The sequence below is a fragment of the Streptomyces sp. B93 genome, from assembly GCF_018070565.1.
Lineage (GTDB): Bacteria > Actinomycetota > Actinomycetes > Streptomycetales > Streptomycetaceae > Streptomyces.
The window spans coordinates 1-55,911 of the sequence record NZ_JAGPXL010000043.1; the positions used below are offsets into that span (position 1 = coordinate 1).

At 73.5% G+C, this 55,911-nt stretch carries 53 protein-coding genes (1 of these 53 only partly in view); 28 read left to right on the forward strand and 25 right to left on the reverse strand.

Annotation, left to right across the window (positions count from 1 at the left end):
* Nucleotides 1-611, reverse strand: a 611-nt coding sequence (locus KBY47_RS29205) for a maltotransferase domain-containing protein (protein ID WP_210926236.1), incomplete at its 3' end; no start/stop codon positions are given.
* A gap of 73 nt (nt 612-684) precedes the next feature.
* Nucleotides 685-1,002 (reverse strand): DUF5133 domain-containing protein, encoded by a 318-nt coding sequence (locus KBY47_RS29210; RefSeq protein WP_210926238.1) that lies wholly within the window; start codon nt 1,000-1,002, stop codon nt 685-687.
* A 300-nt stretch (nt 1,003-1,302) separates the two neighbouring features.
* Between KBY47_RS29210 and KBY47_RS29215 the strand changes: the two genes are divergently transcribed.
* Nucleotides 1,303-1,845, forward strand: a complete 543-nt coding sequence (locus KBY47_RS29215; protein ID WP_210926240.1) for a pep a2 — start codon at nt 1,303-1,305, stop codon at nt 1,843-1,845.
* A 56-nt stretch (nt 1,846-1,901) separates the two neighbouring features.
* A complete protein-coding gene (gene glgX / locus KBY47_RS29220) occupies nt 1,902-3,986 on the forward strand; it encodes a glycogen debranching protein GlgX (protein WP_210926343.1) in 2,085 nt (694 codons plus the stop codon).
* Between the two features lie 72 nt (nt 3,987-4,058).
* On the opposite strand, the gene KBY47_RS29225 is transcribed toward glgX, so the two are convergent.
* A complete protein-coding gene (locus KBY47_RS29225; RefSeq protein WP_210926242.1) occupies nt 4,059-4,862 on the reverse strand; it encodes a VOC family protein in 804 nt (267 codons plus the stop codon).
* A gap of 125 nt (nt 4,863-4,987) precedes the next feature.
* Here KBY47_RS29225 and KBY47_RS29230 point away from each other — a divergent pair, with 125 nt between their 5' ends.
* On the forward strand, nt 4,988-5,320 hold the full coding sequence (locus KBY47_RS29230) for an ANTAR domain-containing protein (protein WP_210926244.1): 333 nt from the start codon (nt 4,988-4,990) through the stop codon (nt 5,318-5,320).
* Nucleotides 5,321-5,332: 12 nt separating this feature from the next.
* Here KBY47_RS29230 and KBY47_RS29235 read toward each other — a convergent pair whose 3' ends face one another.
* Nucleotides 5,333-6,124, reverse strand: coding sequence for a SigB/SigF/SigG family RNA polymerase sigma factor (locus KBY47_RS29235; protein ID WP_210926247.1), 792 nt, complete (start codon nt 6,122-6,124; stop codon nt 5,333-5,335).
* A gap of 409 nt (nt 6,125-6,533) precedes the next feature.
* On the opposite strand from KBY47_RS29235, the gene KBY47_RS29240 reads away from it, so the two are divergent.
* Nucleotides 6,534-7,055 (forward strand): hypothetical protein, encoded by a 522-nt coding sequence (locus KBY47_RS29240; RefSeq protein ID WP_210926249.1) that lies wholly within the window; start codon nt 6,534-6,536, stop codon nt 7,053-7,055.
* A gap of 18 nt (nt 7,056-7,073) precedes the next feature.
* On the opposite strand, the gene hemC is transcribed toward KBY47_RS29240, so the two are convergent.
* From hemC to KBY47_RS29255, 3 genes are all read right to left on the reverse strand, one after another.
* Nucleotides 7,074-8,009 carry a hydroxymethylbilane synthase gene (gene hemC / locus KBY47_RS29245; protein WP_210926251.1) on the reverse strand — a complete coding sequence of 312 codons (936 nt, stop codon included), beginning with the start codon at nt 8,007-8,009 and terminating at the stop codon, nt 7,074-7,076.
* 98 nt (nt 8,010-8,107) lie between these two features.
* On the reverse strand, nt 8,108-8,881 hold the full coding sequence (locus tag KBY47_RS29250) for an NPP1 family protein (protein ID WP_210926253.1): 774 nt from the start codon (nt 8,879-8,881) through the stop codon (nt 8,108-8,110).
* Nucleotides 8,882-9,045: 164 nt separating this feature from the next.
* On the reverse strand, nt 9,046-10,026 hold the full coding sequence (locus KBY47_RS29255; RefSeq protein ID WP_210926255.1) for an ATP-dependent DNA ligase: 981 nt from the start codon (nt 10,024-10,026) through the stop codon (nt 9,046-9,048).
* A gap of 126 nt (nt 10,027-10,152) precedes the next feature.
* Between KBY47_RS29255 and KBY47_RS29260 the strand changes: the two genes are divergently transcribed.
* Both KBY47_RS29260 and KBY47_RS29265 read left to right on the forward strand, forming a co-directional pair.
* Complete coding sequence (locus KBY47_RS29260; RefSeq protein ID WP_374103124.1) at nt 10,153-10,659, forward strand: MarR family winged helix-turn-helix transcriptional regulator; 507 nt, start codon at nt 10,153-10,155, stop codon at nt 10,657-10,659.
* A gap of 55 nt (nt 10,660-10,714) precedes the next feature.
* Nucleotides 10,715-11,104 (forward strand): MauE/DoxX family redox-associated membrane protein, encoded by a 390-nt coding sequence (locus KBY47_RS29265; RefSeq protein ID WP_210926273.1) that lies wholly within the window; start codon nt 10,715-10,717, stop codon nt 11,102-11,104.
* A gap of 30 nt (nt 11,105-11,134) precedes the next feature.
* On the opposite strand, the gene KBY47_RS29270 is transcribed toward KBY47_RS29265, so the two are convergent.
* Together KBY47_RS29270 and KBY47_RS29275 are read right to left on the reverse strand one after the other, a co-directional pair.
* Complete coding sequence (locus KBY47_RS29270) at nt 11,135-11,791, reverse strand: TetR/AcrR family transcriptional regulator (protein WP_210926275.1); 657 nt, start codon at nt 11,789-11,791, stop codon at nt 11,135-11,137.
* Nucleotides 11,792-11,833: 42 nt separating this feature from the next.
* Nucleotides 11,834-13,573 (reverse strand): SpoIIE family protein phosphatase, encoded by a 1,740-nt coding sequence (locus tag KBY47_RS29275; RefSeq protein ID WP_210926277.1) that lies wholly within the window; start codon nt 13,571-13,573, stop codon nt 11,834-11,836.
* A gap of 622 nt (nt 13,574-14,195) precedes the next feature.
* On the opposite strand from KBY47_RS29275, the gene KBY47_RS29280 reads away from it, so the two are divergent.
* Nucleotides 14,196-15,230, forward strand: coding sequence for a S9 family peptidase (locus KBY47_RS29280; RefSeq protein WP_210926279.1), 1,035 nt, complete (start codon nt 14,196-14,198; stop codon nt 15,228-15,230).
* 32 nt (nt 15,231-15,262) lie between these two features.
* On the opposite strand, the gene KBY47_RS29285 is transcribed toward KBY47_RS29280, so the two are convergent.
* On the reverse strand, nt 15,263-15,874 hold the full coding sequence (locus tag KBY47_RS29285) for a DNA polymerase ligase N-terminal domain-containing protein (RefSeq protein ID WP_210926281.1): 612 nt from the start codon (nt 15,872-15,874) through the stop codon (nt 15,263-15,265).
* A 170-nt stretch (nt 15,875-16,044) separates the two neighbouring features.
* Here KBY47_RS29285 and KBY47_RS29290 point away from each other — a divergent pair, with 170 nt between their 5' ends.
* From KBY47_RS29290 to KBY47_RS29300, 3 genes are all read left to right on the forward strand, one after another.
* Nucleotides 16,045-17,025, forward strand: coding sequence for a TauD/TfdA family dioxygenase (locus KBY47_RS29290; RefSeq protein ID WP_210926282.1), 981 nt, complete (start codon nt 16,045-16,047; stop codon nt 17,023-17,025).
* A gap of 283 nt (nt 17,026-17,308) precedes the next feature.
* Entirely contained in the window at nt 17,309-19,108 is a 1,800-nt protein-coding gene (locus KBY47_RS29295) for a substrate-binding domain-containing protein (protein WP_210926284.1), read from the forward strand.
* A 14-nt stretch (nt 19,109-19,122) separates the two neighbouring features.
* Nucleotides 19,123-19,923 carry a hypothetical protein gene (locus KBY47_RS29300; protein ID WP_210926285.1) on the forward strand — a complete coding sequence of 267 codons (801 nt, stop codon included), beginning with the start codon at nt 19,123-19,125 and terminating at the stop codon, nt 19,921-19,923.
* Between the two features lie 25 nt (nt 19,924-19,948).
* Here the strand turns inward: KBY47_RS29300 and KBY47_RS29305 are convergent, their stop codons facing one another.
* Nucleotides 19,949-21,148 carry a glycoside hydrolase family 64 protein gene (locus KBY47_RS29305; protein WP_210926287.1) on the reverse strand — a complete coding sequence of 400 codons (1,200 nt, stop codon included), beginning with the start codon at nt 21,146-21,148 and terminating at the stop codon, nt 19,949-19,951.
* 369 nt (nt 21,149-21,517) lie between these two features.
* Nucleotides 21,518-22,138, reverse strand: a complete 621-nt coding sequence (locus tag KBY47_RS29310) for an L-threonylcarbamoyladenylate synthase (protein ID WP_210926289.1) — start codon at nt 22,136-22,138, stop codon at nt 21,518-21,520.
* A 117-nt stretch (nt 22,139-22,255) separates the two neighbouring features.
* Here KBY47_RS29310 and KBY47_RS29315 point away from each other — a divergent pair, with 117 nt between their 5' ends.
* The 3 genes from KBY47_RS29315 (at nt 22,256) to KBY47_RS29325 (ending at nt 24,750) form a co-directional block, all read left to right on the forward strand.
* Nucleotides 22,256-22,729 (forward strand): MarR family winged helix-turn-helix transcriptional regulator, encoded by a 474-nt coding sequence (locus KBY47_RS29315; protein ID WP_210926291.1) that lies wholly within the window; start codon nt 22,256-22,258, stop codon nt 22,727-22,729.
* Between the two features lie 78 nt (nt 22,730-22,807).
* Nucleotides 22,808-23,095, forward strand: coding sequence for a hypothetical protein (locus tag KBY47_RS29320; protein WP_210926353.1), 288 nt, complete (start codon nt 22,808-22,810; stop codon nt 23,093-23,095).
* Nucleotides 23,096-23,226: 131 nt separating this feature from the next.
* Nucleotides 23,227-24,750 carry a helix-turn-helix domain-containing protein gene (locus tag KBY47_RS29325; RefSeq protein WP_210926294.1) on the forward strand — a complete coding sequence of 508 codons (1,524 nt, stop codon included), beginning with the start codon at nt 23,227-23,229 and terminating at the stop codon, nt 24,748-24,750.
* Between the two features lie 195 nt (nt 24,751-24,945).
* On the opposite strand, the gene KBY47_RS29330 is transcribed toward KBY47_RS29325, so the two are convergent.
* Nucleotides 24,946-25,440: a hypothetical protein gene (locus KBY47_RS29330; RefSeq protein WP_210926296.1), complete on the reverse strand. Its 495-nt coding sequence runs from the start codon at nt 25,438-25,440 to the stop codon at nt 24,946-24,948.
* A 314-nt stretch (nt 25,441-25,754) separates the two neighbouring features.
* On the opposite strand from KBY47_RS29330, the gene KBY47_RS29335 reads away from it, so the two are divergent.
* A complete protein-coding gene (locus KBY47_RS29335; RefSeq protein WP_210926298.1) occupies nt 25,755-25,991 on the forward strand; it encodes a hypothetical protein in 237 nt (78 codons plus the stop codon).
* A 37-nt stretch (nt 25,992-26,028) separates the two neighbouring features.
* Here KBY47_RS29335 and KBY47_RS29340 read toward each other — a convergent pair whose 3' ends face one another.
* The 4 genes from KBY47_RS29340 to KBY47_RS29355 all read right to left on the reverse strand — a co-directional run bounded on the left by KBY47_RS29340 (nt 26,029) and on the right by KBY47_RS29355 (nt 33,120).
* A complete protein-coding gene (locus KBY47_RS29340; protein WP_210926300.1) occupies nt 26,029-26,910 on the reverse strand; it encodes a fructosamine kinase family protein in 882 nt (293 codons plus the stop codon).
* A gap of 83 nt (nt 26,911-26,993) precedes the next feature.
* Nucleotides 26,994-29,720, reverse strand: a complete 2,727-nt coding sequence (locus KBY47_RS29345) for a SpoIIE family protein phosphatase (RefSeq protein ID WP_210926303.1) — start codon at nt 29,718-29,720, stop codon at nt 26,994-26,996.
* A gap of 88 nt (nt 29,721-29,808) precedes the next feature.
* On the reverse strand, nt 29,809-32,361 hold the full coding sequence (locus KBY47_RS29350) for a SpoIIE family protein phosphatase (protein ID WP_210926305.1): 2,553 nt from the start codon (nt 32,359-32,361) through the stop codon (nt 29,809-29,811).
* Between the two features lie 105 nt (nt 32,362-32,466).
* Nucleotides 32,467-33,120, reverse strand: a complete 654-nt coding sequence (locus tag KBY47_RS29355) for a lipoprotein (RefSeq protein ID WP_210926307.1) — start codon at nt 33,118-33,120, stop codon at nt 32,467-32,469.
* 84 nt (nt 33,121-33,204) lie between these two features.
* Here KBY47_RS29355 and KBY47_RS29360 point away from each other — a divergent pair, with 84 nt between their 5' ends.
* Entirely contained in the window at nt 33,205-34,734 is a 1,530-nt protein-coding gene (locus tag KBY47_RS29360; protein WP_210926309.1) for an FAD-dependent oxidoreductase, read from the forward strand.
* Between the two features lie 88 nt (nt 34,735-34,822).
* A complete protein-coding gene (locus KBY47_RS29365) occupies nt 34,823-35,005 on the forward strand; it encodes a hypothetical protein (RefSeq protein ID WP_210926311.1) in 183 nt (60 codons plus the stop codon).
* 26 nt (nt 35,006-35,031) lie between these two features.
* On the opposite strand, the gene KBY47_RS29370 is transcribed toward KBY47_RS29365, so the two are convergent.
* On the reverse strand, nt 35,032-35,976 hold the full coding sequence (locus KBY47_RS29370) for a GNAT family N-acetyltransferase (RefSeq protein WP_210926313.1): 945 nt from the start codon (nt 35,974-35,976) through the stop codon (nt 35,032-35,034).
* A gap of 73 nt (nt 35,977-36,049) precedes the next feature.
* On the reverse strand, nt 36,050-36,787 hold the full coding sequence (locus tag KBY47_RS29375; protein WP_210926315.1) for a D-Ala-D-Ala carboxypeptidase family metallohydrolase: 738 nt from the start codon (nt 36,785-36,787) through the stop codon (nt 36,050-36,052).
* 257 nt (nt 36,788-37,044) lie between these two features.
* On the opposite strand from KBY47_RS29375, the gene KBY47_RS29380 reads away from it, so the two are divergent.
* The 3 genes from KBY47_RS29380 (at nt 37,045) to KBY47_RS29390 (ending at nt 39,966) form a co-directional block, all read left to right on the forward strand.
* Complete coding sequence (locus KBY47_RS29380) at nt 37,045-37,590, forward strand: hypothetical protein (protein WP_210926317.1); 546 nt, start codon at nt 37,045-37,047, stop codon at nt 37,588-37,590.
* A 340-nt stretch (nt 37,591-37,930) separates the two neighbouring features.
* Nucleotides 37,931-39,019: an NAD-dependent epimerase/dehydratase family protein gene (locus KBY47_RS29385; RefSeq protein WP_374103125.1), complete on the forward strand. Its 1,089-nt coding sequence runs from the start codon at nt 37,931-37,933 to the stop codon at nt 39,017-39,019.
* Nucleotides 39,007-39,966, forward strand: a complete 960-nt coding sequence (locus tag KBY47_RS29390; RefSeq protein ID WP_308405328.1) for a glycosyltransferase family 9 protein — start codon at nt 39,007-39,009, stop codon at nt 39,964-39,966. The genes KBY47_RS29385 and KBY47_RS29390 overlap by 13 nt, the downstream gene beginning before the upstream one ends.
* Before the next feature lie 10 nt (nt 39,967-39,976).
* On the opposite strand, the gene KBY47_RS29395 is transcribed toward KBY47_RS29390, so the two are convergent.
* Together KBY47_RS29395 and KBY47_RS29400 are read right to left on the reverse strand one after the other, a co-directional pair.
* Nucleotides 39,977-41,233 (reverse strand): MFS transporter, encoded by a 1,257-nt coding sequence (locus KBY47_RS29395; RefSeq protein WP_247695416.1) that lies wholly within the window; start codon nt 41,231-41,233, stop codon nt 39,977-39,979.
* A gap of 400 nt (nt 41,234-41,633) precedes the next feature.
* The gene (locus KBY47_RS29400) at nt 41,634-42,197 is read right to left on the reverse strand and encodes a hemerythrin domain-containing protein (protein ID WP_210926320.1); all 564 of its coding nucleotides are present in this window, start codon (nt 42,195-42,197) and stop codon (nt 41,634-41,636) included.
* 229 nt (nt 42,198-42,426) lie between these two features.
* Between KBY47_RS29400 and KBY47_RS29405 the strand changes: the two genes are divergently transcribed.
* On the forward strand, nt 42,427-43,755 hold the full coding sequence (locus tag KBY47_RS29405; protein WP_210926322.1) for a phytase: 1,329 nt from the start codon (nt 42,427-42,429) through the stop codon (nt 43,753-43,755).
* Between the two features lie 10 nt (nt 43,756-43,765).
* On the opposite strand, the gene KBY47_RS29410 is transcribed toward KBY47_RS29405, so the two are convergent.
* A complete protein-coding gene (locus tag KBY47_RS29410; RefSeq protein ID WP_210926324.1) occupies nt 43,766-44,506 on the reverse strand; it encodes a carbonic anhydrase in 741 nt (246 codons plus the stop codon).
* A gap of 224 nt (nt 44,507-44,730) precedes the next feature.
* Between KBY47_RS29410 and KBY47_RS29415 the strand changes: the two genes are divergently transcribed.
* Complete coding sequence (locus KBY47_RS29415) at nt 44,731-46,383, forward strand: hypothetical protein (protein WP_308405330.1); 1,653 nt, start codon at nt 44,731-44,733, stop codon at nt 46,381-46,383.
* A 52-nt stretch (nt 46,384-46,435) separates the two neighbouring features.
* Nucleotides 46,436-48,322, forward strand: a complete 1,887-nt coding sequence (htpG, locus tag KBY47_RS29420) for a molecular chaperone HtpG (protein WP_210926328.1) — start codon at nt 46,436-46,438, stop codon at nt 48,320-48,322.
* A 52-nt stretch (nt 48,323-48,374) separates the two neighbouring features.
* On the opposite strand, the gene KBY47_RS29425 is transcribed toward htpG, so the two are convergent.
* Nucleotides 48,375-49,715 (reverse strand): aromatic acid/H+ symport family MFS transporter, encoded by a 1,341-nt coding sequence (locus KBY47_RS29425; protein WP_308405331.1) that lies wholly within the window; start codon nt 49,713-49,715, stop codon nt 48,375-48,377.
* A gap of 171 nt (nt 49,716-49,886) precedes the next feature.
* On the reverse strand, nt 49,887-50,690 hold the full coding sequence (ppk2, locus tag KBY47_RS29430) for a polyphosphate kinase 2 (protein WP_210926330.1): 804 nt from the start codon (nt 50,688-50,690) through the stop codon (nt 49,887-49,889).
* A 150-nt stretch (nt 50,691-50,840) separates the two neighbouring features.
* Between ppk2 and KBY47_RS29435 the strand changes: the two genes are divergently transcribed.
* The 6 genes from KBY47_RS29435 (at nt 50,841) to KBY47_RS29460 (ending at nt 55,278) form a co-directional block, all read left to right on the forward strand.
* On the forward strand, nt 50,841-51,248 hold the full coding sequence (locus KBY47_RS29435) for a four-helix bundle copper-binding protein (protein ID WP_210926332.1): 408 nt from the start codon (nt 50,841-50,843) through the stop codon (nt 51,246-51,248).
* Nucleotides 51,249-51,393: 145 nt separating this feature from the next.
* A complete protein-coding gene (locus KBY47_RS29440) occupies nt 51,394-51,582 on the forward strand; it encodes a hypothetical protein (RefSeq protein ID WP_210926334.1) in 189 nt (62 codons plus the stop codon).
* Between the two features lie 21 nt (nt 51,583-51,603).
* Nucleotides 51,604-52,329: a hypothetical protein gene (locus tag KBY47_RS29445; protein ID WP_210926335.1), complete on the forward strand. Its 726-nt coding sequence runs from the start codon at nt 51,604-51,606 to the stop codon at nt 52,327-52,329.
* The gene (locus tag KBY47_RS29450) at nt 52,326-53,300 is read left to right on the forward strand and encodes a hypothetical protein (RefSeq protein ID WP_308405332.1); all 975 of its coding nucleotides are present in this window, start codon (nt 52,326-52,328) and stop codon (nt 53,298-53,300) included. Before KBY47_RS29445 ends, KBY47_RS29450 begins: the two co-directional genes overlap by 4 nt.
* Nucleotides 53,297-54,217, forward strand: a complete 921-nt coding sequence (locus KBY47_RS29455; RefSeq protein ID WP_210926337.1) for a hypothetical protein — start codon at nt 53,297-53,299, stop codon at nt 54,215-54,217. Before KBY47_RS29450 ends, KBY47_RS29455 begins: the two co-directional genes overlap by 4 nt.
* Nucleotides 54,214-55,278, forward strand: a complete 1,065-nt coding sequence (locus KBY47_RS29460) for a serine hydrolase domain-containing protein (RefSeq protein ID WP_374103126.1) — start codon at nt 54,214-54,216, stop codon at nt 55,276-55,278. The genes KBY47_RS29455 and KBY47_RS29460 overlap by 4 nt, the downstream gene beginning before the upstream one ends.
* Nucleotides 55,279-55,297: 19 nt before the next feature.
* Here KBY47_RS29460 and KBY47_RS29465 read toward each other — a convergent pair whose 3' ends face one another.
* On the reverse strand, nt 55,298-55,911 hold the 3' end of the coding sequence (locus KBY47_RS29465) for an alpha-lytic protease prodomain-containing protein (RefSeq protein WP_210926339.1). It continues 769 nt past the right edge of the window; only the last 614 of its 1,383 coding nucleotides appear in the window; its start codon lies beyond the right edge, outside the window; its stop codon occupies nt 55,298-55,300.

The window sequence follows — 55,911 nt, forward strand, 5'->3', positions numbered from 1 at the left end:
GCGCCGTACAGGGCACGTTCCCGTTCCACCAGCAGCGGCATCTCCTCCGAGACGGTCACCAGGTCCCGCAACGGGTAGCGGGCCAGCACCGCGTCCACCTCCGGCGTCAACGCCGCCGCCAGACGGGTGGCCACCGGCAGCGAGTCGTCGCGCAGCATCCGCACCGCGGCCAGCAGCGTCCCGCGGGCCGCCTTCTCCTTGCGGGGCATCCCGGCGGCCGCCCGCTCGTACAGCTCGGCGCCCTCCTCCAGGACCAGCCCGGTGTCGATGCCCGCGGGGACCTTGATGCGGGCGGCGTGCCGCCAGGTGCCGACGGGATCGCTCCACGCCTCGACGGCGAAGGTCCAGCGGCCCACCGCGTCCGGGGTCACCTCGGCGCCCCAGCGGTCGGTGCCGGGGGACAGCTCCCGCATCGGCGTCCAGGGACCGGGGCGGCCCTCGGGATTCCTCAGTACGACATTGGCGGCCACCGCGTCGTGGCCCTCGCGGAACACGGTCGCGGTCACCTGGAACGTCTCGCCCGCTACTGCCTTGGCCGGGCGCCTGCCGCTCTCCACCGCCGGGTGGACGTCCCGTACCGGGATGCGGCCGATGGCCGGGGTCGCGCTCATGGGTCTCACCTCCGTCGTACTGGAAGCCGGGCACCGCGGCCCGGCTCGGGGTCCTGCACCTGCGCCGGAAGGCCTACTGCCGTCCCGCCGGGGAACGCCGGACCGACGGAGGTCCCCGCCGGACCGCCACGCCCGCGCGGACGGCGACGCCCGCGCGGGTCCGCGCGTACTGTTCGTCCGAACAGGTGACGGCGGTGCCGCGCAGATACCGTTCGGCCGCGTCCGCGGCCTCCCGGGCACAGCGTTTGCCCATCAGGACGCACAACGTGTAGCCCGCGTCCTCGAAGGTGGCCCGCACCGTGCGGTCGGTGGGCGCCGCGAGCATCACACGCTCCCAGGCCCGGTACTGCCGCAGCTGCCGGGCGACTTCGGATCTGGCGGGTAGCAGCATGGTGCCGTCAACCTCCGGGACTCTCGATGTGCGCGTCTCCCGACGGTCGGGCCGGTGGCCGTGCGTGGCGCGGCACGGATCCGTTTACGGCGATCGAGAGGTCTTCACTCATGGTGCACGGACGACGACCCAGCGTCTTGTTAGAGCTTCAATCACCTCATCCGTGTCTCGTGTTGCACGAATGGGCTAGCACCCCCAGTGTGGATGCTGACTCAGAAGCGATCGGTGCTCACGCTTCGTGTTCGGGGGCGACCCGCGAGGGCGAGGGAGCGAGAGCCTCGCCGGTGAGGAGCCACGACGATGAAGACCGCAGTGCCCTGCTACTACCACCTCGATGTGGAAGTCAGCCCGGAACGGGTCGGACAGGTCGGCCGCATTCTGGCCGCGCACCTCCGGTACTGGGATCTGGACACACTCATCGACCCCGTCTGCCGCAGCACCGGGCTGTTGCTGACGGCCATCGACGAGCACGCCACCGACAAGAACACCTCCGTCGAGATGTGGTGGAACGGCCAGCACCTGATCACCGCCATCGGTGAGAACGACTGCGATCTGCGCCCCGACCAGGACCTGCGGGCCTGTCTGGAGCGCATCGCCGCCACCAGCGACGGCTGGGGCTGCTGCGCCACCGACACCGGCAGCAAGGTCATCTGGTTCTCCCAGCGGGCCCGCGCCGGGGAACGCGTGCCGCTGGTGCCCACCGCGCCCGCGCCGCGCCTGCGCGAGACCCTCCAGGTGCCCCGCGCGGTGCCCGTCGCCGCGCTCGCCGGACCCGCGAGCACGTCCGGCGGCGTACTGGACGACGAACGTCCCACCGTCGGTGCGCTGGAGGACGAGCGGTGACCGCGCGCCGCGAGCCGAGGGCGAGGGTGCCCGCGTGGAGCGGGCACCCCTACCCGATGGGGGCCGCCTTCGACGGCAAGGGAACCAACTTCGCGCTGTTCAGCGAGGTCGCCGAACGGGTCGACCTGGTCCTCGTCGACGCCGACGGCGGCCACCGGAGCGTCCCGCTGACCGAGGTCGACGGCTTTGTCTGGCACTGCTACCTGCCCGACGTCGGCCCCGGGCAGCGCTACGGCTACCGGGTGCACGGCCCCTGGCAGCCCGAGCTGGGCCACCGGTGCAACCCGGCGAAGCTGCTCCTGGACCCGTACGCCACCGCGGTGTGCGGCCAGATCGACAACCACCCCTCCCTCTACGAACGGGCCGCGAGCGGGCCCGACCCGGGCGACAGCGCCGGGCACACCATGCTCGGCGTGGTCGCCGACCCGGCCTTCGACTGGGGCGACGACAGCGCGCCGCGGCACTCCTACGCCGACACGGTGATCTACGAGGCCCACGTGCGCGGTCTGACCCGCACCCACCCCGAGGTGCCGCCCGAGCTGCGCGGTACCTACGCCGGCCTCGCGCACCCCGCGGTGATCGAACACCTCACCGGGCTCGGGGTGACCGCCGTGGAGCTGATGCCGGTGCACCAGTTCGTGCAGGACGGCGTCCTCACCGACCGCGGCCTGTCCAACTACTGGGGCTACAACACCATCGGCTTCTTCGCGCCGCACAACGCCTACGCCGCCCACGGCAGCTGCGGCGAACAGGTCGCGGAGTTCAAGTCGATGGTGAAGGCCCTGCACGCGGCCGGGCTCGAGGTCATCCTCGACGTGGTCTACAACCACACCGCCGAGGGCAACGAGATGGGCCCCACGCTGTCCTTCCGGGGCATCGACAACGCCTCCTACTACCGCCTCGTCGACGGCGACTGGAAGCACTACTACGACACCACCGGCACCGGCAACAGCCTGCTGATGCGGCACCCCTACGTGCTCCAGCTGATCATGGACTCGCTGCGGTACTGGGTCACCGAGATGCACGTCGACGGGTTCCGCTTCGACCTCGCGGCCACCCTGGCCCGGCAGTTCCACGAGGTGGACCGGCTCTCGGCGTTCTTCGACCTGATCCAGCAGGACCCGGTGATCAGCCGCGTCAAGCTGATCGCCGAGCCCTGGGACGTCGGCGAGGGCGGCTACCAGGTCGGCAACTTCCCGCCGCTGTGGTCGGAGTGGAACGGCAAGTACCGCGACACCGTACGGGACTTCTGGCGCGGCGGGGAGCACACCCTCGGCGAGTTCGCGTCCCGGCTGACCGGCTCCTCCGACCTGTACCAGCACAGCAGGCGCAGGCCCCGCGCCAGCGTCAACTTCGTCACCGCGCACGACGGTTTCACCCTGCGTGACCTGGTCTCGTACAACGACAAGCACAACGAGGCCAACGGCGAGGGCAACCGGGACGGCGACGACAACAACCGGTCCTGGAACTGCGGCGCCGAGGGCGACACCCGCGACCTTGCCGTGCTGGAACTGCGCGCCCGCCAGCAGCGCAACTTCCTCGCCACCCTGCTGCTGTCCCAGGGCATCCCGATGCTCAGCCACGGCGACGAACTGGGCCGCACCCAGCGCGGCAACAACAACGCCTACTGCCAGGACAACGAGATCTCCTGGATCGACTGGCGGCTCACCGAGGAGCAACGCGCGCTGCTGGACTTCACCCGGTACGTCATCGGGCTGCGCGCCGGGCACCCGGTGCTGCGCCGCCGCCGCTTCTTCCGCGGCGAGACCGCCACCCACGCCGGGCAGCCGCTGCCCGACCTGGTGTGGCTGCTGCCCTCGGGGCAGGAGATGGCCGACGAGGACTGGACGCGCTCCGACGCGCACAGCGTCGGGGTCTTCCTGAACGGCGACGCCATCGCCGAACGCGATCCCTTCGGGCGGCCCGTGGTCGACGACTCCTTCCTGCTGCTGCTCAACGGCTACTGGGAGCCGGTCGACTTCCGGCTGCCGGGCGCCGCCTACGGGGAGCGCTGGACGGCCCTGCTCGACACCGCCGACCCGCAGGGCACCCCGGACGAGACCGAGCACAAGGCGGGCACCTGGACGACCGTGGAGCCGCGCAGCCTGGTCCTCCTCACCCGCCCCTCACGCACCGCCTGACCCACGGCCCAGCCCGTCACGAAGGGGCCGCCGCATCCCGGGATGCGGCGGCCCCTTGCGGCTCCCCACCGGTCAGCGGGTACGGCGCGAGGTCACCGTGAACTGGGCGCCGTCGGGGTCCCGCAGGACGGCCTCCTCCGGGCTCTCCCGCAGCACACTGCCGCCGTGCAGCTCGGCGGCGCGGGCGCAGGCGGTCACGTCGGAGACCGCGAAGTGGACCTGCCAGTGCGGCCGGATCGTCGGGTCCGGGGCCGACTCCACCGCCCCCGACTCGATCCGGGCCACGATGTCGCCGCCGCTGCGCAGGACGACCTCGTCGCCCTCGTAGTCCACCTCGCAGCCGCCCGGCTTGCCCGACGCCCAGTCGAGGACCTGGCCGTAGAAGATGGCCGAGTCGAAGGCGTCCCGGGTGTGCAGCCGGACGAAGGCGGGGGCCGCGCGGCGCCAGCTCTCCCAGTTGCTGGGCAGGTCGCCCTCCCAGATGCCGAAGGTTGCCCCGTCGCGGTCGGCGAGCAGCGCCCCGCGCCCCGGCTGGAAGGAGATCGGCCCGACCGCCGTCGTACCGCCGCGCTCCTGCACCCGGGCCACCGCGACGTCCGCGCTGGCCACCGCGAAGTACGGGGTCCAGGCCACCGCCATCTGCCACATTCCGGCCATCGCGGCGATCCCCGCGACGGGCGCGCCGTCGGCCAGTGCCACCCGGAAGCGCTCGCCGAGCCGGGCACCGCGCCACGTCCAGCCCAGCACCGCCCCGTAGAACTCCTCCGTCGCCTTCAGGTCCCGGCTGGTCAGGCTCACCCAGCAGGGCGCACCGGACACGGAGTGTGTGGTGACGGCCTCCGTGGTGCCCGCGGCGGGTGTGGTGTCGTGGTTCATGGCAGTCGTCCTGCTCTCCTCGTCCGGTGTGCCACCGGTCTCCCCTCAGTGTCCAACCGGAACCCGTGCGGGCGCCTGTCGAGTACCCCGGTGGCGGGGAGCACTCCCCGTGGCACGATGGACGCGTGGCAACACCACGGAACCCCTCAGACGACGACGCGGACCGTGTCTTCCAGCTCCAGGAGCAGGTGGATCAGCTCAAGGAGGCGGTCACGTCGCACGCCGTCGTGGACCAGGCGATCGGGATGGTGGTCGCCCTCGGGCGGGTGTCGCCCGACCAGGGGTGGGCGGTGCTGAAGGAGGTCTCCCAGCACACCAACATCAAGCTCCGCAACGTCGCGGAACTGATCCTGGTCTGGGGACGCAGCGGCAGCATCCCCCCGGAGATCCGCGCCGAGCTGGAGGACGCGCTCGACCGGCACGGCCCGACCCAGATCCCGGGTTCCAGCCTCGACTGACCCGCCTTTCGGTCAGCCCTTCTCGGCGAGCAGTTCCTCGCGCAGCCGGGCGAAGCAGCCGCTGAGCAGCCGCGAGACGTGCATCTGGGAGATGCCGAGGTGCTCGGCGATCCCGCTCTGTGTCATGCCCTGGAAGAACCGCAGGTAGAGGATGGTGCGTTCGCGCTCCGGCAGGGTCTCCAGACAGGGGCGCACCGCCACCCGGTCCACGACGACGTCGTAGCGCGGGTCGGGGCCGCCGATCGCGTCCCCGAGGGCGTAGCCGTCGGTGCCGGGCATCTCCGCCTCCAGCGACAGCGCGGAGAAGCAGTCCAGCGCCTCCATGCCGGCGCGCACCTCGTCCTCGGTCAGCCGCGCGTGCTCGGCGATCTCCCCGGTGGTCGGCGCCCGCCCCGGTGTGGTCTGCGCCAGTTCCTTCGCGGAGCGGCGCACCCGGTTGCGCAGGTCCTGGACCCGGCGCGGGACGTGCAGCGTCCACATGTGGTCCCGGAAGTGGCGCTTGATCTCGCCGGTGACGGTCGGCACGGCGTACGCCTCGAAGGCCCGGCCGCGGCCGGGGTCGTAGTGGTCGACGGCCTTGACCAGGCCGAGGGCGGCCACCTGGTAGAGGTCCTCCAGCGCCTCGCCGCGACCGCGGAAGCGGACGGCGATCCGCTCCGCCATGGGGAGCCAGGCCCTGACCACCTCGTCGCGCAGGGCCCTGCGCTCGGGGCCGTCGGGGAGCCGCTGGAGCCGCTCGAAGTCTTCGGCGGTGTCGGGGGCGTCGTCGTGCGGGTGCTGCCGCGTACTGGTGGCTGCGCGCATACTGCGCACACCTCCTCAGCAGTGCCGGGTGGACGGACACCGTGGGAAGGGGCGGCTCGGGACGGGGGTCCGGGACACCGTTCCCACGGACGTGCCTCCTGTCCGAAGCACTGATGTGCCCTTTCCCGGCCAAGCGCACGATGAAACAAATCACCAGAAATGGTGACATCTAGTACCGGCGGGGTCGCGATGGGTGGGGCGCACGGTCCACGGACCGCTCCCGCCGACCGCGGACGTGATGTGCGGCACGCCCGCCCCCGGGCCGCCGTGCCTCCACGGACGATTCCCGCAGCGCAGAGCTTGATCAGTGATCAACGCCGGGAATTCGCTGATCACGGCGCATTTCGCGCATTTGACAGTGCGCCGAACCCCTGGATAGGAAGCAGCGTCCGGAGTCGAGAGGTGCAGCGTGTACGAGCCGAACGTGGTCGGTGACTGGCAGGAGTACGACGAGCATGCCGGTCTGCGCGTCCGCGTCCACCGTATGGAGCGGTCCGAGCCGCCCCGGGGACGTGACGACGCCGCCGAGGGGCTCACGTACTTCTGTCTCCGGGTGACCGTCGAGAACCGCGGCACCCGGCGCTTCGGCATCCATCTGGAGGACGGTCAGTTCGACGTGCGCGTCGGCCCCGACGGGGAGAGCGCCTTCGTCGACTGGCGCAACTCGCAGTTCATCGAGGGCTACGACGTCTACCCGCTGCGCCGGGCCACCGCGGTGCTCTACGGCGCCGCACCGGAGGCCGCGCTGAGCCGGGTGGACGTGCAGATCCAGCTGCGGGTCGACGAGGAGTGGACCGAGCGCGCGCTGTGGTCGGGCGGCGTCGGCCTGGACGAGCAGACCGGCTGCGCCACGCCCGGCGCGGTCCGCGAGGGCCTCGCCCGGCAGATCAGCAACTTCCTGCGGGAGCAGGCGGAGGAGGGCACCGCCTGAGCGTTGCGGTACCGGGCGTCAGTGCGGGATGCCGTCGATGATCTCGCGGGCGCCCTGCCGCAGCAGCGACACCGCGACCGAGGTGCCGAGGGTGGCCGGGTCCAGGCGCCCCGCCCACTCGTGGGCGTTCAGCCGGGTCTTGCCGTCCGGGGTGAACACACAGGCCCGCAAGGACAGTTCGCCGCCGGGACCGACCTGGGCGTACCCGGCGATGGGGCTGTTGCAGTGCCCCTGGAGGACGTGCAGGAACATCCGTTCGGCGGTGGCCTCCCGGTGGGTGTCCGGATCGCCGAGCGCGCTGATCGCCTCGATGAGGCCGGTGTCGCCCTCGCGGCACTGGAGCGCCAGGACGCCCGCGCCGATCGGCGGCATCATCGTCTCCGTCGACAGCGCCTCACTGATCACGTCGGCGCGCCCGATCCGCTCCAGGCCGGACACCGCCAGCAGCAGCGCGTCGGCCTCCCCGGCGGCCAGCTTGGCCAGGCGCCGGTTGGCGTTGCCGCGGAAGGGCACGCAGCGCAGGTGCGGGTGGGAGGCGGCGAGCTGGGCGACGCGGCGCACCGAGGAGGTGCCGATGCGGGTCCCCGCGGGGAGTTCGTCGAGGGTGAGCCCGTCCGGGTGCACCAGGGCGTCGCGGATGTCGTCGCGGGCGAGGAACGCCGCGAACACCGTGCCGGCGGGCAGCGGCCGGTCGGCGGGGACGTCCTTGACGCAGTGCACCGCCAGGTCGGCCGCACCGGCGAGCAGTGCCGCGTCGACCTCCTTGGTGAACGCGCCCTTGCCCTCGACCTGCGACAGATCGCCCAGCCACTTGTCGCCGGTGGTCTTCACCGGGACGACCTCGGTGCGCACACCGGGATGGAGGGCGGTCAACTCGGCGCGTACGCGCTCGACCTGGGCGAGGGCCATGGGCGAGTCGCGGGAGACGATGCGGATCAGCTCGGGAACCGGCATGCGGGACACGATAGACCCATCGGGACCCGCCCGGCCCCAGGGTCCCACCCCGGGGCGCAAGGGTGCCCCTGCCCCGGGGGTGGGATCCGGCCAGTGGCTCAGGCGTTGGGGTCGAACGGTATGCCTGACGGCTTCGCGGACGCGAGGTGCGAGTTGAAGCTGCCGTCCTTCAGGCCGAAGTGGGCGCTGCCGAAGTCGTAGGAGACCAGCTTCTCCCGCACGCCCGCCGGGTAGCCGTTCCAGCCCACCAGCGGCGGGTACTGCCAGGTGCCCTTGTGGTTCTCCGGCGGCTCGTCGTTGGAGTTGGCCGCGCGGAAGCAGTGCGTGCTGATGCCGTCCTTGTGGTAGACGATCTTCGGGTGGGTGCCGTCCCAGCGGATCTGCGACCGGTTGTGCACGGTGAACGAGCCGTGGTTGGAGGTCGACACGTACTCGGCCACGCCGTTTCGCACCCACACCACGACGTGCTCCCAGTCGTGCCGGTGCCCGCCGAGGCTGGTGCCGGGCAGCGCCTGGTCCTTCTCGAAGTAGGAGGCGTACACGTACGCGCACCAGTCGTTGTTGCACTTGTAGCGCGAGTAGCCGTTGGTGTTGTCCAGGTCGGAGGCGTCCCGGCAGGAGCCGTTGAGGGCGCCGGTCGGGTTGAGGCCGGTGTTCACGGTGCCGTCGGCGCTGATGGCGGGGGTGGCGTAGCAGCCGTCGGTGTCGTAGTCGTAGGCGGGCTGGAAGGTCCGCTCCGCCGCCTCCGCGTTGGCGGGCAGCGCCGGGGGCGGGGCGGCGAAGGCGACGGCGGGGAAGGCGATGACGAGGGCGGCGGCACCGCCGAGCCCGGTGAGCCATCTGCGTCGGAGAAGAGCGGACTTCAGGGACACTGTGTCCTCCTCAGGACCCGGTGCAGCCCAACGGCTGTGGGGGGATGGGGAGTTCAGCTTCGCCGATCTTCACTCGCGGGCCAAGGGGGCACGGGCGTACCGGTGGTTAAGCGCAGCCCAATACTTCGCAGCTCCACAGTGTGCGAGGACTGGTTGACGGTACGTCAGACCAGATCGTCGGGAATGTCCGCCGCCGACTCCTCCGGCGCGAGGTCCGGGCGCAGCCGAAGCCACGACGGCTGCCGCAGCATCCCCGCCCGGGTACGGGTGCTGAAACGGACCTCACCGACCAGCCGGGGCCGCACCCAGTGCGCCCCCGGCACCTTCGGAACCGGGTCGAAGGGGCATACGGCGCTCTCGTCGGCCCGCAGCAGCGCCGCCAGCTCGGTCCGCTCGGAGTCGCTCCAGCCGGTGCCCACCCCGCCGACGTAGCGCAGCCGTCCCGCAGCACGCTGGCCCAGCAGCAGGGCGCCGGGCAGGCCCGCGAGGCGCCCCTTGCCGGGCAGCCAGCCGCCGACGACGACATCGACGGCCCGCATGTTGCGGATCTTGATCCAGGCCCGCGAGCGCATCCCCGGCTCGTACACCGAGTCCAGACGCTTGCAGACCAGCCCCTCAAGGCCGTGCTCACGGGTGGCGCGCAGCGCCGCCTCGCCGTGCCCGGTGATCGCCGCCGGGGTCGACCAGAACGGCCCCGCGAGACCGAGGCCCGTCAGCGCCTCCCGGCGCCGGGTGTACGGCTCCCGCAGCAGCGAGTCCCCGGCCAGGTGCAGCACGTCGAACAGCACCAGGTGCACGGGCACCTCGGCCGCCATGCGCGCCGCCCGCCCCGGCGCGTGCGCCAGCCCCATCCGGGACTGGAGCCGCTGGAAGTCGCCGCGCCCCCGCTCGTCCGGCGCGATCACCTCGCCGTCCAGCACCGCCGCCGTCGCGCCGAGCGCGTCACCGAGCGGGCGCAGCTCCGGGTAGGCGGCGGTGATGTCCTCCCCGGACCGGGCGCGCAGCACCAGGGTGCCGTCCCCGGCGAGGTACCCGATCACCCGCTGGCCGTCCTGCTTGGTCTCGTACGCCCACCGCGCGTCCTGGGCGGCGGGCGGCAGGGTGCCGGGCGTGGCGAGCATGGGCGCGATCAACGGCAGGGTCACGGCTGAAGACCTCGACACCCGGGCCCGCCGTCACGCGGTCCGACCACGCCTTTCCCCCCAACGTGGGACGGAGGCGGGTCAGGGGGAGATAGTTGAGTTAGGCAATGACATGGTGAAATGGCCCGTATGCCCACTCCATCGCTCCCCGACGCCCCCGCTTCCCCGGAAGTGGCCGAGATCGAGCGCGCCCTCTCCCGCATCGCCTATCTGGGCACCCGCGCCCGGCAGCACGAGCGGCTGATGGCGCTGGCGGGCGTCCCCCTGGACCGTGCCGCGGTGGCGCTGCTGCGCCAGATCGCCGACACGGAACCCCTGCGCCCGGGGGAGCTGGCCCACCGGCTCGGCGTGGAGGCCTCCCATGTCACGCGTACGGTGCAGCAGTTGCACAAGGCCGGATACGTCAGCCGGGTGCCCGACCCCGAGGACCGCCGCGCCCAGCGCATCGAGCTGACCGCCGAGGGGCGCGCGGCCGTCGACCGGATCCGGGACGTGGGCTCCCGCGGCATGCAGCTCGCCCTGGCGGAATGGACGCCCGGGGAACTGCGCCAGCTGGCCACCCTCTTCCACCGTATGGTCGACGACTTCGTCGCCTACTCCGCCGACGAGGAGACCGAGCACCGGGTCCCCGCGTAGGACCGCCGCGCTACTTGTGAGTAATATCGCGGGGCAGGTAACCAGAGGAGGAACCGTGTCCCGGTCCGAACGCTCGTCCCTGCTGCTCGCCGGCCTGCTGGCCACCGCGGGCGCGGCCCACTTCACCGTCCCGCGCCAGTTCGACGCGATCGTCCCGAGCGCCCTCCCCGGCTCCGCCCGGACCTGGACCTACCTCAGCGGCGCAGCCGAACTGGCCCTCGCCGCCGGAGTGGCCCTGCCCCGCACCCGCAAGGCCGCCGCACTCGCCTCGGCGGCGTTCTTCGCCGGCGTCTTCCCCGCCAATGTGAAGATGGCCGTCGACTGGCGCCACCGCCCGGCCCCGCAGCGGACGGCCGCGATCGCCAGGCTGCCCCTGCAAGTACCTCTGGTCCTCTGGGCGCGTGGCGTGGCGAAGGCCGCGGGAGAGCCGCGCCTCAACCCCTGAGGAACCGCCCGCCCACGCCCCCGGAGGGTGTCACCCGGGCCCGCGAGACGGCCTGTGGATCACTCGGTCGAGATGCTCGGTGTCCAGGGGCGGACGGGTGAAGGTGAGCCCCGGGTTCTTCAGCCCGGCCACGGCGACGTCGAGGTGCCGCTCCCAGGCGTCCGGCGCGATGCCGTCGGTGACGGCGACGACGCCCCGCAGACCCCACACGACGGCGGCGATGTCGGACAGGGCGACGTCGGCGGCCAGCACACCGGCCTGCTTGCCCTGTTCCAGCAGCCGGGCGGTGAAGGCGTAGATGCGTTCGCGCTGCTCCGGGGTGGCCATGTCGCCGAACGGATGCGGCAGGATGCTGTGGCTCAGCGCGAGGTGCAGTCCGACGGTGTGCAGGAAGTACTCCAACTGCCTGTCGACCGGCAGGTCCAGGGTGTGCCGGGCATGCGCGAGGAGCCGGTCCTGGAAGACCTCGGCCAGTCTGCTGTGCAGGAGGTCGGGGGTGGGGAAGCGGCGGTAGAGCGCGGCCGGGGCCAGTCCCGCCTCCCGGGCGATCTGGGCCATGCTCGCGCGCGGCCCCAGTTCACGCATCGCGGCCGCCACGTCCCACAGCAGTTGCTCCTCGTCCGACGGCGCCGGGCCGCCGGGCAGAGGACCTCCCAGCAGCCCGTGGTCGTCCACTTGCTCGCCCACACCGACTCCGCTCCGTAGTGCTCGGGCACCGTGATCCCAGCATCAAGTATCACGGATGCGCATATGACCTGCCTTGTCCGGCTCCGGAATGCGCAGGGCCAGCACCGCCACGTCGTCCTCGTTGTCCGTCGGACGCGTCCGGGCCACCAGGTCGTCGGTGAAGGACTCCAGCGGCCGGTGCGCGAGCGAGGCGGCGTTGCGGCGCAGGCGCTCCAGGCCCTCCTCGATCGACTCCCCCGGCACCTCGATCAGACCGTCGGTGTAGAGGAGCAGGGTCGCCCCGGGCGGCAGCAGCGCCGTGGCGTCGGGACGCGGCAGCAGCGCCCCGGAGCAGAGCAGGATGCCGTGACCGTCCGTGAGGTACTCGGTCAGCCCGTCCCGGGTGATCAACAGCGGCGGCGGATGCCCGGCGTTGGTCCACGACAGTTCCCACCCGGCGCTGCCCGCCCGGGTCACCCGCGCGAAGATCACGGTGGCCATGTCGACCTCCGCCAGCTCCATCGCCGCGTGGTCCAGCCACTCCACGATCTTGCTGGGCGGCGCCTGCTGCGACCAGGCGTAGGCGCGCAGCATGTTGCGCAGCTGCGCCATGTCGGCTGCGGCCTCCAGATCGTGGCCGACGACGTCGCCGATGACGAGGGCCGCCGCCCCGTCGGAGAGTACGAAGGCGTCGTACCAGTCACCGCCCACCTGGGACGCGTCCGGCGCCGAGACGTACCGCACCGTCATCTCCAGGTCCGGTATCTCGGGCAGCTGCGGCAGCAGATGGCGCTGCATCGTCTCGGCCACCTTCCGCTGCCGCTGGTACAGCCGCATGTTGTCGAGCGCGAGACCGAGGCGCCGGCTGATGTCCTCCAGCAGCGGCAGGTCCCCGCTGGTGAACGGCTCGGGCCGGTCCGACCGGCCGAGGGTGAGCGCGCCCAGCACCTCACGCAGACCGCGGATCGGGCCGATCGCCGCCGAGTGCATGCCCGTGACCGAGAACAGCCTGCGCTGTTCGGCCGCCATGCCGGAGGTGGGCGGCCCCCGGTACATCCCCGGGTCGGCGAGGGCGGACGCCGCGCCGCGCAGGGCTCGCGCCACCGGCATCGGGGAGTGCTCGGGGATCGGCGGCATCGGGCCCTGGAGGTCCCGGCGGTGCACCAGGGCGCCGTCGCCGAAGGTGATCACGGCCGCGCGCCGCACCTCCTCGTTCTCGGTGATCAGATCGACGACGGCCCAGTCCGCGAGGCGTGGCACCACGAGGGAGACGAGCCTGCGCACCGCCTCGTCGGTGTCCATCGTCGAGGCCAGCTGGGTGGTCAGCTCCGCCAGCAGGGCGAGGCGCCCCAGTTCGGAAAGGGGCTGCGCTGACGAACGCCGTCGCTCCTCGCCGCCGTCGGCATCGCGGGCGTGGAACAGCAGCAGCGTCGAGGGCGTGCCGCCGTTCGCCTCGAGCGGGCTGATCAGCCAGTTGACGGGCAGCAGCGTGCCGTCGCCGCGCTCGAACCACAGGTCCGCCCCCTGCTGGACGCGGCCCGCCACACCAGCCTCCCGGAGCTGGCACTGCGCGCGCGGCACCGGGTGGCCGTGCCGGTCGCGGTGCAGCACGTCATGGGCGTCGAGTCCCACCAGGTCCGCCGCGGCACGCCGGAGCAGGCGCTCGGCCGCGCGGTTGATCCCCGTGATGCGGCCCTGGTCGTCCGCCACGTAAGCGGCGGCGGACAGGCCGTGCGGGATCGGCCCCGACGGGGCCGTCCGGCCCGGGCCGCTGACGGTCTCGCTGGCTCGTGGACCTCTCACGTCCTCGCCCTCGCCCTCTACGGCGTCGGCTTCGGCGTCGGCCCATGACTCCCGCGCGCGGGGCGCGTACCGGCGCCCGTGCGGCCCGGGTTCCCTGCCCCGGTGGTCCACACACGTCTACGGCGCGGACCCGGACGCGGCGGGGCGCAGGGCGAGCAGGGCGACGTCGTCGGTGTCGGCGCAGAACTCGATGCCGACGTCCAGGGCGATGCTGCGGGCGAGTTCCGCGATCAGCGGTACGTCGTGCTTGACAGCGGTGGTCGTCCTGGAGGCGCGCCAGGGTCAGGGTGCCGATGATCTCTCGCCGGGCCCGCAGCGGAGCGATGACGACGCCGCTTCCCTCCAGCTGCTCCTCGTCACCACGTCCCCCGCTCAGCCGGGCCCGGAGTCCGCTGGACGCCCGGCGGCTGGAGCCGGTGCCCGACCACGGACAGCCCCCCCCGCCGTCCGCTGACACTCCAGGGTCCCGGCGGTGCTGGGCACGTGTGCCGGGCCCGGCAGCGGTCGCGTGGTGTACCGGTCGTCCGGCGCGGTGTCCCGCGGGGCGGGGCAGCCGTCGGAACGGTGCTCCCGGAGGAAAAGGCCGCTGTGCACCACGAATGCGCAGCGGGATACTGACCCCATGCGGCCGCGCAGCACAGCCTGGGTCACCGTCGGACTGCTCCTGGCGGTCGCCGTCGGCTGCACGGGCGGCGGTGAGCCGGACCGCGGTGAGGGCAGCCCGACCGTACCGCCACCGGCCACCAGTGCCACCCCCAGCCCGGCCCCGACGCCCACCCTCACAGCCGCCGACCCGGTGTCCATCCCCGGCCTCGTCGCCCGTGAGCACCACGGGTCCGACCTGCGACTGGGGGCGGTGCGCGCCCGTACCGACGCCTACACCCAGTACGCCGTCACCTACCGTGCGAACGGGCTGAGGATCTCCGGGATCATGAACGTGCCCGAGGGGAAGGGGCCCTTCCCGGCGCTGGTGCTCGCGCACGGTTACATCGACCCCGACGTCTACACCACCGGCCGGGGGCTCGCCCGGGAGCAGGACCTGCTGGCCCGGCGCGGGTACGTCGTCCTGCACACCGACTACCGCAACCACGCGGGCTCCGACGCCGACCCCGACAACGACGTCGACCTGCGGCTCGGCTACACCGAGGACGTCATCGGCGCCGTGCACGCCCTGCGCGGCGCGGCGCGGCCCGCGATCGACGACGACCGGATCGGGCTGCTGGGCCGCTCGATGGGTGGTGGGGTGGTGTACAACACGCTCGTCGTGGCGCCGGGACTGGTCGACGCGGCGGTGGTGTTCGCGCCGGTCAGCTCGCTCCCGGCGGACAACTTCAAGCACTTCCAGCGCCGCGAGGGCGATCCGGTGGCCGCCGAGATCGAGGCCGCGCACGGCAGCCCGGAGGAGAACCCGCGGTTCTGGCGGGAGGCCGCGCCGATCACGTACGTGGACCGGGTGACCGAGCCCCTGCTGATCCTGCACGGCACCGCCGACGACACCTGCCCCCTGCGCTGGTCACAGCGGACGGCCGCCGCGTTCGAGGAGGCGGGCAAGGATGTACGGCTGGTGACGTACCCCGGTGAGGGCCACACCTTCTACGCCCGCTGGCCGGACTCCATGGAGACCGCGATCGAGTTCCTCGACCGGCGTCTTCGCTGAGACTGAGACCGGCGTCTTCGCCGAGCGGCCGGTCAGGAAGCCTCTTCCGGCTCCTCCTCCGCCGCCACCTGCGCCAGCGTGCGGCCGCTGCGCACCGAGCGGGCCCGGCGCGGGTCCGGCGTACCGCCGCCGCGTCCACCGCCGTGCCCCGACCTCACCAGCAGCCACGCGTCGTCGTCCGCGCCCCGGAAGCGGGTGAGCGCGTACTCGCCGTGCAGCTTCGACCCGGAGAGCCGGAACGTGGCGTGGCCGCGCTCCAGCGACCGGGCGAAGTCGACGGGCCGGCCCGCGCGGTCGTGGCTGAGCGGCTCGTACGTTCCCCGGTCCCACACGATCACCGTGCCGCCGCCGTACTCGCCCCGGGGGATGACGCCCTCGAACTCCTCGTACTCCAGGGGATGGTCCTCCGTCGGCACGGCCAGCCGCTTGTCCCGGGGATCCGCCGACGGGCCCTTCGGCACCGACCACGACTTCAGTACGTCGTCCACCTGGAGCCGGAAGTCGAAGTGCAGGGTGCTCGCGTCATGGATCTGGACCACGAACCGAGGCCGTTCACCGGCCCGAGCGGGCCGTCCCTCGGGCTCCCGGGTCCGTTCGAAGTCCCGTTTGCCGCGGTACTCCCGCAGCCGGTCCCTGTCACCCACCTCCGGCCTCCTTCCGCGTTCCGTGTTCCGTGCGCGCGGCCGTCATGAGACCGGGTACCCGGTCCCCGCCCGGCGGCACGCACCCCCTCCGAGGCCCTGTGGCCAGGCGTGCCGCACGCTGTCACGATCTCTGCTGGGACCGACCGGCACCGACGAGCAGCGGAGCGCGTATGACGACGGACAGGACCAGGGCGTACGACGGGACGGCGGCGGGGGCGGCAGGGATCGAGGTGCGTCCGGTCGCCGGGCACATCGGCGCCGAGGTCACCGGCGTCGACCTGGCGGCCGACCTGGACGACGCCCAGGTGGCGGCGGTACGGGCGGCCGTGCTGCGCTGGAAGGTGGTGTTCTTCCGCGGCCAGAGCCTCGACCACGCCGCCCATGTGCGTTTCGCGCGCCGGTTCGGCGAACCCGTGGTGCCGCGACGGCGCGGCTCGGCGTCACCGGCCGACGTGCCGGAGGTGGAGACCACCGCCGACCGGCTGGAACTGGGCGGGCGGTTCGGGATGGAGCACGAGGAGTGGCTGCGGCGGCGCCGCCACACCCTGCTGCGGGGCTGGCACTGCGACCACGGCGCCCGGGTCGACCCGCCCGCGGCGACGATCCTGCGCGCCGAGACCGTCCCGCCCTACGGCGGCGACACCACCTGGTCCAACCTGGCCGCCGCCTACGCGGGACTGTCCGCCCCGGTGCGCGACTTCGTCGCCGGGCTGCGCGCCGAGCACCGGCTCGGCGTCGGCTACCAGCCGCGGCCCGGGGACGACGCCTACGTCCGGCACCTGCTGGACCATCAGGTCGCCACCGTGCACCCGCTGGTGCGGGTCCACCCCCAGACCGGTGAGCGGGTGCTGTTCGTCAACGGCTACTACGTCGAGCAGATCGACGGCCTCTCCCGCCCGGAGAGCCAGGCCGTCCTGGACATGCTGCTGGAGCAGGCCGTCCGGCCCGAGTACACCGTCCGGTTCCGCTGGGAGGCGGGCAGCGTGGCCTTCTGGGACAACCGCGCCACGATCCATCTGGCGCCGAGCGACAACGCCCACCTGGGCCTGCCCCGGGTGATGCACCGGGTGATGCTCGCCGGTGAGGTACCGGTGGGGGTGGACGGCCGGCCGTCGCGGGCGATCACCGGGAGCGAGCCCGGCCGCTGGTGACACCGGTGTCCCGGGCCCCGAGCCCCCTGCGTGACCGTTCCGTGCGCTCCTACCCTGGCGTCCCGGTGTGCGGCTCGCCGCTTTGAGCTGAATCGGGTGCGCGGATCCGCAACCACACCAGGTGGAGCAGGCGTACTACACGGCAAGTCCTGTGCGCTGAAGGTGTGTTGTGGGATCCGAGGGCAGGCCGCGACAGCGGGGGAGCCGGTGGAGGAGTGCCGCGTGGTCCAGCTTGCCCTCACGCACGATCAAGACCTGGGTCTCCGTCCGAAGGGGGAACGGCGTGAGCACGAGAACTGCACATTCGACATCCCGTAGGAAGGCGCTGCTGATCACCACCGTGGTGGGGCTGGCGGGCATCGTCCTGGCGTTCGCGGTGCCGCGCCTGCTCACCGCCGCCACGGGCCCGGACTGCGAGGTGCGCCTGGAGATCAGCTCCTCGACGGAGAAGGGGGAGCTTCTCGCTGAGATGGCCGACGACTACCGGAAGGCGGAACGCACCTTCGCCGACGGGCAGTGCGCCGAGGTCTCGGTGACCGAACTGACCTCGGGCAGCGCGATGGAGGCTCTCGCCCGGGGCTGGGACGAGAAGCACGAGGGCCGGCCCGAGCCGCAGGCGTGGACACCGACGTCATCGCTGTGGCTCGACCTGCTCGCCGAGCGGGCGGCGGCCTCGGACCGGGGCGTCCTGTCCGTCGGCGAGCCGGTGTCGCTGGCGACCAGCCCGCTGGCCATCGCCATGCCCAGGCCCATGGCCGAGGCGCTCGGATGGCCAAGCAAGCAGGTGGGCTGGCGTGACGTGCTGGCACTGACGGAGAAGGGCTGGGGCTCGCTCGGCCACCCCGAGTGGGGGAGCTTCCACCTGGGCAAGGACAACCCGCACACCTCCACCTCCGGGCTCGCCGCGACCGTGGCCGCCTTCTACGCCGCGACCGGCCGCTCCAGCGACCTCACCTCGAAGGACGTGGCGACCGCCGGAACCCGCGACTTCGTCGCCGGTGTGGAGGCGGGAGTGCTGCACTACGCCTCCGACGCCACGGTCTACATGGCCAATCTCGCCGAGGCGGACGCCGAGGGCCAGGCGATGTCGTACGCCAGCGCCGTGCTCGTCCAGGAGCAGTTGATCCACCTCTACAACCAGGGAAGCCCCAAGGGCGACCCCGAGCTGATCGGCGAGGGCAGGAAGCCGAGGGTGCCCCTGGTGGCCGTGCACCCCTCCGACGGCACGCTGATGCTGGACCACCCGTTCGTCGTCCTGCCGTCGGCCAGCAAGGCGCAGCGGGCCGCCGCGGCGGACTTCCGCGCGTTCCTGCTCGACCGCGAACAGCAGCGACGTTTCCAGGAGATGGGCTTCCGCGACCACGCGGGCAACGCCGCGACCGCCCTGGCCGAGAGTGTGAGCCTGTCCGACGGCCACGAACTGTCACTCATCGACCCCCCGGCGCCCAAGGTGCTCGGCGAGATCCTGGACAGCTGGGACGACCTGCGCAAGAAGGCCCGGGTCACCCTCGTCATGGACGTGTCCGGCTCCATGAACCAGCCCGCGGGGAACGGCCGCAGCCGCCTCGAGGCCGCCAAGGAAGCGGCCATCAGTTCCCTGGACCAGTACCACGAGGACGACGAGGTCGGGCTGTGGGTGTTCTCCACCGAGACCGATGACCACCCGGACCAGCCCTACCGGGTGATCCTGCCGCCCGCGCCCATCGGCGGTGACAACAAGGCGCGGATGAGCGCCGCGATCAGAGGGCTGTCGGCCGAGGGCGGCACCGCCCTGTACTCCTCCGTGCGGGCCGCGCACACCAGCATGCTCGAGGACCTGGATCCCGATCGGATCAACGCCCTGGTCGTCCTCACCGACGGCAAGAACGAATACCCCGCCGACAACGACCGGTCCGCCCTGCTGCGCGACATCGACGCCGACGCGATGGAACGCTCCGTGCGGGTCTTCACCGTGGCCTTCGGAGAGGAGGCCGACTTCGACACGCTCACCGAGATCGCCGAAGCCTCCCGCGCCAGCTCGTACGACGCCCGGGACCCCGCACTGATCGACAAGGTGATGACGTCCGTCATCAGCAACTTCTGAACGGGGGTACGAGCATGACGCAGCGCACCGACCAACTCACCGGCATCCTCGCCGCCCTTGTCCTGGGGACGGCGGGAGCGGTGGCCGCCGCCCTCGGCGGGGCCGCGTCCTGGGCCGTCCCCGTCACCGGTGCGGGGATCGGTGCCGCGGCCTTCGCCACCCACACCGCCACCACGCGCCGGCACCAGGCGGGCCGACGGACGCACACGAACAGCCACCGCGAGGGCGCGGGCCGGGCACCCGTGCCCAACGGGACGCCGCCCGCGGACGCCGCTCCCTGGCTGGCGCGGGCCGGGGCGGCCGCCGACACACTGCACAGGCACGCCCTCGCAGCCACCGGCACCGCCCTCGCCGCCCCTCTCACCGCCGCCGCCGACACCACCCGCGCCGCCGAGGAACAGCTCCGCACCCGTGCCGCGGCCCTCCGTGTCATCGACACCGCGGTGAACGACGCCACCCTGACCAACCTCGAACAGGAACGGCACCGCCTGGCGCGGGAGGCCGACACCGCCGCCTCCGGCCCCCTGCGGGACGCCAAGCGTGCCTCCGTGCGTGCCCTGGAGGAACGCATCGCCGCCCTGGAGCGCCTGACCCGGCTGCGCGGTCTGCTCACCGCCACCCTGGAGGCCACCACCCTGAGCCTGGAGGCCGCCGCCGACCGCGGCACCGTCCTGCTCTCCCTCCAGACGGCACAGGACGCGGGCGGCACACCGGTGGACCTCACCGCCCTCACCGACGAGCTGGAAGCCGTCCAGGCGGGACTCGACCGCCTGGACGACCTCAGCCGCACGATGCGGGACGGGGGAGCGCCGTGAGCGGGCAGCGCCGGTGCCCGGTGGCTCAGTCGAACGGGTCCAGGGTGAGGTTCGCCTGGCGGGGGTCGCCGTCGTGGACGAGGGACTCGTGGTTGCCCACGTCGTCGAAGGCGAAGGCGTAGGCCTTGCCGTCGGCCATCCGGTCGTGGATGACCCGGGCGTAGTGGTTGGTCACGGCGTCCTGGTAGAAGCCCGCCGCCGAAGTGTCGGGCTGGTTGGGGTTGGTGAGCAGGGTGGAGCGGTGGAAGCCCGCGCACAGGGTGCGGGAGATGGGGCCGCGCACCTGGTCGTTGGGGGCGTCGAGGAGCCGGTGGCAGCCGAAGACGCTGGCGGCGTCCGGCTTCTGGAAACTGGTGACGACGGCGCCGGAGGAGTTGGTGAAGTTCATGACGCCGCCCGACACCCGGCCGAAGTACCTGACGTCGGGCCGGTCCCCGAACGGGGTCACCGTCAGGGTGGTCGTGGCGTACTTCTGCCAGACCCGGTTGATGTAGTCGTCCAGCACGGAGGCGGGGAGCGCCCCGGTCTCCACGCCGTAGGCCGGGGAGAGGGCGCGCAGCACGGTGCCGTCGGAGCGGGTCTGGATCAGCCCCGCCCAGCCGCCGGGCTGGGCGCGCAGCGCGTCGAGGACGCCGCGGTAGCCGCCCGCCTTGAGTCGTCCGGTGGTCAGGGTGCTGCCGTCGGCGCGCTGTACGCCCACCGAGTACGGCGCGGAGAACATGTCGACCTGGGTGCTGTTGAGCCACAGGCCGGAGTCGTTGAGGGTGTACTCCGACCAGTTGAAGAGGATGTTCCGGTTGGGGTCGCTCGGGTTCTGCACGGCGGGCTGGACCAGGCCGCCGGTGGCCAGTCTGAAGTCCAGCTTCTGCCCGTAGGAGAAGTAGATACGGCCGGAGAGCTTGGGGATGCGGATGGTCCTGGTCTGCCCGGCGGCGGGTCCGGCGATGGCCGCGTCGGGCGCGGGTACGGGCGGGTTGCCTCCGGCGGGCCAGGCGTGGAAGGTGCCTGCGGCGTCGGCCCAGCCCTGCTGACCGGTGGTCAGGGAGGTGCCGAGGACGTAGACGTGGACGGCGTCTCCACGGCCCGAGTTGTTGGTGAGCTGCAGGGGGATGGTGTCCGGGACCGCGGCCTCCGCGGTGGGTCCGGTGCCGAGGGTGAGGGCGGCGCCGAGCAGGGACGCCGCCGCGGCGAGGGTCAGGAAGCGGTGTTTGAGGCTTGCGAGCACTCTTCGCACCTCCGTGGGGGTGTGCGTGCGTGGGGGGATCACCGGTCCGTTGGTCCGGACCACTGTGAGAGCGCTCTCAGAATCCCGCCGGGACGCGTGCATGTCAATGAAGGGGGCGCGGCCGACTTCCCCCTTCGGGCCTACGTCTTCGCGTCCCTTGGGCCCCGGGTCAGCGCGCTCTACGGACGCCGCCTCCCGGCGCCCGGGTTCGCGATCTGGTGCCCCGGGGAGCCTGCGTTCTGGCGCTTCCGGGCTCGCGTCCCCGGGACCCGCGTCCCCGGACCTGCGCTTCCGGGCCCGCGTCCCCGGACCGGCGTCCCAGGGCCCGCCTCCCCGCGTTCCCGGGGCCCCGAGCCCGCCCCCCCGCGCCTACTCGAACCGCGAAGGATCGCCCGCCCCGCGTCGTACGATCTCCGCCTCGCCCCCGGAGAAGTCGATGACCGTCGTCGGCTCGGTGCCGCAGTCCCCGGAGTCCACCACCGCGTCCAGCGCGTGGTCGAGCCGGTCCTTGATCTCCCAGCCCTGGGTCATCGGCTCGTCCTCGTCGGGCAGCAGCAGCGTGCTGGAGAGCAGCGGCTCGCCGAGGGCGTGGAGCAGCGCCTGGGCGACGACATGGTCCGGGATGCGCACCCCGACGGTCTTCTTCTTGGGGTGCTGGAGCATCCGCGGCACCTCCTTCGTCGCCGGGAGGATGAAGGTGTAGCTGCCCGGTGTCGCGGCCTTGATCGCCCGGAAGACGTCGTTGTCCACCCGTACGAACTGGCCCAGCTGGGCGAAGTCCTGGCACACCAGGGTGAAGTGGTGCCGGTCGTCCAGTTGCCGGATCGTCCGGATCCGCTCCATGCCGGTCCGGCTGCCGAGGCGGCAGCCCAGCGCGTAGCAGGAGTCCGTCGGGTAGGCGATCAGCGCGTCCGCGCGGACGCTGTCGGCGATCTGGCCGATGGAGCGCGGCTGGGGGTTGTCCGGGTGCACGTCGTAGTACTTGGCCATCCGCCGAGCTTATGCCCGAGCGCCCGCCACCGGGCGCGGACCTGCCCGGCCGGCCAACATGTCTATGGCCTCATACCTTTTTGACTTGGCTATGAAGTCATACCTACCCTTTCCGCCATGCCCCGATCCAGCGCGCCCCGCCGGGACGTCGACCGCACAGCCTCCGAGCTGGCGGCCGTCCTGCCCGCGCTGCACCGGGCGCTGGACCGGCTGGTCGCGCGGGACTACCCGCACCCCAAGCCGCCCGAGGGACAGCTCGCCCTGCTGCGGTTCGTCCGGCAGTGCGAGGGCGCCACCGTCCGCCAGGCCGCCGAGGCGCTGCTGATGAAGCCGAACAACGTCAGCGCGCTCGTCTCCCAGCTCACCGAAGAGGGGCTGCTGGAGCGCCGCCGGGACACCGCCGACAAGCGGATCGCGCACCTGCACCTCACGCCCACCTCCCGGCGCCGACTCGCCGAGGTCCGCGAGCTGGAGGTCGCCCACCTCACCGAGGCACTGCTGACCCTCACCGAGGGCGAACTGGACGCCCTCGGTTCCGTGCCCGGCGCCCTCACCTCGCTCACGCGCGGGCTGCGCCCCGCCGCCCACTGAGCCGTTCTCACCTCCCTGCGGGGGCGCGACACCGCGCCCCGCACCTCTCCGCAACCCCTCGGGAGACAAGGCACCCTCATGTCGTCCACGTCCGTGGATCACTCCGGCGCGCCCGCACGTCCCGACGTGCGGTCGCCCACCCCCGGCCGCCTCAGGTCCAACCCCTGGCTCACCCTCTGCGCGGTCGCGTTCGGCCTGTTCACCTCCATGCCCGCCCAGCTGAGGGCGGCCGTCGTCGAGGGCAGCGGACAGGCCTTCATGAACGGGATGCGCACCGGCCTCGTGGTCACCGGCGTCCTCTGCCTCGTCGGCGTGGTGCTCGCCGCCGTCGGCATCCGCACCGACTCCGCCGACCGGTCCCACTGACGCGTACGCCGGTGCCCGGCACCCTCCGGGCACCGCCGTCCCGCGACCGCGCGTCCGGTGGCGTTGTCGGTGCCGTGAGGTACGGTCCCGGGATGTACCGAGGTCAGGACCGGGAGCGAGGAGCAAGCGCCATGGCCGGCCAACAGGACGGGGCCGTTCCGCACGGCGCACCCGGGGGGTCCCGGCCGACCTGGGCCGAGGAACTCCTCGACCATCTGCGCCCCGGCGGCCGCGACGTGGGCAGGGTCTGCGCCTGGCTCGCGCAGGCCGCCGACGCCGAGGTCTCCCTCACCGACGACACCGGCACCCTGCTCGCCGGTACGCCCCTCCCGCTCGACGAGGACCTCGTCGCCGACCTCACCACCGGCCGGGTCGCCGCCGCCGCGTGGGCCGAACGGGGCCGCCATCTGCGGCTCGTCGGCGTGGCGCTGCCGCCCCCGGCCGGTTCGGGTGTGCTCGCCGTCGCCCGCCCCCGGCCCTTCGACCGGAGCACCGCCGAGATGGTCACCCACACCGCGGGCGTCGTCGACGTACTGCTGCGCGCCCGGGAGACCACCGCCGCCGGACTCCGCCTGGAGCGCGCCGCGGCCGACCTGCGCCTGGCCATCCTCCAGCTGCTGATGGTCGAGGACATCGTCTCCGCCCGCCGGGTCGCCGCCGGACTCTGGCCCGGCCTCCTCGACACCGACACCGCCTGCGTCTACGTCGCCGAGAGCCGCCCCGGCGACCGCGACCGGCTCGCCGAGGAGTGCCTCGACGCCACCGGCGAACGCGCGCTGGTGGTGCGCTGCCCCGCCATGGCCCAGCACGTGATCGTCCTGACCCCCGGCGAGGCGGAGGCCGACGCCCTGCGGGGACTCGTCGGCCGCCGCCCGCACACCTACCTCGGCGGCAGCGCCCGGCAGTGCCTCGTCCAGACCGCCACCGCCTACGGACAGGCCGTCAGCGCCCTCGCCGTCGCCCGCTTCCGCCCCGACAAGGCCGCGGTGTACGCCGAACGAAGCCACCCCGAGCGCCTGATGGACCCCGCGGCGCTGCGCGCCTGGACGGCCCGCGTCCTGCGCCCGCTGGACGCCCTGCCGCACCACACCCGTGCCGAACTGCTCGCCACCACCCGGCTTGGCCTGGAGTTCACGGCGGTGAGCACCGCCAAGATCCTCGGCGTCAGCCGCAACACCGTCCGCGCCCGCATGGACCGCGTCGAGGGCCTGCTGCGCACCGACTTCTCCGACCTCACCGTCCGCGCCGCCGTCCAGCTCGCGCTGAACACCGAGGTCGCCCTGACCGCCGTACCGGAGGGCGACGGCGCCGCGGACTGCCCCGCGCTCGGCGATCTGCTGGCCACCCCCGCCGTCCGCGCCTGGGCGGCCGAACTGCTGTGCCGCCTGGAGCGCGACGCCCGCGACCTGCGCCGCACCCTGTGCGGCTGGATCGCCGCCGGGGGCAACGCCGAACGCGCCGCGCAGCTGCTCGGCGTCCACCCGCAGACCGTCCGCGAACACGTCCGCAGCGCCGAACCCGTCCTGGAGCGCCAGCTGCTGACCTCCGGAACCGACCTCTACGAGATCGTGCTGGCCCATCTCGCCCTCGGTGACCTCGAACGACCGGTGCTCCCCGGGCGGGAACCGGGCGTCGAACCCGGCAATACGGACTGACCTGTGCACGGTTGAGCCCTCGGCGGGCCGAAGCGGGCACCGGCACGATTCACAACCGCTGCGTTCACCACGTAAGTTCGACGAGTCCGCGGGGGCACGACCGGAACGGGGGACCGGTCGCGCCCCCGGTCCGGGGCCATGGGGACGCCGCCCGCACCCGGGGGAACGACCCGGGTGGGCTCTCGTCCGCCGGCCTCACGGCGGAGGGGGACCAGTGAGCCCCTCCGACCGGCTCATCGGCTCCAGCACGGCGAGGGTGCCGTTGGCCTGTCGCAGGGCGAGTTCCAGGGTGACCGGGGCGTGCAGTGCCCCCGAACCGTCCGGCGGGATCACCCACTCCAGGAAGCGCGAGGGCCGGTACGGCGGCGGCACCGCCACCCACGCACCGCTGCTCGCATGGCGCAGCCCCGCGCCGATCCAGCGGCTGTCCGGGTCCGGCGGCAGGAAGAAGCCCACCCGGTGGGCGGCCGTGTCCACCAGGGTGGGGCCGGGCACCGGCAGGGACGGCCGCCACAGCAGGTCCAGGGTGAGCAGGCCCAGCCGGTCGGGCACGCTCACCAGGTCCCAGTAGCGGCCCGCCTCCAGCAGGGCGACGCCCTCGCCCTGGTCCCAGCCCCGTTTGCAGGCTCGTGGATCGGATGCCGCCGCAGCGAGCCACTCCACGCCGCGCGTCCACATCGCATTGCTCATCATCGACTCCGGCTCACCGTCCGATACGTCTGCATCGCTCCCTCAACTCCCCGCGCGGGCATATGCATGCTGGTAGATATTTCTAGGTGGCGGAAGGGGTGGCGAAGCCTGGCGAATTGCCGAAGCGTTCCGTCTCCGGGGGTGCGTTCGACGGCGCTGTGTGCGTGCGAGGAGGGCGGGTACCCGGGCGGCGCCGAGGTCCGCCGCCGCCCGTCCGGGAGCCGCTGACCGGACCGGACGGGATGGGCCCGGACCCGGAACGCGAACGCAAGCGCGGTCACACGCGAGAGACGAACCTCAAGGAGGAGGCCCGCATGACCAGCCAGACGGAGACCGGCGGCGTCACCGGCACCCGCGACAAGGACTACAACCTCATCTGGTACGTGGAGTCGTGCCTCGACAACGCGTTGCGCCTGGACACGTACATCCAGGACGCGGAGCGCGACGGGGACTCCGAGGTCGCGGAGCTGTTCCGCAAGGCCCAGGCCGACAGCCGCAAGGGCGCCGAACTGGGCAAGGGACTCCTGCGGTCACGCCTCGAGAAGGGCTGACCCCCACCGCACGTCGGCATCGGCCCTGGCCCGGCGGTCACCGGGCCAGGGCCGCCCGCGCGGTCGCCACGGCCCGCTCGGCGTAGCCACGGCCGAACAGGACCGCGTGCACCAGGAGCGGGAAGAGCTGGTGCAGCCCGACCCGCTCCCGCCAGCCGTCCGCGAGCGGCCGGGCGTCCTGGTAGCCCACCGTGATCAGGTCCAGGTGCGGGCAGCCGAACAGGCGCAGCATCGCGAGGTCGGTCTCGCGGTGCCCGCCGTGCGCCGCCGGGTCGATCAGCCGGACGTGTCCGTCCGTCGCCCACAGCACATTGCCGTTCCACAGGTCGCCGTGCAGCCGCGCCGACGGCTCCGGCGGACCGGCCAGTGCGGGCAGCCGTGCGCACACCTCCTCCACGACCGCCGCCTCGGCGGGCCGCACCGTGCCGGAGTCGACCGCCGTGCGCAGATACGGCAGCACCCGGTGTTCGGCGTACCAGCTCGGCCAGTCGGCGCCCGGCACATTGCGCATCGGGGCCGCCCCGATGTACGCGTCCCTCGGCCCGCCGGGCGGCCCGGCGCCGAACGCGGGCGCGCCCGCGTCGTGCAGCGCCGCCAGCTCCCGGCCGAACCGCGAAGCCGCGTCGGCGTCCGGCGCCCCCGTCGCCACCCGCTCCGTCACCAGCCACTGCGCGTCGCTGCCGCGCACCCGCGGGACCCGCACCGCGCCCGCCCCGGCGAGCCACGCCAGCCCCGCCGCCTCGGCCCGCACCGCGCCGGGCAGCTCCCCGCGCTTGGCCATCACCACCCGCCCGTCGTCGAGCACCACCTCGGCGACCGCCCCCGCCACCGCCCGTGCCCGCACCACCCGCCGCCCGGTGAGCCGCGCCACGGCGCCCTCCGCCCCATCGCCGTCACGCCCGGCCGGCCGTCCCGCCATACGCTCCTGCTCCCCACACCGCGGATCGCTCGACGTCCAGCGTAGAACCCGGTGCTCCGCCCGCCGGTCCCTGCCGGGAGGGCTCACGGCAGTGGCTGTTCCGCCCAGATGACCTTGCCGCCGGGCAGGTAACGGGTGCCCCAGCGCTCGGCGAGCTGGGCGACCAGGAACAGGCCGCGGCCGCCCTCGTCGGTCATCGCGGCGTAGCGCAGGTGGGGTGCGGTGCTGCTGCCGTCGAAGACCTCGCAGATCAGGGTGCGGTCACGCAGGACCCGCACGCGGATGGGGGGACCGCCGTAGCGGATCGCGTTGGTCACCAGCTCGCTGAGGATCAGCTCCGTGGTGAACACGGCCTCGTCCAGCCCCCACACGGTGAGCTGCCGGGTGACCGCGGCCCGTACCTCGGCGACGGCCGCCGGGTCCGACGGCACCTCCCAGTGCGCGACCTGGTCGGGGCCCAGCGCCCGGGTGCGGGCCACGATCAGCGCGATGTCGTCGCTGGGCCGGGCGGGCAGCCGGGCGTCCACGACCGCACGGCAGGTGTCCTCCGGCGACGGTCCGGCCCCCTCCAGCGCCACCCGCAGCAGTTCGAGCCCCTCGTCGATGTCCCGGGTGCGGTCCTCCACCAGCCCGTCCGTGTACAGCACCAGCCTGCTGCCCTCGTCCAGCTCCACCTCGGCCGTCTCGAACGGCAGCCCGCCCAGCCCCAGCGGGGGACCGGCGGGCACCTGGAGGAACTCCACCGAGCCGTCCGGCCGGACCAGCGCGGGCGGCGGATGACCGGCCCGCGCCAGCGTGCACTGCCGCGAGGCCGGGTCGTACACCGCGTACAGGCATGTCGCGCCCGTCACCAGCGCGCTGCCGCCCTCCGCCTCGTGCTGGTCTATGCGGGTGACCATGTCGTCCAGCAGCGCGAGCAGTTCGTCGGGCGCCAGGTCCAGCGCGGAGAAGTTGTGCACCGCCGTGCGCAGCCGCCCCATCGTGGCCGCCGCGTGCAGCCCGTGCCCGACGACGTCACCCACCACCAGCGCGACCCGCGCCCCGGACAGCGGGAGTACGTCGAACCAGTCGCCGCCGACGCCCGCCTGCGCGGGCAGATAGCGGTAGGCGACGTCCAGGGCGTTCTGCTCCGGCAGACTGCGCGGCAGCAGACTGCGCTGCAACGTCACCGCCATGGTGTGCTCACGCGTGTAGCGGCGGGCGTTGTCGATGGAGACCGCGGCCCGCGCGACCAGCTCCTCCGCCAGTTCCTGGTCCTCGGTGTCGAAGGGCTCGGGCTTCTCCGCCCGCCAGAAGTTCACCAGGCCGAGCACCAGCGAGCCCGCCCGCAGCGGCGCGGTGATCAGCGAGTGCACACCGTGCTCCATCACCCGGGCGGTGCGCTCGGGGTGCTGCGCGTGCCAGCCGGTGGCCGCCCGCAGCTCCGGCTCCACCACGGACTGGCCGGTGAGCAGGGAGCGGGCCTGCGGGGAGGTGGGGATGAAGTCGATCCGCTCGCCCACCGGGTACAGCGGGATGTCCTTGCGTATGCCGCTGAACGCGGCCCGCCGCAGCTCCGTCCCCGGATCGGGCGCGTCACCGCTCAGCACCGCGTCGAACAGGTCGACGGTCACGTAGTCCGCGAACCTCGGCACCACCAGCTGCGCCAGCTCCTGAGCGGTCCGGGTGACGTCCAGGCTGGTGCCGATGCCCACCCCGGCGGCATACAGCATGTCCAGGCGTTCGCGGGCCTCCTCGGCGCGGCCGGACAGGGCCCGCAGCTCCGTGGAGTCGCGGAGCGTGGCGACGCTGCCGGGCGGGCCGCCCCTCAGGTCCGTGGGCCGCTGGTTGATCGCCAGCAGCCGGTCGCCGACCAGGTGCACCTCGTCGGTGGCGACTCGCCCCGAGTCCAGCAGCGCGGCGGTGTCCGGATCGAGCCCGAGGTCGCTCACATGGCGTCCCTCGGCGTCCGGGGGAAGCCTCAGCAGCCGCTGCGCCTCGTCGTTGGCGAGCAGCAGATCGCCCCCGCCGCTCACGATGATCACGCCTTCCCGCACGGCGTGCAGCACCGCGTCGTGGTGTTCGTACATCCGGGTCATCTCGTTCGGGCCGAGCCCGTGGGTCTGCCGCAGCAGCCGCTTGCTGACCAGCGCGGTCCCGCCGAGCGCCAGCACCAGCGCGGCGCCCGCCGCCCCGAATACCAGCGGCAGCTGCCGGTTCGCGGCGCCGCCGACGTGCTCGGTGGTGATCCCGGACGACACCAGCCCGACCACCCGGCCGTCCGGCGTCTCGATCGGCACCACCGCCTGCACCAGCTGCCCGATCGTCCCCTCGATCTCCTCGGTGAACGAACGCCCCTGGAGCGCGGGCTCGATGGTGCCCACGAACTTCTTCCCGATCCGGTCCGGTTTGGGGTGGGTGTAGCGGATCCCGTCGGTGTTCAGTACGACGATGAAGTCGACCTTCGCCGCCTTGCGAGCCGCCTCGGCCGACGGCTGGAGCACGGCGGTGGGATCCGGGGCGTCCAGCGCCGCCCGGGTGCCAGGGGCGTTGGCGAAGGTCTCCGCGACCGCCAGCGAGCGGTTGCGGGCCTCCTGTGTGCTGTCGATGCGCCCCTGGAGCACCAGCGCCACCACCGCGGCGGCCACCAGCAGCAGCACGATCACCACATGCAGGACGAACACCTGACCGGCGACACTGCGCCCGCTCAGCGTCGGCAGCAGTCCCGTGCCGGGGCCTCGCGCGGTGCCGCCTCGGCGCGCGCGGCGGTGTGCGCGCTCCTCTCCGAGGCGGGGCGACCGAGTTCCGGAGCGACCCAAAAGCCGGACCATGTGCCATGTCTACCCTTCCGAGCCGCGTGAGGCGAGGGCGTCACCCGGGGTGACAGGGCATGCGCGTACTCCGAAGGGAGGCCCGGTCTCACCGGGCGGGGCCGGTACGCCGGGCCGCGAGCAGCAGCGCGATGTCGTCCGGCCGGTCGGCGGAGTGCCGGGCGGAAGTGGTGAGCCGGTCGGCGACCGTCGCCAGTGAGCGCCCTCCCGGCCGTGTGACGGGCGCCCCCGCCCTGGCCAGCGCCACCCGCAGGGCGGCGATGCCCTCGTCGATGTCGGCGCCGGGCCGCTCCACCAGTCCGTCGGTGTACAGCGCGAGCAGGGCACCGGGCGCCAGCCGCAGCTCCGCCACCGGGTACTGGGCCTGCGGATCGACCCCGAGCACCACCCCTCCGGGAATGTCCACCACGCGCGTGCGGCCGTCCGGGCGACGCAGCAGCGGCGGCGGGTGCCCGGCGCGGGCCAGCAGCGCGAGGCCCGACACCGGGTCGAGCCGGACGTAGCAGCAGGTCGCGAACTGACCCGGGTCGAGGTCGACGAGCAGCCGGTTGGTGCCGTCCAGCACCTCGTCGGGGGACCGGTCGTCGAGCGCGAACGCCCTTACGGCGCTGCGCAGCTGGCCCATGGTCGCCGCCGCCTGCACCCCGTGCCCCTGGACGTCGCCGATCACCAGGGCGAGACCGTCGCCCGCCTCGACCACGTCGTACCAGTCGCCGCCGACGTCCATGCCCTGGGTGCCCGGCAGGTACCGGCCCGCGGTCTCCACCAGCGGGTGCGTCGGCAGCTGCCGGGGGAGCAGCGCCCGCTGGAGCCCGCGGGCGAGCGCCGCCTCCGTCTCGTAGCGTTGCGCCTTCTCCATGGCGTGCGCGATCAGGCCCGCCAGCGCGGTCAGGACGGTGCGTTCCTCGGTGCTGAAGCTGCGGGGGCGGTCGAAGCCGAGGATGCAGGAGCCGACGGGCCGCCCCGACGCGATCAGGGGGAGGAAGGCGCGGGCGCCCTCCCGGGCGTCCATCGCGATGCCCGGGTAGGCCGCCGCGACCTGTTCCATGGAGTCGAAGAACAGCGGCTGTCCGGTGGTGAGGGTCTCCACGCCGGGCAGATGGGCGTCGAGTCCGACGCCTTCGAAGGGGGCGAGGAAACCCTTCGGGAAGCCGGTCTCCCAGGCCAGGTGGAGGTGCCGGTCGTGCAGGAGGTAGATGGCGAGCCGGTTGCCGCCGAACGCGGGCAGCAGCTCCTGCACGACCACCGCGGACACCTGGCGGGCGGTGACCGCCTCCGACAGCGCGATCGCCAGCACGATCGGACGGTACGCCGGGTTCATCGAGGTGGCCCCCGCGAGCGGCGCCTCGGTCCCGGGGCCGCCGGTGGCCGCCGTCCGCGCCGCCTCGCCGCGCTCCGGCGCGGGGGCGGGCGGGGCCTCCTCGACCCGGCCGGACGGGACGACGTTGCAGATCAGCAGGTCGGGTCCGGGGTGGACGGACAGCGTGAGCCAGTCGACCGCGTGCTGCTCCGGCCCCCGCGGGTGCGGGCGTCTGACGTGGAACCGCACCGGGTCGGGGGAGAGCAGCGCGGCCCGCAGCTGGTCCTCGCAGGCGGGCTGCGCCAGCCACGGCACGCCCTCCCACAGCGGTCTGCCGACGAGGTCCGCGCGCGCCAGCCCGAACAGCTCGGCGGCGCGCGGATTGGCGTACACCACCAGCCCGAGCCGGTCCAGGCAGAACACCCCCTGGGGCAGCCGGTCGGCCGCCGCCTCGGCCACCGACCCGGTCTCCAGTACGACGCCGACGACCGGATGCCCGTCCGCCGGGGCGCTGTCCGCGCGGGCGTGGTCCGCCGTCTCGGCCCAGGACGCCACCAGCCGCAGCGCCCCGTCCGGGGAGCGCACCTGGACCGGTGGGCCGGTCGGGCTGCCGCGTGAGGTCTCCCGCAGGGCCTGCACGAGACGGTGGGCGTCGTGCGGGGCCACGGCCTCGGCCAGGGACCGCACGCCGTCCGGGGGAGCGGCGTCGGAGGTGCCGAGGAGGCCGTGCATGCCCTCGTCGGCGACGACGGTGTCGGAGGCCGGGTGCCAGCGGAACCGCCCGGCCGGACGGGACCCGGGCGCGGCGGTGGGCGGGCGGACGCACAGCGGCTCCTCGTCCCAGGTGAGCTGCGTGCCGTCGGCCTCCAGCAGCCGCAGGTCCGCCGCCAGGGAATCGGCGACAAGGGTGAGCCGGTCGCGCTCGGGCAGCACCTCGGTGGCGTCCGACGAGGAGGGACGCAGCACGGTCAGCACACCGTAGGTCCGCGACGCGTCGGCGACCGGCACGAACATCGCGCCGATCGGCAGCGGCAGCCCGGCCGTGAATTGCGGATAGCGGCGCATCGCCTGGGTGATGTTCGGCAGCACCACCTGGACGCCGAGCCGGTAGACGTCCGCGACCGGGAACCGGCGGTCCGTGTGCAGCCGCCACCAGGGCCTGAACAGGGGGCCGGGCAGCCCCGCCAGCACCGAGAGCCGCAGCACCCGGGGCGTCGCGGACGGCAGGTAGACCCCCGCCACCCGGCCCTCGGTCACGCCGAGCGCCGCCACGGCGGCCCTGCTCAGTACCGCTGCCAACCGCCTCGGCGTCCCGTTGCCGTCCTCGGCGCTCCCAGTCATCGGCCCTACCTCGTCGTGCGCCGTCGCACCGGCGACACAGCAAGAATGCGCCTTCCCGCCCCTTGCCCGCACCCGGTGCCGGGCGGCACCCTCGTGCCGGGCCGGTCAGCCGCCGGTGCCGCGCAGGGTCCGGCGGGCCAGTTCGTAGGCCGGGAGCATGTCCCGGTGCTCCGCGTCGTCCAGGCCGCCGAGATGGACGACGACGGGGCCGTCCGGGGTGGTCACGGCGAGGGCGTGCTCGGTCTTGGGCCCGTCGAGGAACTCGCTGGTGTACCGGTACGCCACCTCGGCGCCGGACAGCCCGTCCGCCGTGAAGGTGCCGTACTCCTCCTCGCCCGCGCCGCCCTGCGCCGCAAGGAAGCCCTCCAGCACCTCGCGCGCCCCGGCGTCGCCCGGCGCCCCGGTCCACACCCGCAGGAAGCCGATGCTCCCGGCGGGCTTGGCGTCCACCTCGCAGACGAGGGCGACCGGCCCCTGCTCCAGGGGCACCTCCACGGCCTCCGCGGTCCACCCCTCGGCCAGTTCGAAGGTGACGGGCAGCGCGCACGCCGAGCCGGCGCCGCCGAGCGTGCCACCGCTCACCGCGGCCGGCCCGGACGCGGGTGCCGACGAGGCGGCGGAGGAGGCGGGGCCCTTCGTCACGGGATCGTTCGCCCCGTCCCGTTCCCCGCCGTCCCCGGCGCCGCAGCCCGCCAGCACCGCCACCAGCAGCGCCGCGTGGACGCCCCCGTGCCACGCCCTCCCCGCCCCGAACCGCATCCCGGTCTCCCTCCAAGATCCAGACGCGTCACTGTAGCCGAGGGCGCACCGTGTGACCTGTGGGGTCGCGGGAACCCGGCGCCCATGGACCAGCAGGCAGCAACCCTCCGCTCGTACTGGATCGACACCCTGCCGCCCGGTGACCCGGCGCCGCCGCCGGAGGGCGACCTCACCGTGGACGTCGCGGTCGTCGGCGGCGGCATCGCCGGGCTGAGCACGGCCTGGGAACTGCTGCGGCGCGGGCGCGGCGTCGCCGTGCTGGAGGCGGACCGGATCGCGGCCGGGGTCACCGGCCACACCACCGCCAAGCTCAGCGCGCAGCACACGCTGATCTACGACCGGCTGCGCCGCACCCGGGGCGCGGAGGCCGCACGGCTGTACGCGCGTTCCCAGACGGAGGCGATCCGGCACGCCGCCGGGACCGCGGACGAACTGGGCATCGACTGCGACTGGGAGCCCGCCACCGCCTGGACCTACGCCCGGGACCCCGGCCGGGTGTCCGAGCTGCGGGCCGAGGCGGAGGCGGCCCGCGAGGCAGGGCTGCCCGCGGAGTTCGTGACGGAGACGGACCTGCCGTTCCCGGTGGCGGGCGCGGTCCGGGTCGCGGACCAGGCGCAGTTCCACCCGCGCAAGTACCTGCTGGGCCTCGCCGACGGCATCCGACGCCTCGGCGGACAGGTGTACGAGGGGACCCGCGTCGTCGCGCTGAAGGAGGGCGAGCCCTGCCGTCTGACGACCGGGGAGGGCACGCAGATCACCGCGGACGCCGTGGTCGTCGCCACCCACTACCCCGTCTTCGACCGGGCGCTGCTCTTCACCCGGCTCTCCCCGCGCCGTGAACTGGTGGTGGCCGCGCCGGTGGACACCGCCCGGGCGCCCGAGGGCATGTACATCACGCCCGAGGAGAACACCCGGTCGGTGCGCACCGCGCCGCTGCGGGACGGGGAGCGGCTGCTGATCGTGACGGGCGAGCACTTCATGCCGGGCGCGGGCGGCGACACCGAGGAACGGTTCGAGAAGCTCGCGCGGTGGGCGCGGGAGCACTTCGGGGAGCTGACGTTCAGTCATCGCTGGGCCACCCAGGACAACGACTCCACCGACAGCGTGCCGCTGGTCGGCCCGTTGCACCCGGGCAGCCGCCATGTGCAGGTGGCCACCGGGTTCGGTGGCTGGGGCCTGAGCGGCGGAATCATGGCGGGCCGTCTGATCTGCGACCACCTCACCGGCCGCGAGTCCGCCTGGAGCGACCTGTACGACCCGCGCCGGATCGCCTCCGTCGTACGCGAGGCTCCGGCGTTCCTCAAGCACCAGGCGTCGGTGGCCCGGCACTTCGTCGGTGACCGGCTGCCCGCCACCACCCGGCCCTCCCTGGACGACCTGGCGCCGGGCGACGGGGCCGTGCTGCACCTCGGCGGACACCGCTGCGCGGTGCACCGCGACGAGGACGGCACCCTGCGCGCGGTCTCCGCGACCTGTACGCACCTGGGGTGCGTGGTCGCCTTCAACCGCGCCGAGCAGGCCTGGGAATGCCCGTGCCACGGCTCCCGGTTCGCCCCGGACGGCAGCGTCGTCCAGGGACCGGCCGTACGGCCCCTGGAACAGCGGGACATCTGAGGCGGCCGGGGCCCGCCGGACGACGTTTGCGCGGGCCGTGTCCGGACACCCGGTGGTGAGCGAGAGAAGCGAAGGAAGATGAGTCCCCGTGACCACCCACGTCAGTGACAAGCACGTCGTCCGCCCGCCCGAGACCGGCTGGACGAAGGCCCGCACGCTCCGCCGCGAGGGCGGAGGTCCCCGGACATGGCTGCCCGCCGTCGAGGAGCAGGACGCCTCCGGCCCGCCGCACGAATGCCCGGACTGGAACATCGTCCGGGGCGAGGACTGACCGGTCACGACCGTGGCCGCCGCGGCTCACACCCCGTCAGCGGGCGCGTCCAGCACGGCCTCCCAGGTGTCCACCGCGTAGTGCACCGACATGCCGTTGCGGCCGTACAGCTGGGGTGCGCCGGTCGAGTTGGCGGTGTCCACGCCGAGCCCGATCGTGTCCCGGCCGCGGGCGGCGTACACCGCGAAGGCGTGCCGGAGCAGCAGTCCGCCCAGGCCCCGGCCGCGCGCGTCGGACAGGACGCCGAGGCTGCGGATCCATCCCATGGCCTCGCGGTCGTCCCGGGAGAGCAGGAAGCCCGCGTCGCCGAGGTCGTCGGTGGACACCAGCCACGCCAGTGACCAGTCGACGCGGTCGGCGCCGATGTCGTGCAGCCACTGCGGGTAGGTGCGTGGCTGGAAGTCGAAGTGCTGGGCGAACGTCGCCTGGTACAGCGCGTGCATCCGCTCCCGGTCCGCCTCGTCGGCGCACGGCCGTATCCGCACCCCGGCGGGCGGCGTCGGCGCGAGGTCCGTCGCCGGGTCCAGGGCCCGCCGCAGCACGTGGTAGCGCCGTACGGTGGTCCAGCCGCGCTTTTCCAGCAGCGCGAGGTCGAGCGTGGGCCGCACGTTGAGGTGCAGGTGCACCACCGCGCGGGGGGCGCCGTTGGCCCGCGCCTTGTCGACGGCCCTGGCCTCCATCTCGTCCAGCACCAGCTCGCCCGCCCGCTGGTGGTCGGGGAGGACGTAGTGGTCGATGTCGACGCGTTCGCCGCCGGACTCGTCCCACAGCAGTCCGTAGGCGACGAGGTGGTCGCCGTTGAAGGCCAGCCAGGAGTCGCGTGCGAGGTCGGCCTCGGGGTGGCTGAGGTCCGTCTCGACGGTGTGCAGGTCCGTCTCGGGGCGGCCGATCTCGATGCGGTCGACCTCGTTGAGCAGTTCGGTGATGGCGGGCGCGTCGGTCAGTGAGGCGGGCCGCAGGGTGTAGGACATGCAGGTCAGGGTCGGGGGCGCCCGGCGTGTTCCGCAACGGGTTTTCGCCGGGCGCCCCCGGTGTGGCGGACCGTCAGACGCCGCAGGTCGGTGCGGACCAGAACTGGCTGGAGCGGTGGTCCAGGTGGGTGTGGTCGTTGTGGTCGGGGTAGCCCGGGCCGAGGATGCCCCGGAAGCCGTGGTAGCGGGCCTGCTTGGCCATGGTGCACAGGGAGTGCGAACCGGCGCCGAGGTCGGCCGCGTCACCGTACAGGTGGCGGCTGCTGCTGGAGCCGCCGACCGCCGAGTTGCAGGAGTAGGACCGGAAGCCGCTGGTCACCCTGATCGGCTGGTCGCCGAGGGCGTGCCGCAGGGCCTCCAGCTTCCACATGGTGCGCAGGGCGTTGGACTTGGCGGTCGCCGCGCTCACCGCGCCGCCGGACCAGTCGCTGTTGCACCGGTTCAGCTCGGCGTAGGAGAAGTGGATCGGCGTGCAGTCGTCGTCCTGGAGCGCGTAGAGCTTGTTGTAGGTGTTGGGGCCCGCGACGCCGTCGGCGGCCAGGCCGTAGGCGGACTGGAAGCGCTTGAGGGCGGCGGCGGTGGCCGGTCCGAAGGAGCCGTCGACGGCCAGCACGGAGCCGTAGCCGGGGTAGCCGCCGAGCCGGATCTGGAGCTGGGTGACGTCGGAGCCGGAGGCGCCCTGGGAGAGGGTGCGGCTCCAGGTGTAGCAGCCGTCGGCGTGCGCGGTGCCCGCGGTCGCGACGGTGCCGGCCACCACGCCGGACATGACCATGACAAAGGCAGCGAAGAGTCGGACGATTCGTCTGAGCATGCGTTCTCCAGACCGAGAGGGACGGAACGGATGAGCGATGGCCGAGCGGGACGTGCCGTGTGACGCGCGTCGACATGGAACGTGTCCGTCCATGTGACGCGCGTCAACCATGGAGCAGTCGGATGCTCCGCGCAAGACCTCCGATGTGGGCCAGGCCACGTCCCGGGGGCGGTCCGGGTCATATCGACGGGGGTGCGCCGCGGGTTACCTTCGATGCCCAGCCCCGTTCCCCCGCACGCAACCGGACGGCCCGCCCCGTGCTCGCAGACCTCTCCCCGCTGATCGCCGCGACCACCTACTGGCTGACCCGCGCCTACCCCGCCTCCGGCGGCGCCCTGGCCGCCGCCCTCTGCGAGGCGCAGGCCCGGCAGGCCGTGACCGTCGCCGCCTGGCTGCGCTACCCCACGCCCACCGACGCGGCCCTGGTCGGCATCGCGGGCACCGGCGGCTCCGCCCGGCTCGACGGGCTGGGCGGGCTGGGCGGGCTGGGCGGAGCGGACGCGACCGGGTACGACACCGGCGACGACGAGGCCTGGCGCACCTGGGTCGACGAGACCGTGGCGAGCTGGGCCGCCTGCCTGCTCGCCGACCCCGGGCTGGCCGGTCTCGCGGTGGCCGCCCTCGCCGGCGGCGGCCACTCGGCCGGAGCACTGGTGGACTTCCGGCGCCTGGTGGCGCCCGACGACCAGGACCGCTCGGCGGCGGTACTGCTGCGCCACCCCGACCTGCTGGCGCCGGTCGCGGGGCTGCACCAGGAGGAACTGGTGGCCCGACTGGGGCCGGGACCGGCCCTGATCGCCTGAGGGGGACCGTCCCGCGACCGGTTTCCGGCCCTCCGGCGGGTCTCGAGGGAGTCTTGCGCGGGTCTCGTCCGGATCTGTGACGGACCTCAGGCGGACCTCAGGCGGACCTCAGGCGGTCCTCAGGCCGATCTTCAGCCGGGCGGGTCGTCAGGAGGTCTTCCGGGGGTCTTCAGGGGGTCTTTCTCGGGGCCTGATCGACCGGTGCTCGGACAGGGCTCCCCCTCACCCTCGCCCGCCTCACCCTCGTCCCCCTGGCCCCAGCCGCCCCGGAGCATGAAAGCGGCACCCCTGGTTACCCGTCAGCGTCGTCCTGGCGTCGGCGGGAAGGCGGGTCGAGTTCATGATGCCGATGACGATGTTCACCACCCGGCCCGGCCGGCCGCCCTCCTGGCGGCGGGCCCTCGTTACCGGCGGAGCGGGCTTCCTCGGCTCGCACCTGTGCACCCGGCTGCTGGACGCGGGCACCGAGGTCGACTGCCTGGACGACCTCACCACCGGGCGGCCCGGCAACGTCGAGCACCTCGCCGCCCGCCCCGGCTTCCGCTTCCTGCACCTCGACATCACGGACCCGTGCGCCCCGGACGCCGTCACCGGCCCCTACGACCTCGTCCTGCACCTGGCCGGACCGGGGGCGCCCGCGGACTGTCGGCGCCGTCCGCTGAAGTCCCTCGACGCCGCCGGGCTGGGCACCCGTACCGCGCTCGGCCTGGCCGACCGCGACGGGGCCCGCTTCCTGCTCGTCTCCTCGGCCGAGGCCTGCGACGGCCGCGGCGACGACGGCCCGCCGCGCAGCCCCTGGGACGACGGGCACGGCGACACCGCCGACGCGCCGGACCCCATCGGCCCGCTGCACACCTACGCCGAGGCCGCGCGGTTCGCCGAGGCCCTGGTCACCGCCCACGCGGGCGCCCGCGCCAGCAACGCGGGGATCGTGCGGCTGTACCCGTCGTACGGCCCCCGGATGCGGACCGACGACGGCCGCACCCTGTCCACCCTCATCCACCACGCCCTGGCCGGGGCCCCGCTCACCGTCCCCGGTGACGGCAGCCGCCCGCTGTCCGTGTGCTACGCCGACGACACCGCCGAAGGCATCCTGCTGGTGGCCGCGAGCCGCTCGGTACGCCCCGTCGACATCGGCGCCGACCCGGAACCGACCGTCGCCGAGGTCGCCCGCGCGGTGCTCGGCCTGACCGGCTCGCACGCCCCGCTGGAATTCACCGACGCGCCGGAACGCCGGTCCGGTGGCCCCTTCGACGGACGGCCGGACGGACGGGGACCCGACACCGGCTTCGCCCGCGAGCTGTACGGCTGGGTGCCCAAGGTGTCCTGGCGGGAGGGCCTGGCCCGGACCGTCACCGCCGTCTCCGGCTGCCCCGGACCCGCCCCGGCCACCACCGCCGGACACGGCACGGGCCGGTGGCTGCCGTGAAGGCCCTCGTCGTCCGCCCCGACGGCTTCACCGGCGTCCTGCTGTCCGGCCCCGCCGTCCGCGCGCTCGCCACCCGCGCCTCCCGCGTCACCATGCTCTGCGCCTCCCCGGGCGCGCCCGCCGCACGCCTGCTGCCGCACGTCGACGACGTCCTGGTGTGGGACGGGCCCTGGGACCCCGGAGCCGGTGCGCCCGGGAGCGAGGCGGACACCGGACGGATGATCAGGCGGCTGCGGCAGGAGGCGTACGACATCGCCCTCGTCCTCGCCCCGCGCGGCCAGAGCCCGCTGCCCGCCGCCCGGCTGCTGCGCACCGCCGACGTGCGCCGCATCGGCGCCGACTGCCCGGCTCCCGGCGGCGCGTCCGGCGAGGGGGACCCGGAGGGCCCGCTCGACCTGTCGTACCGGCGGCCACCGGACCGGCACGAGGCGGCGGCCGCCCTCGACGCCGCCGCCGCGATGGGCTTCCGGCTGCGCACCGGCGACGACGGCCGACTGCGGGTGCTCCCGGCACCCGACACCGCGTCGCTCACCGGCAACGGCCCCTACGTCGTCGTCCACCCCGGCGGCACCGGGAGGCGGGCCCCCGCGCGTTGTGCGCAGGCGGCGGAACTGCTCGCCGACGCCGGTCACCGGGTCGTCGTCACCGGAGACGCCACCGAGGCGCCGCTCACCCGGGGGGTCAGCGGCGGCACGGCCGTCGACCTGGGCGGCCGGACCACGCCCCGGCAGCTGGCCGGGGTGCTGCGGGCCGCGGACGCCGTGGTCGCCGGGGACCCGGCCGCCGCCCAGCTGGCCGCCGCGGTCGCCACACCCGTCGTCGCCCTGCCGGGGCCCGGGACGCCGTACCGGGTGCCCGCGATCGCCCTGGGGGACGGGGACGGTTCCGGCTTCGCTCCGCTGGACGTCGTGCGGGCCGTACGGGAACTGCTCGCCCCCGGCCGGTGAGCCCCGCGGGTCAGGCGGCCGTGCCCAGCGCCGCCGGGGCGGGGGTGTGGTCCTCGTCCCCGCGGAGCACGACCGGCTGCACGGTGCGGCGGCGGTGCAGCAGGTGGCCCGAGGCGATCGAGCAGGCGATGATCAGGCCGCCCGCGACCAGCGCGCCGCGCGCGCCCGCCAGCTCCATCAGCAGCCCCAGGGCGGGCGGCCCGCCCAGGCTCCACACCGTGCCGACGCTGCCCCAGACACCGAGCACCCGGCCCCGCAGACGGGACGGCGGGTCGGTCTGGAGAACGGCCGTCCCGGCGGTGTCGGAGACGGACTCCACGACGGCCATCGGCAGCACCAGCACCAGCAGCACCGCCAGCGACGGCGAGAGACCGGCCGCCACCTGGAGCAGTCCGCCCACCGCGGCGAGGGTGCCCACGAGGCGCACCGAGGGCCTGCGCAGCCGCGCGCCGAGGACGGCGCCGACGATGCCGCCCACGGCGAGTACGGTGGAGACGGTGCCGAACGCCCCGGCGCCGCCCGCGAGCGGCCCGGTGACCAGGACGGCCAGGGTGAGGGCGTAGTTCCGGCCGAAGACCGCGCTGACGCCGGTGACGGCGGCGAGCGCGACCAGCCGGGGCCGTCGCACGAAGTAGGCCAGGCCCTGCCGGACGGTGAGGTCACGGCCGTCCCGCTTGGCGGCGCCGGGCAGCGACTTCACCGGTGCCACCCGCACCGTCCCGGGCGCGGGCCGCAGGAACGGGATCACCGCGGTGACGAAGAGGAACGACAGCCCGTTGGCCGCGTACGCGGAGGCGGTGCCGAGCACACCCACCGTGACACCGGCCAGCGCCGCACCGGCGAGCCGTCCCGCGTTGTGCACCAGCGCGCCCACGCCGATCGCGGACGGGAGGTCCTGCGGCGGCACCAGGTCGTTGCCGAGCAGGGCGCACGCCGGTCCGTCGACGGTCGCGACGACGCCGGTCACGGCGGCCAGCACCATCAGCGAGGCCAGGTTCAGCTGGTCCAGCGCCACCAGGGTCGCCGTCACGAACGCGATCGTGCCGAGGGCGGCCTGGCTGACGGCCGCCGTCAGTTTGCGCGGGAAGCGGTCCACGGCCGCGCCGCCCACCAGGCTCATCAGCAGGGCGGGGGCCGCCTGCACGGACATGGACAGGCCGGTCGCGGCGGCGGACCCGGTGATCTGGAGGACCAGCAGGTTCTGCACGGTCAGCTGCATCCACGTACCGGCGTTGGACACGAAGTTGGCGAGGGACCACCAGCGCATGCTGCGGTACCGCAGCGCCCGCCAGGGCGAGCGCGACTCGCGGGGCGCCGCGGCCGTTTCGGGCGCGGGGGAGGGCAGGGCAGGGGCGGGGGAGGAAGACACAGTGCGTACTCGATGCGTACTCGAAAAGACGGCGCCGGAGAACCGCCGGCTGCGCTGCGCGGCTGATCCGAAGTGGTGCCGGATGACGGCGCGGACCATCGTGGCAGAAGAGGGGGCCGAGCCGACGGGGACGCCCGGCGCGCCCCGGCCGTGACCGTGGGCAAGTGCCGCTTCCGGAGGGCTACTTGGCCCCCTGAGTGTGGTTCCTCACAGGTGTCTGCCGCCCCGAACGCGCGAGGAGGACGCCGTACGCACGCGAAAGGGGCCCGTCGCCGTGCGACGGGCCCCTCGGTGGCCGTCAGGCCTTCTTGCCGCGTCCTGTCAGCGCGTCGCGCATCCGGTCGACCAGCCCGGCACCCGGGGCGAGCAGCTTGTTCGCCGGGGGCTTGTCGGGAGCGGCCGGGTGCGGCCGGGTCGGGGCGGTCTTCTTCGCCTGCCGGACCTTGTCGCCCAGTTCGTCCAGGGTCTGAGCCGAGCAGGACGCCCGCAGGCTGGGGAAGAGGTTCTCCTCCTCGTCGGCCACGTGCGAGCGGATCTCGGCCATCAGCATCCCGATCAGCCGGTCGAACTCGGGGTCGTCGGCGGCGCACCCCTCCAGATCCTTCATGATCTGTTCGGCCTTGGAATGGTCCTCGATCTCCTTGTCGGCGATGGCGTCCCCGTCGGGCACGTGCTGGCGCACCGCCGGGTAGAGGTAGGCCTCCTCGGCGACCGAGTGGCGTACCAGTTCGATGGTCGCCTGGTCCGCGAGCAGCTTGCGGTTCTTGTCGCCGGGCGGCAGCGCCTCGATACGGCCGAACATCTCTTCGACCTCGCGGTGATCGGTCACCAGCTCGTCGATCACGTTCCCACCATGGCCCATGTTCTTCACCTCCACGCGGACTGCGACGGCTCCGGACCGGACCCGCCACGGCCCCGGGTGCCCTGGTGCGGGTGCGGTTAACGTCCGCGCGATCCGGCCCCGCGACCAGAGGCGCCGTACATGGGATGTTCATGCCATGTCCGTCTCGGCGTGGGTCCCACCGGCGTGGTCCTTCACGCACCCGCGCCAGGCTGCCCGAGCATCCGATCATGGACCGAAGGAGCCCCCCGTGTCCGAGTCCCGTATCCGCCGATCCCGCGTCCTGCTGGCCACGGCCACCCTGGTCGCGCTCACCGTGACGCTGCCCGCGCAGGCGGGCGCGCGGCCGCTGGGGAAGAAGGCGCCCGCGGCGGACGGTCTGCCCGCGGTCCGGCCGCTGGCCGAGACGGCGGCGCTGTACGACGACGAGGAGGGCGGCAACGCGGACGCCGACGACCCGGCGATCTGGCGCAACGCCGCCGACCCCGGCCGCAGCCTGGTCGTCGCCACGGCCAAGGAGGGCGGCCTGCGCGTCTACGACCTGGACGCCCAGGAGATCCAGTCCGTCGCCGCCCCGGCCGGTCCGGGGCCCGACGACGCCCCCGGCCGGTTCAACAACGTCGACCTGGTGCACGGTCTGAAGCTGTCCACCGGCCGGGCCGACCTCGCCGTCACCAGCGACCGCGGCAACGACCGGCTCCGCTTCTACCGCATCGACCGCGACCGCAGCGGCGGTCCGCTCACCGACGTCACCGACCCGGCCGTGCCGCCCGTCTTCTCCGCCGGCCAGGAGGAGATCAACGAGCAGCGCACCGCCTACGGCCTCGCCACCTGGACCGACCGCTCGACCGGCCGCTCCTACGCGCTGGTCAGCCGTCGTGAGACCACCCGGGTCGCGCTCCTGGAACTGCTCCCGGGCCGCTCCGGCACGGTCTCCTACCGCACCGTCCGCACCCTCGACCTGCCGTCCGTCTTCCGGCTGCCCGACGGCACCTCCTGGACGCCGTGCCTGGAGCCCGGCGAGCTGCCCCAGGTCGAGGGCATGGTGGTCGACCCCGCGAACGGCGTCCTGTACGCCGGGCAGGAGGACGTCGGCATCTGGCGGATGCGCGCCGACCTCACCGGCAGGCCGCGGCTCATCGACAAGGTCCGCGAGTACGGCGTGCCCGGCACCTACGACGAGGAGACGGAGGAGTGCGCGGCGGGCGCCGACCCCGGCTTCGGCGGCAAGCGGCTCGCCGCGGACGTGGAGGGCCTGACCCTGATCCCCGAGTCCGGGGGCGACGGCTATCTGATCGCCTCCAGCCAGGGCGACGACACCTTCGCCGCCTACGACCGGGAGACCGGCGACGGCAACGAGTACGAGGGCGGCTTCCGGGTCGCCGCCGCCTCGGCGCGGCTCGACGGCTCCGAGGAGTGCGACGGCGCCGCCGCCGTGAACGCCCCGCTCGGCCGCCGCTACCCGAACGGACTGCTGGTGGTCCAGGACGGCGACGAGACCCCGCGGTCCGGTGGGCGTGAGGCCACCGGCTTCAAGTTCGTGGACCTCGCCGACGTCCTGGACGTGCTCGACGACTGAGCACCGGGCCTCAGCCGACGCGGTGGACCAGCTGGCTCGTCAGCTCGTAGCGGGCGCCCACGACGGCCAGCTGCCCCGTCGCCACCCTGGCCGCCAGGTCGGGCTCGGCGGCGAGCTGGGAGCGGACGAGCCGGACGTTGGCGTCGATCGTGGCGTCGACGCGGGCGGCGCCCTCGACGGTGTGGTCGATGGCCGGGGCGATCCGGTCGGCCAGGTACTGGATGTGGGCGGGCAGCGGCTCGCCCGTCTCGTCCGCCTCCACGGCGGCGCCCACGGCGCCGCACGACTGGTGGCCGAGCACCATCACCAGCGGTATCGACAGTTCCAGCACGCCGTACGCGATGCTGCCGAGCACGGCCTCGTCCAGCACCTCGCCCGCCGAGCGGACGGTGAGCAGGTCGCCCAGGCCCTGGTCGAAGACCAGCTCCGGAGGGACCCGGGAGTCGACACAGCCGAGGATCACCGCGAACGGGTGCTGACCCGACGTCAGCGCCCGCCGGACGGCCGGTGTCTCGTCGGGGTGCCGTTCGCGGTAGGTGCGCCAGCGCAGATTGCCCCGCGCCAGTTCGCGCAGCGCCTGGTCGGGGGTGGTGGGCCGCGTCCGGGCCGCCGGTGCGGCGGGGGCGGCGGACGCGGGGGAGGCGACGGCCGCGAGACCGGCGGTCGCGGCCCCGGTCAGTCCGGCGCGCAGCAGGGCGCGCCGCGCGGGGGCCGGCGTGGAGTGGGGGAAGGAATCCTGGGTCACGGCCATGAACGTATGTCCGAGCCTCGAACTGATCATCCTGGTTACGGAATCATGGCCGGCCCTGGGTGAATCGTGATCGCTTCTTGAACCCCGCTTGGCCGTCCCGAGGTGGTTCCTTTCCCCGACCCGGCACATGCGGGCGCCCGGCGTCGCACACCCGCCATGGAATCCACCGGCTTGTTATGGTCATCCAGGGCAAATCGGGCCAGTTGTCACCTTCAGGAGGCCGCGTGGACGGGGACTACTACGACCTGGGCACGCTCACCCGCCCGGTGACCACCAGCTCCGCCGAGGCCCAGCGGTGGTTCGACCGCGGGCTGGTGTGGACGTACGCCTTCCACCACGAGGAAGCCATCGCCTGCTTCGAGGCCGCCGTCGCGGCCGACCCCGACTGCGCGATGGCCCACTGGGGCATCGCCTACGCCCTCGGCCCCAACTACAACAAGCCCTGGGACGCCTTCGACGCCGAGGAGACGACCCGCGCCGTCGACCGCGCCCACACCGCCGTCGAACACGCCCACCGCACGGCGGCCGAACACGCCACCCCCGTCGAACGCGCCCTGATCGCCGCGCTGCGCGCCCGCTACCCCCAGCCGGACGCCGTCGCCGACTGCTCGGTGTGGAACGAGCCCTACGCCGACGCCATGCGCGCCGCCTACGACCTCGCCCCCGACGACCCCGACGTCGCGACCCTGTACGCCGACGCGCTGATGAACCTCACCCCCTGGCAGCTGTGGGACATCACCACCGGCGAGCCCGCCCCCGGCTCCCGCACCGTCGAGGCAAAGGCGGTCCTCGACCGCGCCCTCGCCACCGAGGACGGCGCCCGCCACCCCGGCATCCTGCACCTGTACATCCACCTGATGGAGATGTCGCCCGACCCCGAGCGTGCCCTCACGGTCGCCGACCGGCTGCGCGACCTCGTCCCCGACGCGGGCCACCTCCAGCACATGCCCTCGCACCTCGACGTGCTCTGCGGTGACTACCGGCGCGTGGTGGCCGCCAACACCGACGCCGTCGCCGCCGACGAGAAGTACCGCGAGCGCGCCGGGGCGATGAACTTCTACACCCTCTACCGGGTGCACAACCACCACTTCCGAATCTACGGCGCGATGTTCCTCGGCCAGTCCCGCACCGCCCTGGAGGCCGCCGACGCCCTGGAAGCGGCCATCCCCGAGGAGCTGCTGCGGGTGCAGAGCCCGCCGATGGCGGACTGGCTGGAGAGCTTCGTCGCCATGCGGGTCCACGTACTGATCCGCTTCGGCCGCTGGGCGGACATCCTGGACCTGCCCCTGCCCGCCGACCGGGACCTGTACCGCGTCACCACCGCGATGCTGCGCTACGCCCGCGGGGTCGCCCTCTCCGCGACCGGCAGGACCGACGAGGCCGAGGCGGAGCGCGAACTGTTCCGCGAGGCCCTCGCACAGGTCCCCGAGAGCCGCACCCTGTTCAACAACCGCAGCGTCGACATCCTCGCCGTCGCCGCCGCCATGCTCGACGGCGAACTGGCCTACCGCAACGGCGAGTACGACACCGCCTTCGCCGCGCTGCGCCGCTCCGTCGAACTCGACGACAGCCTCCCCTACGACGAACCCTGGGGCTGGATGCAGCCCACCCGGCACGCCTACGGCGCCCTGCTGCTGGAACAGGGGCACGTCACGGAGGCGGAGGCGGTCTACCGCGCCGACCTCGGCCTCGACGACAGCCTGCCGCGCGCCCTCCAACACCCCGGCAACGTCTGGTCCCTGCACGGCTTCCACGAGTGCCTGCACCGCCAGGGCAAGACGGCCGAGGCGCGGATCGTCGCCCAGCAGCTGAAGATCGCCGCCGCGCTGGCGGACGTTCCCGTGGAGGCGTCCTGCTTCTGCCGCGGAGCTTCCTAACATGGTGGCGTACCACGTCCGCGACCCGTGACCTGTGAGGTACTCGCGAACCATGCCGACCGAAACGTTTGAGTTCCAAGTCGAGGCCCGTCAGCTGCTCCAGCTGATGATCCACTCGATCTACTCGAACCGTGACGTGTTCCTGCGCGAACTCGTCTCCAACGCCTCCGACGCGCTCGACAAGCTCCGTATCGCCGCCCTGCGGGACGACACCCTCGGCGCCGACGTCTCGGACCTGCACATCGAGATCGCGGCCGACCCCGAGGCCCGCACCCTCACCGTGCGGGACAACGGCATCGGGATGTCGTACGACGAGGTGGCCGAACTCATCGGCACCATCGCCAACTCGGGCACCGCGAAACTGCTGAAGGAGCTGCGCGAGGCGCAGGACGCCGCCGGGGCGGAGGGCCTGATCGGGCAGTTCGGCGTCGGCTTCTACGCCAGCTTCATGGTGGCCGACGAGGTCACCCTGGTCACCCGGCGCGCGGGCGAGGGCGGCGGCACCCGCTGGACGTCCCGCGGCGAGGGCACGTACACCCTGGAGCGGCTCGACGAGGACGCCCCGCAGGGCACCTCGGTCACCCTGCACCTCAAGCCCGCCGATCCCGACGACCAACTGCCGGACTACACGGCCGACTTCAAGCTCCGCGAGATCGTCAAGCGGTACTCGGACTTCATCACCTGGCCCATCCGGCTGGCGTCCGCCGCCGAGGGCGACGCGGAGCCGCTGAACTCGATGAAGGCGCTGTGGGCGCGCTCGCGCGAGGAGGTGTCCGACGACGAGTACCACGAGCTGTACAAGCACATCAGCCACGACTGGCGCGACCCGCTGGAGACGGTCCGCCTCCAGGCCGAGGGCACCTTCGAGTACCAGGCGCTGCTGTTCCTGCCGTCGCACGCCCCGCACGACCTGTTCACCCGGGACCACCGGCGCGGTGTGCAGCTGTACGTGAAGCGCGTGTTCATCATGGACGACTGCGAGGCGCTGCTGCCGTCGTACCTGCGCTTCGTCAAGGGCGTGGTGGACGCGGCGGACCTCTCGCTGAACGTGTCACGGGAGATCCTCCAGCAGGACCGGCAGATCCAGCGGATGAACCGGCGCCTGGCGAAGAAGGTCCTCGCCACGGTGAAGGACATGATGACCTCCGCCCCGGACAAGTACGCCACGTTCTGGCGGGAGTTCGGAGCCGCCCTGAAGGAGGGCCTGGTCACCGACCCCGAGAACCGCGACGCCATCCTCGCCGCGTCGACGTTCCCGAGCACCCACCACGACAGCGAGCCGACCACGCTCAAGGACTACGTCGAGCGGATGAAGGACGGACAGTCCGACATCTACTACATGTGCGGCGAGTCCCGGCAGGGCATCGAGAACTCCCCGCACATGGAGGCCTTCCGCGCCAAGGGCGTCGAGGTGCTGCTGCTCACCGACCCCGTCGACGAGGTCTGGGTCGAGGCGGTGGGCGAGTACGACGGCAGGCCGCTGCGCTCCGTCGCCAAGGGCGACATCGACCTCGGGGACGAGGAGGGCGACGGCGCCGACGCCGAGCGGGAGAAGCGGAACGAGGAGTACGCCGCCCTGCTCGGCTGGATGACCGAGCAACTGGGGGACGACGTCAAGGAGGTGCGGCTGTCGTCGCGGCTGACGGTCTCCCCGGCCTGCGTCGTCTCCGACGCGCACGACATCACCCCGGCGCTGGAGAACATGTACCGCGCGATGGGCCAGGAGGTCCCGCCGACCAAGCGCATCCTCGAACTCAACCCCGGGCACCTGCTGGTCAAGGGCCTGAAGCAGGCCTTCGACGAACGGGAGGACCGCACGGGGCTCGCCGAGTCCGCGGAACTCCTGCACGGTCTCGCGGTGCTCGCCGAGGGCGGCCAGCCGAAGGACCCCGCGCGCTTCGTCCGGCTGATGGCGGACCGTCTGGAGCGCGCCCTGTAGCGAGGCGACGGCGGGCGGCACCGGGTGCCGCCCGCCCTGGACCGGCCCCGAATCAGTCCGCGGCGCCCGCGAGGACCGCCCGCTGCCGGGGGACCGGCCCACGTCCCGCCCGCCGCGCCAGCGGTACCAGCGAGATGGCGACCGCGCCCAGCACGGCGGCCACGGCGAAGGTGGTGAAGCCGAGCCCGGCGTCGCCACCCGCGATCACCATGCCGCCCAGCCACGGACCGACCACCGCGCCGGTGCGGCCCACACCGGTCACCCAGCCGAGCCCGGTGGCCCGCTCGCCCGGCGCGTACACCCGGGAGGTGGCCGCGTAGACCATCACCTGGGCGCTGAACAGCCACACGCCGGTGATGAAGACGACGGTGTACGCCACCCCGAGCGGCAGCTGGGCGCGGAGCAGGAAGGCACCGGCGGCGGTCAGCAGGAACCAGGTCGCCGACACCTTGACCGGCCCGAACCGGTCCGCGGTGCGGCCCGCGACCAGCATGCCGACGATGCCGCCCGCGTTGATCACCATCAGGAAGGTGACGGACGAGGAGAGCGAGTAGCCGGAGGCCCGCATCAGCTCGGGCAGCCAGGTGGAGACGCCGTAGACCAGCAGCAGACCGGCGAAGGACGCGACCCACAGCAGCGGGGTGGCGAGCCGGGTGCCCGGCGCGAACAGGGCGCCGATGGCGGTCATCCGGCCCTTGGCGCCCGCCTCGGGCGCCTCGGCGGCGACGGGACGGTCCAGCCCGTAGCGGTCGGCGACCGCGTACGCCTGGTCGGCGCGGCCCTTGGCGAAGAGCACGCCCGGCGACTCCGGCAACCACCGGGTCACCAGCGGCACGGCGATCACCGCGGGCAGCACGCCCGCCCAGAACACCCAGCGCCAGCCGTGCTCGGGGGCGACAGCCAGACCGATGCCGGTCGCGGCCATGCCGCCCGCGTGGTACGAGGTCATCATCAGGCCGGTGGCCAGCGCCGCCCGGCGCGGTGGCGCGAACTCGGCGACGATCGCCAGGCCGATCGGCATCAGCCCGCCGAGGCCCAGGCCGGACAGGAACCGCCCGGCCCCGAACACCTCGGCACCCGGCGCCGCCGCGCACAGCGCCGATCCGAGCGAGAAGAGCACGACACTGCCGGTCACCAGCGGCTTGCGGCCGAGCCAGTCGGTGAGGGTACCGGCGGCGAGCGCGCCGATCAGCATGCCGAAGGTGGTCCAGCTGCCCACGGTCCCGGCGGTGCCGGGGGAGAAGCCGAGGCCGGGGTCGTCGAGCAGGTGCGGCATCACGGCGCCGTAGATGTTGACGTCCATGCCGTCGAAGAAGACGGCCAGCCAGCACAGCGCGATGACGGGGGCCACGGTCCGGAACGAGCGGCTCGGCGGGGACGCGGAGGCTGTCACTGGGGAACCCACTTTCTTTCACGGCGTCGTGAAGAGCGAGGCGGCGGCTCTGGTTTACTCCCGTGAGTGTTCGTCTGGTGAAGAAAATGTCACTCACGTGGTGGAAGGAGAGTCTCCGCATGGCTCCCGCCGCTGTCAACGGTCTGGGCCCGGAGACCGCTCAGCGACCGCTCAGAGCGTGGCCGCGTGATCGGGGACGTAGTTCTGGAGGTCGCGCGGTGGCCGCTGGTAGCCCTTCGACGCCGGCCGCTTCGGCAGGTCGAGCACCGGCGGCTCCACGTCCTGGTACGGCACCGACTCCAGCAGGTGGGCGATCATGTTCAGCCGCGCCCGGCGCTTGTCGTCGCTCTCGACGACGTACCACGGCGCCTCGGTGATGTCGGTGTGCACCAGCATCTCGTCCTTGGCGCGGGAGTAGTCCTCCCAGCGGGTGATCGACTCCAGGTCCATCGGCGAGAGTTTCCAGCGTCGCAGGGGATCCTCCAGGCGCCGCTGGAAGCGCTCCTGCTGCGCCGCGTCGCTCACCGAGAACCAGTACTTGCGCAGCATGATCCCGTCCTCCACCAGCATCCGTTCGAAGATCGGGCACTGGCGCAGGAACAGCTGGTACTCCTCCTTGGTGCAGAAGCCCATCACGTGCTCGACCCCGGCGCGGTTGTACCAGCTGCGGTCGAACAGCACGATCTCGCCCGCGGCGGGCAACTGCTCGACGTACCGCTGGAAGTACCACTGGGTGCGCTCGCGCTCGGTCGGTTTCGGCAGCGCCGCGATGCGGGCCACGCGCGGGTTCAGGTGCTCCGTGACGCGCTTGATCGTGCCGCCCTTGCCCGCCGCGTCCCGCCCCTCGAAGATCACGACCAGCCGGGCGCCCTCCGCGCGCACCCACTCCTGGAGCTTCACCAGCTCCGTCTGGAGCCGCAGCAGTTCCTTCTCGTACGTCTTGCGCGGAACCTTCTCGGTCTTCTCCTCGGCCATGCCGCCCGCCCTCACCGCCACAGATGTCGAACAACTGAACGTCACGCTACTTTCCGGCGACCTCCGGCGCATGCCGTACCCCCGTGTTTGTCGCCGGGTGGGCGGGCTAGTCGCCAGGGGAGTCGGAAACCCAACCGAAGGAGACCCGTCATGGCCACCGTCAAGGACATGCTCGCGACCTACCCGGCCGACCTCGGCGGCGTCGACCGCGAGAAGCTCACCCGCTGCATCGAGGAGTGCATCGCCTGCGCCCAGGCGTGCACGGCGTGCGCGGACGCCTGTCTGTCCGAGGGCATGGTCGGCGAGCTGACCAAGTGCATCCGCACCGACATGGACTGCGCCGACATCTGCAACGCCACCGCGTCCGTGCTCTCCCGGCACACCGGCTACGACGCCAACGTCACCCGCGCGATCCTGGCCGCCTGCGCCACCGCCTGCAAGGCCTGCGGCGACGAGTGCGCCGCCCACGCGGACCAGCACGAGCACTGCCGGCTGTGCGCCGAGGCCTGCCGCCGCTGCGAGCAGGCGTGCAACGAGCTGGTCGAGGCCCTCGGCTGAGGGCCTCCGCGGTCCCGCGCAGGCCGCTTGGGCCTTCACATGTTGAAAGAGTGAAATAAGAGAAAAGGGAGGCTGATTGAATGTTATGTCCGTTATGGGGCACTTGCGAAGTGAGACACAGGACATCCAAAGGGAGATGCGACCCATGCGTTACACCGAGAAGCTCACCGAGGAAGTCACCCGTATCGACGCCCCCGAGATCGAGGCGGCACTGAACCCGGCCGAGGCCGACGGCGTCTTCCGCGACAGCCGTGAGTGCGCCGCCCTGGCCCTCCAGTCCGGGACCACCACCCTGCTGCTCTCGCCGCCGACCCCGCGCCCGAAGAAGGGCTGACGGACCGACGGGAGCGATGAGATGGCAGAGTCGAGTACTTCGGCCCTCCTCGAGGGCATGGTGCTGGACCTCGCGACCGACGTGGTCTCCGCTCTCCGGAGCGGAGACCACGTACGAGCGGGGAGCTTCCCCGGGCCGGACGACGCGAGCGGCACCCTCGCCCGCGCCGCCGTACGGGTGCTGGGCGCCGACACCCTGCTGCCCGGCGTCCTCCTCCCCCTTCCCCCCGACCCCGCCCGGCTCGCCCTGTTCGAACAGGCCGTGGCCGCACACCCACCGGGCGCCGACGCCGCCCCCGCCGTCGTATGGAGCCACTGGGCGATGACCCGCACCCTGTGGCGGCTCGGGCCCTCGGGTGACGGGCCGTCCGGAGGCGCGCCGTCCGCGCGGGTGCCGCCCGAACCCGACGCGGGCTGGCTGGAGGGCGCCAGCTGGCAGTCCCTCACCCACCAGCTCGCCGTGCTCGCCCCGCTCGCCCTGCCCGGCGAGGACTGCGCGGTGGCACGCGCGGCCCGGGCCCGCCCGGTGGACGTCGCCCGCGGCTTCGTCCGGGCCGTGCGCCGCCGCGACTGGCAGCAGGCGGCCGGTGCCGGGCGCTGGCTCACCTTGCTGGACGGCGTGCCCGACACACTCGGCCTGGACGAGGGGCTCGCCTTCGTGGAACTGATGGGCGGTGACAACCCGCGCGTGGCACTCCAGTTGACGGCGGCACGCCTGATGGCCGTACCCGCCGGGGTCCCGCGGTGACCGGCGCGCACCCGAGACCGGTGGCCCGGGAGGCGCTCGCCTGGGTCTCGGCGCACCGCGACCGCTTCCGCCTCGACGACGCCGCGCTGGCCGTCGACGGCGAGGTCAACCGCAGCTGGAAGCCGCTCGGGGAGCTGGCGCAGGTCTGCTCCACCGTGACCGCGCGCACCCCCCGGCACGACCCGCTGCACGCCTGCGCCTCCGAACTGCTCGATTTCGCCTGGCGGGAGACCGGCCGGGGCGAGCTGTTCGGGCGCGTGCAGGCCCTGGAACCCTTCGCCACCTACCCGCTGGAGGTGTACGCGGCCTTCGCCTCGGCGGGCCTGCGCCACCCCGGCTACGAGGCGTCCGCGGCCGTGGTCGCGCGCACCCGGGGCTGGCGCTCCACCGAGCAGTACCCGACCAGGCGCCTGGGCGTCCTCGGCGCCGAGCGGCGCGGCGGCATCCGCCCGCACGAGCCGGTCACCCGGGCGCTGGACCGCACCTGGCTGGGCGCACTTCCGGAACCGTGGACCTTCGAACGCGCCGCCGGCTACGCCGTCACCCACGTGGTCTTCCACCTCACGGACTGGGGACGCGCACCCGAGGGCGTCCCCCCGCGCCTCACCGACTACCTGCTGCACTGGCTGCCGCCCTGGCTCGACACTTGCCTGGAGGCCCGGATGTGGGACCTCGGCTGCGAACTGCTGGCCGTGGCGGCGAGCCTGCCCCGGCCACCGGAACCGGAACCGCTCGCGGAGGCCTGGGAGCGCGTCGCGGGGGCCCGGCGGCCGTCCGGCGCGATACCGGAGGAGGGCGGCGCGTACGGCACCGGCGACGAGTTCGCCGACTGCTACCACTCCACGCTGATGGCCGCGTTCGCCGCCGCGCTGACCCTGGCCCGCCCGGCCCACGACGGCGTACCGCACCGCGCGGCACCCTCCCTGACGGCCGTGCCCGACGGGTACGGCGGACGAGGAGCGCTGGGATGACCGACCCCCGTCTCATCCACCACATGGGCGCCCAGGCCATCGAGTGGCTGTGGGCCCACCGCGACGGCTTCCGCCTGGAGCCCGACGCCGACCCCGAAGTGGGCTTCCTGGAACGCTTCAAGCCGATCGGTGAACTGGCCCTCATCTGCGGGGTGCTGTTCCGCGAGGGCGTCGCCGGGTCACGGCAGGCGCGCCTCGCCCGCCAACTGCTCGACCACACCTGGCGCGAGACCCTGGACGGCGGCCGCATGCTGGTCCGCGGCCAGCGCACCGAGCCGTTCTCGACCGTTCCCTTCGAGGTGTACCTGCCCTTCAGGGAACTGGGCTACAGCCAGCCCGAGATGGACCGGGCCACCGCGCTGAACCACCGCCTGGACAGCTGGGCCCGCTTCCCCGTGACCCCGACCCGGCGCCTCGGCCTCTCCGCCTTCCAGCGCCGCTTCGGCCTGCCGCCCCGGCCCCCCGAGGCCGACCTGACCGGCACCACCTGGCTGGCCGCCACCCCCGAACCCTGGACGGTCGAGGGCCACACCGCCTACGACATCACCCACACCGTCTTCCACCTCACCGACTGGGGCGAGCACCCGGGCGGGCTGCCGCCGCACCTCGCCGACTACCTCACGGTGTGGCTGCCGGTGTGGACCGACGACTGGCTGGACCTGGAACGCTGGGACCTGCTCGGCGAACTCCTCGCCGTCGACGCCTGTCTGCCGCGCCCCGCCCTCGACGAACGCGCCTGGACCGGCTTCGCCGCCGCGCAGCGGCCCGACGGCGCCGTGCCCGCCGTACGCGCCATGCCCGAGGGCGACCCCGACGAGGTGTTCGACCTCGTCTACCACCCCACCCTGGTCGCCGCGTTCGCCTCCGTGCTGGCCACCTCGCGCGCCCTCAGCGCACTGGTGGGGGCCGCCTCGTGACGGCGCCGCACCCGCCCACCGCCGATCGACCGCGGCCCGCTGCGGTGGACCCGGACCGGCGGGAGCTGAGCCGCCGTCTGGACGCCGCCGTGGAGGCCGCCGACGCACCCGACGCCGTGTTCGCGCTCTCCCGGCACGGCCACCGCGTCGTCCGCCACGGAGGCACCGCCCCGCCGCCCCCGGCCGGGCGGGAGGTGCTGCGCTACGAGATCGGATCGGCCACCAAGACGTTCACCGGGCTGCTGCTGGCCGACCTGGTCGGGCGCTCCGTGCTGACCGGCGGCGAGACGGCCGCTGCCTGCCTGGACGGCGACCGGCGGCCCGGCCCGCGCCCGGTGACGCTCACCCACCTGATCACCCACACCTCCGGACTGCCCGCCCTGCCGCGCGACTTCCCGCTGCGGGCGCTGCCCGCCTGGCGGACCAACCCCTACGGGCGCTACCCGGCCGAGCGGGTCGTGGAGGCATTCCGGCGCCACCGCCCACGCCACCGGCCCGGCACCCGCTGGCACTACTCCAACTTCGGGGTCGCCGTGCTCGGCCACGCCGTCACCGCGCTGACCGCGACGCCCTGGGAGGACCTCGTCACCGGGCAGTTGCTCGGCCCGCTGAGGCTGACGGACACCGACCTCGCGGCCCGGGGCGACGGCAGGGACGCCACCGGGCACGGCAAGGACGGCCGCACCCCCGTCCCCGCCTTCGACGCGGGCGGCTTCCAGCCCGCGGGCGCCGTGCGCGCCACCCCGCACGACCTGCTGACCTTCCTCGAAGCCCACCTCGGCCCCGAGGGCTCCCCGCTGGCCGGAGCGCTCACGGCGGTGCGCACCCCCGTGCTGCGCCGCGGCCTCGGGCACCGGCACGTGCACACGGTGGCGTGGTTCCGGCACCCCACCGACGGCGGCCCGATGTACTTCCACAGCGGTGCCACCCTCGGCCAGCAGGCCTTCCTGGGCTTCAGGCCCGACACCGGCACGGCCCTGGCCGCGCTGTGCACCCGCCGCTTCCGTGCCCGGGACCCGTTCGTCGCCACCGCCTACGGGCTGCTGTGGGAGGACGACTGACGGGCCCCGGTCACCCGCCCTACACCCGCTGCCAGAGCGCGGGGGTGCCCTGCGGCGACCAGCCGCCCTGTGCCTGGTGCGGCTGGAGGCACTGGTAGCGCACGCCCGCCTGCACGACGGTGGCCCCCGCGTCGTAGACCCGGCCCGCCGCCCAGGTGTCCGCCACGCTGTTGTCCTGCGGGGCAGGGTCCGGCGCCGTCCCGGACGTCGTCTTCAGGACCAGCCCGAAGTCGTCCAGGATCGGGTTGACGGGCTGGAAGTACGTCGTCCCGCCGGTGGTGCAGTCGCCGAGACCGCCGGAGGTGACGCCCTGGGCCTGGGCGCCGGAGACGTACGGGCCGCCGGAGTCGCCGCGCTCCGCGCACACCGTCGTCTGCGTCAGGCCGTTCACCGTGCCCTCCGCGTAGCTGACGCTGGCGTCGTGCTGCTCGACCGTGCCGCAGCGCCACCCGGTGGTGGAGCCCGAGCGGCACACGGACGCCCCGACCAGCGCCTGCACCGAGCCCGTGACCTGCACCTTCTTGCCGTCCTCGCCCTTGACGTCGGGCGTCGCGGTCCACTGCGCGTTCACGCCCACCCACGACATGTCCTTGCCGGGGAAGGTGGAGGCCTGGAACGTCCCCTGGTCCGCCT

What these genes read in the sequence shown, in the direction of transcription:
- KBY47_RS29210 (WP_210926238.1), bottom strand. Translation starts at nt 1,002, where the DNA reads ATGCTGCTACCCGCCAGATCCGAAGTCGCCCGGCAGCTGCGGCAGTAC.
- KBY47_RS29215 (WP_210926240.1), top strand. Translation starts at nt 1,303, where the DNA reads ATGAAGACCGCAGTGCCCTGCTACTACCACCTCGATGTGGAAGTCAGC.
- glgX (WP_210926343.1), top strand. Translation starts at nt 1,902, where the DNA reads ATGGGGGCCGCCTTCGACGGCAAGGGAACCAACTTCGCGCTGTTCAGC.
- KBY47_RS29225 (WP_210926242.1), bottom strand. Translation starts at nt 4,862, where the DNA reads ATGAACCACGACACCACACCCGCCGCGGGCACCACGGAGGCCGTCACC.
- KBY47_RS29235 (WP_210926247.1), bottom strand. Translation starts at nt 6,124, where the DNA reads ATGCGCGCAGCCACCAGTACGCGGCAGCACCCGCACGACGACGCCCCC.
- hemC (WP_210926251.1), bottom strand. Translation starts at nt 8,009, where the DNA reads ATGCCGGTTCCCGAGCTGATCCGCATCGTCTCCCGCGACTCGCCCATG.
- KBY47_RS29260 (WP_374103124.1), top strand. Translation starts at nt 10,153, where the DNA reads ATGCCCACTCCATCGCTCCCCGACGCCCCCGCTTCCCCGGAAGTGGCC.
- KBY47_RS29280 (WP_210926279.1), top strand. Translation starts at nt 14,196, where the DNA reads ATGCGGCCGCGCAGCACAGCCTGGGTCACCGTCGGACTGCTCCTGGCG.
- KBY47_RS29290 (WP_210926282.1), top strand. Translation starts at nt 16,045, where the DNA reads ATGACGACGGACAGGACCAGGGCGTACGACGGGACGGCGGCGGGGGCG.
- KBY47_RS29300 (WP_210926285.1), top strand. Translation starts at nt 19,123, where the DNA reads ATGACGCAGCGCACCGACCAACTCACCGGCATCCTCGCCGCCCTTGTC.
- KBY47_RS29310 (WP_210926289.1), bottom strand. Translation starts at nt 22,138, where the DNA reads ATGGCCAAGTACTACGACGTGCACCCGGACAACCCCCAGCCGCGCTCC.
- KBY47_RS29315 (WP_210926291.1), top strand. Translation starts at nt 22,256, where the DNA reads ATGCCCCGATCCAGCGCGCCCCGCCGGGACGTCGACCGCACAGCCTCC.
- KBY47_RS29320 (WP_210926353.1), top strand. Translation starts at nt 22,808, where the DNA reads ATGTCGTCCACGTCCGTGGATCACTCCGGCGCGCCCGCACGTCCCGAC.
- KBY47_RS29325 (WP_210926294.1), top strand. Translation starts at nt 23,227, where the DNA reads ATGGCCGGCCAACAGGACGGGGCCGTTCCGCACGGCGCACCCGGGGGG.
- KBY47_RS29330 (WP_210926296.1), bottom strand. Translation starts at nt 25,440, where the DNA reads ATGAGCAATGCGATGTGGACGCGCGGCGTGGAGTGGCTCGCTGCGGCG.
- KBY47_RS29335 (WP_210926298.1), top strand. Translation starts at nt 25,755, where the DNA reads ATGACCAGCCAGACGGAGACCGGCGGCGTCACCGGCACCCGCGACAAG.
- KBY47_RS29340 (WP_210926300.1), bottom strand. Translation starts at nt 26,910, where the DNA reads ATGGCGGGACGGCCGGCCGGGCGTGACGGCGATGGGGCGGAGGGCGCC.
- KBY47_RS29345 (WP_210926303.1), bottom strand. Translation starts at nt 29,720, where the DNA reads ATGGTCCGGCTTTTGGGTCGCTCCGGAACTCGGTCGCCCCGCCTCGGA.
- KBY47_RS29350 (WP_210926305.1), bottom strand. Translation starts at nt 32,361, where the DNA reads ATGACTGGGAGCGCCGAGGACGGCAACGGGACGCCGAGGCGGTTGGCA.
- KBY47_RS29355 (WP_210926307.1), bottom strand. Translation starts at nt 33,120, where the DNA reads ATGCGGTTCGGGGCGGGGAGGGCGTGGCACGGGGGCGTCCACGCGGCG.
- KBY47_RS29360 (WP_210926309.1), top strand. Translation starts at nt 33,205, where the DNA reads ATGGACCAGCAGGCAGCAACCCTCCGCTCGTACTGGATCGACACCCTG.
- KBY47_RS29370 (WP_210926313.1), bottom strand. Translation starts at nt 35,976, where the DNA reads ATGTCCTACACCCTGCGGCCCGCCTCACTGACCGACGCGCCCGCCATC.
- KBY47_RS29375 (WP_210926315.1), bottom strand. Translation starts at nt 36,787, where the DNA reads ATGCTCAGACGAATCGTCCGACTCTTCGCTGCCTTTGTCATGGTCATG.
- KBY47_RS29385 (WP_374103125.1), top strand. Translation starts at nt 37,931, where the DNA reads ATGATGCCGATGACGATGTTCACCACCCGGCCCGGCCGGCCGCCCTCC.
- KBY47_RS29395 (WP_247695416.1), bottom strand. Translation starts at nt 41,233, where the DNA reads ATGCGCTGGTGGTCCCTCGCCAACTTCGTGTCCAACGCCGGTACGTGG.
- KBY47_RS29400 (WP_210926320.1), bottom strand. Translation starts at nt 42,197, where the DNA reads ATGGGCCATGGTGGGAACGTGATCGACGAGCTGGTGACCGATCACCGC.
- KBY47_RS29410 (WP_210926324.1), bottom strand. Translation starts at nt 44,506, where the DNA reads ATGGCCGTGACCCAGGATTCCTTCCCCCACTCCACGCCGGCCCCCGCG.
- htpG (WP_210926328.1), top strand. Translation starts at nt 46,436, where the DNA reads ATGCCGACCGAAACGTTTGAGTTCCAAGTCGAGGCCCGTCAGCTGCTC.
- ppk2 (WP_210926330.1), bottom strand. Translation starts at nt 50,690, where the DNA reads ATGGCCGAGGAGAAGACCGAGAAGGTTCCGCGCAAGACGTACGAGAAG.
- KBY47_RS29435 (WP_210926332.1), top strand. Translation starts at nt 50,841, where the DNA reads ATGGCCACCGTCAAGGACATGCTCGCGACCTACCCGGCCGACCTCGGC.
- KBY47_RS29440 (WP_210926334.1), top strand. Translation starts at nt 51,394, where the DNA reads ATGCGTTACACCGAGAAGCTCACCGAGGAAGTCACCCGTATCGACGCC.
- KBY47_RS29445 (WP_210926335.1), top strand. Translation starts at nt 51,604, where the DNA reads ATGGCAGAGTCGAGTACTTCGGCCCTCCTCGAGGGCATGGTGCTGGAC.
- KBY47_RS29455 (WP_210926337.1), top strand. Translation starts at nt 53,297, where the DNA reads ATGACCGACCCCCGTCTCATCCACCACATGGGCGCCCAGGCCATCGAG.